Origin of the sequence: Pandoraea sp. ISTKB, assembly GCF_001721285.1 — a bacterium.
GTDB classification, from domain to species: Bacteria; Pseudomonadota; Gammaproteobacteria; order Burkholderiales; family Burkholderiaceae; genus Pandoraea; species Pandoraea capi.
Window position 1 is genome coordinate 1 of the sequence record NZ_MAOS01000049.1, and the last position, 57,671, is coordinate 57,671.

Genomic DNA, 57,671 nt, shown 5'->3' on the forward strand with positions numbered 1-57,671 from the left:
CGCTGCTTTCGCTGCGTCGCTGTCGTTGCGAGAGACGAGATATTAGTGAAAACCCCGAACCTTGGCAACCCCCTTTGTGAAAATAATTTGAAAAGGGCAAAAAAAGGCCCGCGTCGTGGGCGGGCCAAGATCCATGGGACAGGACACATGGAGGAGACGGGTTCAATGTATCCGGGCTCCCCCCGACGACGCAACGAATGAAATCGCATATGCTTCCTGAAAGCCTGCCCATATGGAAAGGCTCTCCCGGCGTCGATTCCCGCTCCCTCGCGGCTTCTCTATATAAGAGCGTTCGAGATGCTCCCTTCGCAGGCCCTCTGCCGCTTTTCCTCTCTCCGCCCTCAAGCGTCGGGGTTACGCGACTCGCCTCGTTGGTATGCATCTGGATGGCGGCGCCTGGCTTCGCTCATCCCCCTCGTACTTGTCTTCGCTGCCTGTACATCGGTGCGGCCGCCGCCGGAGCCTTCGCAGTGGATGTCTCATACCCCGGCGACGACGCCCGGCGCGCTCGCCTCGGCATTGGCCCCGGCCATTCAGGCGCACGCGGGTCAGTCTGGCTTCCAGTTGCTGGCGACAGGCTCCGCCGCGTTCACCACGCGTCTCGCACTCGTTCAGGCGGCGCAGCATAGTCTCGACGTGCAGTACTACAGCGCGGGCGAGGACATTACCGGCCGGCTGCTACTGCAATCGTTGCTCGACGCCGCCCATCGAGGCGTGCGCGTTCGCATGCTGGTCGACGACATCAATCGCCGCCACACCGATCCGGCCTTCGCCGCGCTCGACCAGAGCCCCAACATTGAGATCCGCGTTTTCAATCCGTTCGGCACGCTCGACACCACGCTACTCCAGCGTGCCGGGAACCTGCTCACGCAGTTCGATCAGTTGAACCGCCGCATGCACAACAAGGCGCTCGTGGCCGACAACCAACTGGCCATCGTTGGCGGACGTAATCTGGGCGACGAATATTTCGACGCCAACCCCGACCTCTCCTTCCGTGACTTCGACCTGCTCTGCGCCGGACCGGTGGTCGACGCCATCTCCCGCAGTTTCGATCATTTCTGGACCAGCCCGCAGTCCTATCCCCTGGCGCAAGTCCAATCCAAAATCGATAACGAGACGTTGAACGCCACCCGCGACGCCCTCGCCGAGCACTGGCGCAACGCCGACAACGTCCCGGCCGGTCACGAGGCGCTCCATCAGCCGCCCCTCGCCGCCAGCCTGCGCGATGGCACGCTCCCCCTCTTCTGGGCACCGGCCGAACTCGCCGCCGACACCCCCGACAAGCTCGACGCCCCCGCCACCGAGACAAAAAGCGCGCCCGCAGACAAACTCCGCCAGCTCGCCGCGAAAGCGCAAAGCGAAGTCCTGATCATCTCGCCTTACTTCGTGCCGCTCGACGGCGGTGTCCGATTCTTGTCGACGCTGGCACAGCGAGGCGTCAAGGTTCGCGTGTTGACGAACTCCCTCGCGGCGACCGACGTCGTGCCGGTCCACGCGGGTTACGCCCGCTACCGTCCGGCGCTATTGCAGGCGGGCATCGAGTTGTATGAGTTCAAGCCGATCCGGAGCGACGACGGCGAGCGTCAGCCCCGCCGGGTGACGTTCGGCGGCTCGTCCCGGGCGAGTCTTCACGGCAAGGCCTATGTGATCGACCGGCGTGACGTCGTGCTCGGTTCGTTCAACCTCGACCCGCGCTCGGTACGTCTGAACACCGAGTTGGCGATCGTGATCCACAGTCCGGAATTCGCCGAACGCATGGCACGTATCTTCGAGCGGGCGACGTTGCCCCGCACGAGCTTTCGCGTCGAACTGGCGCCGGCGGGCACCACGCCGCCAACGCCAACGCCAACGCCGACGCCACCGACCGTGCCTGCGCTGCGCTGGGTCGGTGAGGAGAACGGTCAGCCGCGAACGTTCGACGTCGAGCCCTACGCCTCCTTCTGGCGTAATGCCGTGGCAGGCGCCTTCACTTTGATGCCAAGTGACGACTTGCTCTGAGTCGTAGCTCGCAGTCACGGGAAATCCGTATCGCCGTCTGCATCATCCATGTACCTCCTGCATCGCCCTCATCGCCCATATCGCGCCAATGAGGTCGCCCATGCAGCGCGCCACCGCTGCGGTAGCCGCCCCGAATGGCGCAGACGACGGCGCAAGCAACGGCCGAAAACGCCCGGCTCAAGACAAAAAACCCGCTTGCGCGGGTTTTTGTAGATTCCGGTGGTCTCACACAAGAGAGGCGGGGTACCTACCTAGTGTGGCCACCGGTATGAGTGCTGGCAATCCGTTGCCACCGACCGCAGCCGCCGTCAAAACTCGAACGTCGCCGACAGCGTTGCCGAGCGTGCATCGCCGATGGCGACGACCGTCTGGCTCACGCTCGACGGGTAATACGTCTTGTTGAACACGTTCTTCACGTTGAGCTGATAGTGGACGGGATGACGTCCGATCTTGGTGTCGTACGTGGCGAACACGTCGGCGACGAAGTACGCCGGCAGCGTGAAACTGTTCGCCGAATCTCCCGGACGCGACCCGATATACCGCCCGACCGCGCCAAGCCGCAGGTTGCCACTGCCGTCGCCCAGCACCGGCCCCCAGTCATAGACGCCAGCCAGCGACGCCGTATGTCGCGCCGCGTTCACCAGCGTATTGCCCGTGTATATCGGATCGTCGGTGGTCTTTGCGTCGGTGAACGCATAGCTCGCGATCACGTTCCAGCGCTCCCCGATCCGCCCCGACACGTCCAGCTCGACACCCCGCGAGCGCGCCGCCCCGGACGTGCGCCAGTCGAGCGTGCTGCTCCCAGGCACGGCCTGCGACACGAGCACGTTGCGCTTGTCGATGTTGAACACGGCCAGCGAACCGCTCAGCCCGTTCGGCATATCCAGCTTGGCGCCTACCTCATACGACTTGGCATGCTCCGGCGGCACGTTCGAGTCGATGACCACGCCCGTCGACAACGGCGCGATGGTGGACGTCGGCTTGAGCGACTCCGAATAACTGCCGTAGAGCGACAGGTAGTCCCGCAACTTATAGACGACACCCGCACGCGGCAGCCACTTCGAATCGCTGATATTGGTATTGGCCTTGAACGGACGGCCCTTGCCGGCGATCTGGCTGTACGTCAGCAGGCGAACCCCACCCACGACGATCCATCGATCGGTCACGTGGATGGCGTCCTGAAAGAAGACCGACGCGTCGTGCAGCGTATCGGTCTGATCGCTGTCGCTGGCGGACACCGTGGTCGGGATCACCTCACAACCGTAGATCGGATTCAGGTACGAGAACGTGCACTTCGCCGCCTGACGAATCAGGTCGCGCCGATAAATGCGCCGATACTCCCAATCGCCGCCGAACTGCAGATCGTGTCGCATGCCCGCGAGCGTGACTTTACCGTCGAGGTACGCCGTGCCGAAGCTGTCGGTGCTGTCCGAGCCGAGCGTGCCGTCGTTGCTGCGCGAGACGATGCCCGTCTTCGAGTTCACGCCGGTGATGCGCAACTGTCCCGCATCGTAGGTCTCGGTGTTGTAGCTATAGCCGAAGTGGGCCTTCCAGTCCGGGTTGAACTGATGATCGACGGTAATCTGCGCCAGATGCGACTGCCCCCGCATCTCGTTGTGCACGTCGTCCAGACGTTCACGCGCCGAGATCGCCAGCGGCCGGTTCGTCGCCGGATCGAGCGCCGTGCCACGGTCGAACGGCGTCAGGAAGTTGCGGTATTCATAAGAGGCGACGACCTGCGTGTCGCGTCCGTAATAGGCGAGCGTCGGCGCAACGAGCGTCTCGCGCTGCGAGCCGAAGACACGCCAGTACTGCTGGTTGTTCTGATCCACGACCAGCCGGTACGCCAGCCCCGAATCGCCGATCGGGCCGGTCGTGTCGAGCGTCTCTTCCACGCCGTTCTTGCCGTGGCCGTAGGTCGTGCCGGCCACGCTCACCGCCGTATATGGCTTGAGCAGCGGACGTTTGCTCACGACGTTGATCACGCCGCCCGGGTCCATGATCCCGTAGAGCAGCGACGTCGGCCCCTTGAGCACTTCGACTGAATCGGCGTTCGCGTTCAACCCGCGTCCCTGCACGAGCGGCATGCTGTTGTGCATGATCGAGCCGTCGCGGTTGCCGCCGAAGCCGCGCTTGAGCAGCGTGTCCTGCGTACTCGCCAGCGTATTCCCCTGAACAATGCCGCTCACGTTGACCAGCGCGTCGTCCAACGTGCGGGCGCGCTGGTCGGCCAGCACCTGATGCGGCACGACGTTGACGACCTGCGGGATGTCGAGCACCGGCGCGTCGGAGCGGGTGACGTTGGCGTCCACCGGCATGCGATAGGCGTCGGACCAGGCCTGCGCCTGCACATGCGTGGTCGGCAGCGCGACGTCGCTTGAACCGCCACCGGCCGCCATCGTCGCGGCGACGGGCGCCGCCTGCGGGACCAGCGTATAACCGGCGCCCTGCGGCGATGCCGTCAGTCCCGTGCCCGCCAGCAACTGTCCGAACGCGCCCGGCACATCGAAACGCCCCTGCACGCCGGGGCTTTGACGGCCGGTCGTGAGCGCGGGTGTGTATGTCAGCAGGATGCCGGCCTCCCGGCCGAAGCGCGTGAGCACGGCGTCGAGCGGGCCCGCCGGGATGTCGTAGCTGCGGGCGACGGCGGCACTGGCTGTCGTCGCGGGCTGGGCCGCCGTCTGCGCGTGAGCGACGTCGGACCAGAACGTCGACGCAAACGAGGCGAAGGTCAACGCGACGCCCGCGCAAATGCGGCGTCGATGCCAACCGGTGGCAGCGGAGCGGGTGCGCTGAAGGTGCAGGAATTGCGAGAGGTGCGGCGATTCAGGTAAAGCGACGGCCATGATGAGATCTCGTACAGGCAAGAGAGAAGGTTTCACTTCCCTTGTCACGCGAGACCGACGAAACAGCTCACTGACCGTAAAGAAATTTGGAAAACATCAGCCCCGTGGCCCGACCGTCACCCAATAGCGCGTGACGGATGCGACCGACACCGGCAGTGCGTGCGGCAGCACGCCGAGAATGGCGTCGGTGTCTGCCAGCGGATAGGTGCCGGACACACGCAGCGACGCCACCGCCGGATCGCAGCGCAGATAGCCGCGACGGTAGCGCGACAGCTCAGCGAGGAAGGCGTCGAGCCGCATGTCGACGGCGACGAACATGCCGTCGGCCCACGCGCCGTCGCCGTCCGCCAGCGGCAGCACCGGGCCGACGCCACCGGCATCGAACTGCGCCTGCTCGCCTGCGTGGACAATCCGGACACTGGCCGCGTCGCTGCCTGATACTTTTGGGGTCACGCGCACGGCACCCTCGAACACCTGCACCGAGACGTTCGCCGCGTCTTCCGTCTGCCGCACCACGAAACGCGTGCCCATCGGCCGGAGCGTGCCGTGCACGGTCGCCACTTCCAGCGCTCGCGGCGGCACGTGCCCGGCGTCTTTGCCGGTGGTCACCATGATTTCGCCCTCGACGAGCCCGATGCGGCGCACGTCCCCCTCCATCGACAGCCGCACGGCGCTGCGCGTATTGAGGACGAGCGTCGTACCATCGGCCAGGCGCAGCGTGCGCCGCTCGCCCACACCGGTCCGCGCATCGGCACGCAACCGCTGGACCGTCATCGGATCGCTCGCCACCCACGTGCCGGCGCCGATGAACAACGCGCCGGCGATGGCCTTCACCGCCATACGGCGCGCCCGCGAGCGCGGCGCGCGCAACGCGGCCTGCGCGACTGCGGCGCCGAGCGTGCCCGAGACATGCCGCATACGGGCATCGGCATTTTCAATATGACGCCACGCGCGCTCGTGCTCGGGATGCGCCTCACGCCAGCGGACACACGCCGCGCGCAGCGTGTCGGTGGCGTCGCCGCTTTGCAGCGTCACCCACCACTCGACGGCCTGCTGCGCGATCCCGGCGTCGAACGACGAAGCCAACGAAGCCGCACGTGTCATACCGTCCCCATCGCGAAGAAGCACTGCGTACCCGCCCGCACCAGATGACGCTTCACCGTCGCCAGCGAAATGCCAAGCTCGGCGGCAATCTCGGTTTGGGTCAGCCCATCGAGCTGGGCCAGCAGGAACGCACGTTTGACGAGGGGCGGCAGGCCATCGAGACAGCGGTCGATTTCGAGCAGCGTTTCGAGCACGATGGCGCGTTCTTCGGGAGACGGGACGAGGACTTCCGGCTGCTGGGCGAGCGCATCGAGATAGGCGCGCTCGATCTGTTCACGACGCCAGTAGTTATAGAGCACCCGCTGGGCGACGGTCGTCAGGAACGCGCGCGGCGACGCCAGCACGCCGGGCGGATCGCGTTCGAGCAGACGAACGAACGTGTCGTGCGCAAGATCGGCCGCGCGGTGAGAGCAGCCGGTCTTGCGGTGCAGCCAGCCATGAAGCCAGCCGTGGTGATCGGTGTAGAGTCCCTGCAACGAGGTATCGCGTTGCAGTGTGTCGTCGGCGGGCATACGCCCCTCCTGTCCCCGGGCCAGGTGCGGCCGCGAGGCTCAGGCACCGTTTTGCAAATGAGAATCGTTCGCAGTATAGCAAACAAGTCCGGGGCACACGGGGCGGCCTGTCGCCCGTCGTCGCTACGCGTGGTGCGTATGCCACAACGGGCTTCCTGCGGGCCGACGAGTCCGAGGGTACGGATCGACAGCCGACCGACGACGAATCAGTAATAGCTGTCTTCGAGCAGCATGTCTTCGAAGAACGCGCCGAAGCGGTTCTGCGGATCGCGCAGGTGAATCTCCAGGATCCAGCGCATGGCCGACGGCGTCGTCTCGAAGTCTGCGAGCGAGCCCGTGTGGATGGCAGCGTGCGGGAAGTCCGACACGCGGTGCCCCGGCAGGTCGAAGTTCAGCGTCCAGCCCATGCGACGGGCGACCTCGTCCGCGTGGGCGTAGAGTGCCTGCCCCGTCGAACCTTCACGCTGCCACTTCTGGCGAACGTCGTGGAACAACGCCTCGGCGTCGCTGGCGCAGCGTTGGTATTCGGCATGCTCGCCGACGACGAAGCTGGCGCCGCCGTCGCCTTCCCACGCTTCGAAGCGCGGCGCGATGTCGATGAAGAAGATGTCGTGCTCGCCGAGCACCACGCCCGGTTCGGACGGCTGACGCATCGGCTTGAGCGTATTGCTGCCGAAGCGGACCCGCGTCGGGTGCCAGCTCAGTTCGAGACCCGCCGAGACGAGCACGCCTTTGGCCATGACGACGGCGTCTTCTTCGACCATGCCGGGTCGCACGTTGGCCGCGATGTCGCGGATCGCGGCGCGGGTCTTGTTACGGGCGGCGAGCATGCCGTCCACGGAAAATGCCGGGCCGACACGCTCGGCGAGCGAAGCTTCGTCCGGATAGCGGACGGCGGAAGCATTGGCTTGAATCGACATCGATAACCTCACAGGGTGCGCAGTGTTGGGGGGCGCGACGATCGTTGCCGTCGCTCACAACGATTGTCGAGGCCCCGCGCCCGCACACCGGGTGGCGCCAACGGTCCGATTGCGCCAAGCAGCGGCATCTTCGCGCCAGCCTGCGGCCGAAGTGTTGCCGATGCGCCGCTTTCTGCCAAAATGGGTCGCATCGCTGCCAGGGCGACGGTGCGACCGGGCACCGTTCACTCGCCTTTTTGCCGACACCACCGCCTCCCGAATCGCCATGATCCGTAACGTCGCCCTCCTTGTGTTTCCCGGCGTGCAGTCGCTCGATGTGAGCGGCCCGCTCGACGTCTTCGCGGAAGCCAACCGCTTTCTGCTCCCCCGCGATCACTATCAGACGGAAGTCGTCGGCACCCAGCACGGCGCCATCGCCTGCTCGAACGGCATGACGCTGCTGCCGCGCCGTCACTATCAGGATGTGGGCGGGCATGTCGATCTGCTGCTGGTCGCGGGCGGCCCGTCGCTATTGACGGACGACCTTGGCCCGAACGTCTACCGCTGGCTGAACGACATGGTTCCGCGCGCGCGTCGCTACGGTTCGATCTGCAACGGCGCACTGATCCTCGCGGCGGCGGGATTGCTCGACGGCAAACGCGTGACCACGCACTGGAACGACGTCGACGTGCTGGCCGAGCGTGCCCCCGGCGCGAACATCGAAGTCGACCGGCTGTTCATTCAAGACGGGAGTCTGTACACCTCGGCGGGTGTCACGGCGGGTATCGATCTGTCGTTGCATCTGCTCGCGCAGGATCACGGACAGGAGGTCGCGCTGAACGTGGCGAAGCGTCTGGTGGTCTTCACGCAGCGCGCCGGCGGACAGTCACAGTTCAGCCCGTATCTGACGCCGTACGCCGAACCGAATTCACCCGTCGCGCAGGTGCAGCAGTACGTGCTGGCGCATCTGGCCGAGCCGTTGTCGGTCGGCGATCTGGCGGCGGTGGCGAAGATGAGCGTGCGTAACTTCTCGCGGGTGTTCGCGCGCGATGCGGGTGTGACGCCCGCCGACTTCGTGAGCGCCGCCCGCGTCGACGCAGCACGGGTGATGCTCGAGAACGGCAACGCGCCGCTCAAGACCGTGGCCTGGGAATGCGGCTTCGGCGATCCGCACAACATGCGCAAGGTGTTTCAGCGCCGTTTCGGCGTATCGCCGCAGCAGTACCGCGAGAACTTCGGGCAACCGCAGGGGTAAAGAAAGCCCTGCGGTTTTGTCATCAGACGTCAGCGCTTTCCGGACTCACCGGAAGAAGGCGAACGCCGCGAGCGCCAGCATCACGATCAGCGCACCGCCGATACGCGTGGCGATTTGCGCGAACGGCATCAGCTCCATGCGGTTCGCCGCCGTGAGGATGGCTACGTCGCCGGTGCCGCCCAGACCGCTATGCGTCGCATTGACGATGGCAGCCTCGACGGGATACATGCCGACCCATTTTGCGACGAAGAATCCGGTCAGAACCAGCGATAGCACCGTCGAGACAGCCGTCACGATGTTGATCCAGTGAAAGGCCGTGACGATCTGGCCCCACGGCGTCATCGCCACGCTGATCGCAAACATCAGCGGATACGTCACCGCCGTCGAGAAGAAGCGGTACATGAAGCGAGCGCCACCACGCACGCTCGGCGAGACGACGTGAAACACCTGCGCGATCACCACGAAGACGAGCATGACCACCGGTGCCGGCCAGTTGAACCACTGGTAAGTCAGCACGCCGAGCAGGTACAGCGCAATCGCCGTGCCACCGGCGGCCGCCAGGCTCGACGCGTCGAAACGTGACTCACCGTCGGCGTCGGCCTCCGGCACGTCGCCGGCCGGCGTGACCGTCAGCTGGCCATTGCCCGTGAGCGCCGGCTTGCGTGTGCCCAGATAACTCAGCAGGCCCGCCAGACAGATCGCCGAGATGTTGCCGAGCATGGCGGCCGACAGCGCCTGCGCAAAGATCGGTCCCTGATCGACACCGAGGATCTGCGCGTATCCGGCCGAGAGCGGCAGCGCGCCTTCCCCCACACCACCGGCCATGATCGGCACGACGATGTAGAACAACGCATGCTTGAATTCGAGGCCGAGCGCCGTGCCCACGGCGGTCCCCACGCAAGCGGCCACGATCGAGCCCCCTGCCAGCGGGATGAAGATCCGCACGAAGCCCTTCACGAGCGTGCGCCGATCCATACTCAGCACACTGCCCACGATGATCGCGGCGATAAACAGATAGAGGAAGTTCGAACTCTTGGTGAACGTGGTGACGGCCTTGGTCACCGGCGCGGGCATCAGTCCGTAATAGATCATCGCCGACGGGATGAACGCCGCGAAGATCGACGTCGCCCCAATGTGCCGCACCCACGGAATGCGCTTGGCCAGCTCGGCGCACGTGAAGCCGCCGACGGCGACCAGCGCGATGCCCGTGGGCAGATCGGCGGCGAGCTTGCCGTTGTGCGTCATGGCGGCGAGGATGGCGATGAGCGCCACATACACCGGCAGCGGCAGCGAGCCGATGCGCACGTCGAAGATGGCCCACCAGCGTTCGCGGGCCGACGGTGTCGATGTCACTGACGCCGCCGGGCTCGATGCCGTCGGGGAATAAGTCGATGCGCTCGCCACCTTTGTGCGCGGCGTTGCGGTTTCCATGAGTCTGTCTCCGTTCATTTCGTTATCTCTGCATGGGGGCAAGTGCGTTCGCTGCGCTACTGCACCGCCTGTGTCGCGCGTAATGCTGCGATGTCGTCGTCGCTCAGGCCCGCGTTACGCAACACGTCGTCCGAATGTTGTCCGAACGCGGGAGCCGCGAGCGCTGCCGATGACGATGCTGACGACGAGGCCTGCTGCGCTTCGCCGAATTTGATTGCCTGACGAAACCCGCGATAGCCGCCCACACCGGGATAGGTGTAATGCTGCACCATTGCCTCCGCTTCCACCTGCGGATCGTCGAACATGTCTTCGACGGTGCGTGCCGCAGCGCACGGCACGGCGTCGCCGAAAATCGTCTCCCATTCGCGTGCGCCGTGCGCCTGCAGCGCCGCGTGCAGTTGCGGCACGATCTCGTCGCGGTGCTCTGCGCGCTTGCGCACGGAATCGTAACGGGGGTCGGCGGCCAGCGCCGCGAGGCCCGTCTTCTCGCACAACGCCTGCCAGAAGTGCGGCGTGTTGGCGGAGATGTAGAGATAGCCGTCGCGCGTGGGGTGGATGCCGGTGATACCGCCGGAGCGCATGTCGCGCCCCACGTCACGCGGTTCGTCATCGGCCCAGATCAGACGCGCCGACTGCATCGCCAGCGCACTGCGCAGCAGCGACACGCCGACGTATTGCCCTTGCCCCGTGCGCTCGCGCGCAAACAAGGCCGACGACACACCGGCCGCCACCATCGACGCCGCGTAGTAATCCACCACCGAGCCGTAAAGGATCTCCGGCGGCCCGTCGGCCTTACCCTGCATGGCGCACATGCCGGTCATCGTCTGGAGGACCTGGTCGTAACCGGCCTTGTCCTTGTTCGGGCCGGTCTCGCCGTAGCCGGTCACCGCGCAATAGATCAGACGCGGGTTCACGTCGCGCAGTTGTTCGTAGGCGATGCCCAGCCGCGCAGGCACGCTCGGGCGGAAGTTGTGGACGAGTACGTCTGCCGATTCGACCAGCCGGCGCAGCACGTCGAGCGCCGCCGGTTGCTTGAGGTCGAGCACGAGACCCCGCTTGCCGCGATTCACACCGAGGAAGGCGCGGCTCTCGGCAGCGAGCGTCGACGGGTATTTGCGCAGGTTGTCGCCCGTGGGCGGTTCGATCTTGATGACGTCGGCCCCCTGATCGGCGAGCAGCGTGCAGCCGTAGGGACCGGCGATGTAGGCGCTCAGATCGAGGACTCGCACACCGGCGAGCGGGCCGGTGCCGGCGGGCACGTCGTTCGTCGGGTCAATGGGTGCGACGGACGTATCCGGGGCACCCGACACAGCGGGAATACCGGACTTACCGAACGTACCGGGCGTTGGGGATTCTCGTTTCATTGCTTGATATCTAGTGCGTTATCACGTCACGCGTTGGCTCGTGTTATCTCGTGCGGGGACGTCGGCACCCCGGTCGGCTTCATGCGGCCGCGAGCACGTCGCGCTGCGCGTCATTGAGCAGGCCCATGCGCTGCGCATCGGTCACGAGGGCGCGGGCGCGCTCCAGGAACGGCACATCGATCATCTTGCCGTCGACGACATAAGCACCGACGCCATCACGCGATGCCGTGCGCGACGCTTCGAGCACACGCACCGCGTGCGCGATCTCGTCGTCGGACGGACGGAAGACGTCGTTGGCGAGCGCGATCTGGCTCGGGTGGATGCAGCTTTTGCCGAGGAAGCCCATGGCGCGTGCGAGTTGGGCTTCGGCGCGAAAACCCGCCTCGTCCCGGATGTTGGCGAACGCGGAGTCGTAGGCGAACACGCCAGCGACCCCGGCGGCCATGCGCAGCGTGAACATCGCCTGCGAGATGGCAGACGTTTCGCGTCGCGCGATACCCAGCGGCTCGAACAGATCGCCCAACCCGAGTTGCAGACCGGCCACGCGCGGATGCGCCGATGCCAGCGCCGCCGCATTTTGCAGCGCCGTCGGCGATTCGACGTTGAGCAGCAGACGCACGGGCATATGGGTGCCATCGACGCTATCGACACCGTTCGCACGCTCGGCGCGCTCGATGCATTCGGCAGCGAAATGCACGTCGTCGGCACGCTCGGGTTTCGGCAGATTGATCAGGGCGACGCCGCGCTGGACCACGGCGGCAATGTCGGCCTCGAAGTACGGCGTGTCGATGGCGTTCACCCGAACGATGAGCTGCTTGGGCGGGGTGGCCGATCGGTATTCGGCGGGCAGCGCCACGAGCCAGTCGTGCAGCGTCTGACGGGCTTCCGACTTGCGCTCGGGGGTAACGGAATCTTCCAGGTCGAACGACAGGGCGTCCGCCGCGCTGGCAAGTGCCTTGGCGAATAGCTCGGGCCGTGCGGCCGGCACGAAGAGTTTGCTTCTCATGTCTCCAGTCCTGCTTTCTTTTCACTGGAAACCAGTCTATGTGTCGTCGACGTTTAGATAAACTATCCGCATCTATCTTAAAAACATAGGAAATCTACTGTCATGGAGACGGGCTTTCTGGCGAACCTGCTGCTCGTGGTGGATAGCGGATCGATGGCGGAAGCGGCACGCCGGATCGGCGTGACGCCGGCGGCCGTCGCGCAGCAGGTGCAGGCATTGGAGCGCGAGCTGGGCGTGCCGTTGCTGGTACGCGCCGGACGGACGGTCATTCCGACGGAGGCGGGGCACCGCGTCGTCGAAAAGGCGCGTGCGCTGGTGCGCGACGCCGCCGAACTCAAGGCGGTCGCCCTCACCGACGAGCCATCGGGCGAACTGCGTATCGGCACGATCACCACGGCGCTGCTGAGCTTGCTGCCGGACGCCCTCGCAGGCTTTGCGAAGGCGTTCCCGCAGGCGCAGGTGTTGATTCGCGCGGGCACCTCGATGGAACTGTACGAGACGTTGCAACGCGGTGACATCGACGTGGCCATCTGCCTGCATCCGCCGTTCGCGCTGCCGAAGGCATACGACTGGCATCTGCTGCGCGAGGAGCCGATCGTGGTGCTCGCACCGAAAGCGCTGGCGGATGTCGATCCGCACACGCTGTTGCAACGCGAGCCCTTCATTCGTTACGACCGGTCGCTGGGCGGCGGCAAACAGGCGGATCAGTATCTGCGTGCGGCGAAGATCGTGCCGCACGAACTGTTCGAGCTGAACTCGCTGATGGCCATCGCGATGATGGTGGATCGCGGACTGGGGGTGTCGCTCGCGCCGGACATCGTCTCGCCGCTCACCGCCGGGCTGAACATCGCGCGCCTGCCGTTGCCCGCGCCGGCCGAGCATCGGCGCTTCGGGTTGTTGTGGCATCGCGCGTCGGCGCGAGCGCGGTTGATCAAGGGGTTGATGGGGTGCGCGGAACAGGTGGTGATGCGAGACATCAAGCACGCCGGCTGACGACGCAGACCAGGCGGGCATCGATCACGGCGCAGGCGAACGCGTGGCCTCGTCGACGTATTGCTCCATCAACGGAAAGAATGGATTCGACGACAGCCGCAGGAACGTGTCTGCGCCGATCACCAGAAAGCCAACCTCGCCGCGCACGGACAACGCACCGAGATGGACACCGAACGACTCCGGTTCGTCGGGTTGGATACCGTAGAGCGAGTCCGACATCGGAAACGGCAGGGCCACATGCGACAGCGAAAAGATCTCTATCGGGTAGCGCAATGCCAGGGGTTTGACGACGGTGTCGGCGCTGCCGGCCTCGGTCACTTGCGCCACCATGTCCGGCGAATCGGCCGTGGCGTTCGTGACGATGGTCGTACGGTAATTGCGTGGCGCAGGCGGTAGCAGCCGGAGCATGGCGTCCGAGGCGGCGGCCCGGAAGAACGGCACCATCTTGGCCGAACGATTGATGTCGAACAGCACCAGTTCGCTGCCGTTGGCAGGCAGGCGCTGGTACAGCGCGCTCACCACCGCACGGGTGCTGACCGTGAAGTCGAGCACCGAATGGAACGTGAGCACCGGTGGCAGTGTGCCGAGCTTGCCCTGACGGGACATGTCGACAATCTGCGATTGCAGAGCGCGTGTCAGCCGGTATGACTGCCGTGCCCCGTTGACCGGAAACGAGTTGTATTTGAACGGGTTGAACTCGGGCACGATGCCGAGCCACGCCGCCTTCGCGAAGGGCGGCAGATAGGCCGGCAGCGCCGCGAGCCCTGCGAAGCGGGCGAAGGCGGTGATGCCGATCATCGGGGAAATCAGGATCAGTCGGTCCGGCCGCGCGAGTCGGGTGTCGTCGATGGTATCCAGCGCGTACTTCATGGCGAGTGCCCCGCCATTCGAAAAACCGACGATGTGCAGCGGCAACGGCGCGGGGACCAGCGTGCGTGCCTCGCGCACCGCCAGACGCGTTGCGGCAGCCCAATCCTCCCACGCGACATCGGACAGACCGGACGGCACCGTGCCGTGCCCTGGCAGGCGCACCGCGACGACCGCAAAACCATCACGCTGATAACGGCGGCCGATGTGCCGCAGGCTGTAGGGCGAATCCGTGAGTCCGTGCAGCAACACGACCACCCCACGCGGTGCACCCGTCGGCATCAGCGTATAGGAGCGGTTCCAGTCCTGCTGAAAATGCTCGGGATAGATCGGACTTTCGGGGTTGTAGCGGTTGCTCGGCACTCGCGCCTCGACGGGCAACTGCTCGCTGACATGTGTGCGCACGTCGTCGAACACGACACCCTCATGCGCCAGATACTGCGCCCATGTCGCGTGATCGATATCGTCCTCATGCCAGTCCGGCGGCACGTAGGTATGCCAGAGCGACAACGCCGGTCCGCGTTGGGTTTCGTAGATGCGCAAGGCGAGGAATGTCGCCAGCACGAGCAGCAGGCCGATCAGGCCCCGCTTGCTCCACTTCCTTACGACGCCGGGCAGTTTGCTATCCATGACGGCAATCTTCCTTTGTCCCGCCGGGAACGAATCAAGCCGGCCAGAAGACAGGCACGAGCACCACGCAGATCACCCCGGCCGCCAGTGTGATCGGCACGCCGATCCTGACGAAATCGCGGAAGGTGTAACCGCCGGCGCTGCTGATCAGTGCATTGACGGGCGTGGCGATGGGCGAAATATAGGCGGCCGAAGCGGCGATCGCAACCGTCATCGTGAACGGTGCGGGCGGCATATGCAGATGCTCGGCCATGGTGATGGCGACCGGTGTCATCAGCACCGCCGTGGGCGTGCTCGACACCACCGTGCCGAAAATCACCGTCAACGCGAAGACGGCGCCCAGCATGCTGTGGATGCCCCACTCGCTCGCCACGTAGACGAGCCCGTCGGCCACCATGTCGATGCCACCGGTACGCTGCAACGCAATGGCGAACGGCAGCATGCCGACGATCAGCACGATGCTGCGCCAGTGAATGGCGCGGTACGCGCTTTCCCAGTTCACACAGCCGAAAAGTCCCATCAGCAACGCCCCGGTCAGGCCCGCGAACAGATTCGGAATGCCCGGCATCATGAACATCGCCACCATCAGTGCCGTGCACAGCATGGCCTCGATCGCCCTGTGCGGTGCGGGCACGGTCGACTCGCTCTCGATCGGCATGGCCAGGCAGACCAGATCATGTTCGATCGATTGCAGCGTGAAGATACTGTCCCACGGGCCGACCACCAGCAGCGTGTCGCCGACCTTGAGCGGCGTCGACTGCAACCCCTCGGCCACCGGCCCGCCGGCACGGCGCAGCCCGACGATCGTGACCCCATAGCGCCGCAACGCCGAATTGCGCGCGATGCCGCCCACGAGTCCCGAGTCCGGCGGCACGATGACCTCGGCCATGCCGACTTCGTGCGTCTGATCCATGAAATAAGCACCGGACAGCGTCGTCTGCGCCAGCCGATAGCGCGCGCAGAGGGTCGGCACATCGAAGGCCTCGGCATCGGCGTCGAGCAACAGGATGTCGCCACCGGCGAGTACCGTGTCGGCATGGCCGAGCAGGACATTGGCGCCCATCGGCGTGCGTCGCTCTACGGCGACCACATGGGCACCGTAGTCGTCGGCCAGATCGATGTCGTTGAGCGACCGACCGATCAACGGTGAACTCGACCCCAGCCGCAGCCAGTGCGCGCGCCCCCGCAGCGAATAGCGCTCGATCCAGTCGCGCATAGTCGGGCGCGGCAGGCTGGCGGCAGGCGTCGGGCCGCGCAGCCTGCGGCTGGCGAACACCATGTAACCGATCGCGACGGCGAGCATCGGTGCGCCGACACGCGTGATGTCGAAGAGACCGAACGCCGGGTACCCCCGGTACACCATGGCGCTGTTGACGACCAGATTCGAAGTGGTGGCGACCAGCGTAAGCATGCCGCTCGTCAGGGCCGCCACGCCCACCGGCATGATGAGCCGCGCGTGTGGAATCTCCGCCTTGCGGGCGATGTTCAGCACGATCGGGATGAAGATGGCGACGATCGCCGTGGAGCTCATGAACGAGCCCATCAACGCCACCATGAGCATGAGCAATGCCACGAGCCGGCGCTCGCTCTTGCCGCCATGACGAATCAGAAAATCGCCGACACGGTGCGCGGTGCCGGTGCGCACGAGCCCGTCGCCAATGATGAACAGCGACGCGATGAGAATGATGTTGGGGTCCGAAAAACCGGCGACGGCCTCCGGCAGGGTGACGATGCCCAGCGTTGGCAGCAGGATGATCATGATCAGCGCCACGGCGTCCGCGCGGGGACGTCCCACGACGAACATGACGATGGCGCTGAGCAGCAAGCCGATGGTGAGCAGAAGATCGGTGGACACTGGACGGTGTTGGGAGCGACACGTTCGGAATCCTTCGTCAGCCGATTCTATAGCATCGACTCCCTGGACCGGCGAGGACATTGTGCAACGTTGTCGAAGGTTCGTTCCGGAGGTCGGAACCCCAATACGCCCACGCCACACCTTCCCACACTGGCATGCATCGCGCCGATGCTCGCCGTCGTCAGTAATAAAAATTACTGCGTGCATCATCGCGCACGACTGAGACCAATCCTCTGCTGGTTTTCGAATAGACTGAATCGCAGGACTTCGGTGTGCCCGGCATGATCGCCCGTACGTGGCCCAAACGCGGCGCATCCCCTGACTTTGCGGCAATTCTCATCGACGTCCTTCCACACCGGCCACCTCCCGTTGGCCGAGCGTCATCGTAGTAGCGAATTCTGTGCGACACGTTCCGGGACTTCACGCAGGTCCCGACTTAGGAGTTTGTCATGCCGGCGAATCGCCTCGATACGACATCTTCGCCCCGCCTTCGACAGGCCTGCAATTTTCGCCCGATCCACCTCCTCACTTGTTGTCTGAGCCTGACGCTGCTCACAAGCTGCGGCCAGCGGGACAAGCCACCGGCCGAAGCCGTGGCGCGTCCGGTCAAGGTGTTCACGGTGACGGGGGGCGATGCCGCATCGCTGCGCGAATTCTCCGGACGGGTCGAACGCACGAACGTGTCGCCACTGGCATTCCAGGTGCCCGGGCGTGTCGTCGAGATCCTGGTGCTCGACGGCCGGCGCGTCGTGAAGGGTCAACTGCTGGCCAGACTTGACGCGGAACCGTTCGAACTCCAGCTCCGGCGCGCCGAAGCGCAGTACGTTCAACTGTCCGGCGACGTACAACGCAAAGCGGTACTGCATTCGGACGGCATTCTGTCGGACGGCGCCTTCGAGCAACTCACGAGCGCGCTCGTTGCCGCCGGCGTCGCCCGCGATCTGGCCCGGCGCGACCTGCGCAATACACAACTCGTCGCGCCGTTCGACGGCCGCGTCCTGCAACGCAATATCGAAACGGAGCAGACCGTACAAGCCGGGGCACCGGCCATGAACTTCGAATCGCTCAACCGCGCCGATATCGGTATCGAACTGCCCCAGAGCCTCGTCGAACGCCTGCCGCTCAATGCGTCGCTGCATGCGCAGGCATGGACGACGGATCGCCCCGAGGAACGCATCGAGCTCAGGTATCGCGAGTCATCCGTCTCAGCGGGCCCGCAAGGCGCATCGTATCGACTGATCTTTACGGTGGCGTCTCGCGTGCCCGACCGGCTGTTGCCGGGCATGGCGGTGCGCGTTCGATTGACGGCGCCCTTGCCCGCCGCCACGCCAGCGCCAGCCTCTGCCTCCACCGCTAACGCCGCGACAGCGCAGACGACGCTACCGTTCGCCGCTTTGGCCGCCGCGCCCGACGGCACGCATCGCGTGTGGCGCGTGCAAGGTCCGGAGCACCGCGTGCATGCCGTCACGGTTCAACCACGCGAAATTCACGATGCCGACGGCACCGTCGCCGTCACCGGCGCACTTGCCCCCGGCGACATGATCGTGGCCGCCGGTGTGAATCAACTGAAGGAAGGAGACGCCGTCCGGCCGCTGGGAGCCTCGCGATGAACCTCGCTCGCCCCTTGATCGAACGGCCGCTGATCGCGTCGATGATCGCGCTGGCCTGCCTGCTCGGCGGCCTGTTCGCCTACGTCAACATCGGTCGGCTGGAAGACCCGAAATTCACGATCAAATCCGCCATGGTCGTGACGACGTTCCCCGGTGCCAGTGCCGCCGACGTCGAACGCCAGATCACTGACCTGCTGGAAAGCTCCATCCAGCAGATGGAGCAGATCGACGTGGTGACGTCCCGCTCGTTGCCCGGCTACTCCGAGATTCGCGTCAACATTCGCGACACCTACACGACCCAGCAACTGCCCCAGGTGTGGGACGAATTGCGGCGCTCGGTCGGCGACGTCCAGCCCCGGCTGCCTGCGGGCGCGGGTCCGTCCGTGGTCGTAGATCGCTTTGGCGACGTCTACGGCATGTTCTATTCGCTGACAGGCGAGGGCTATACCGATGCGGAACGCTTCGCCTACGCCCGCGAACTGCGCCGCCAGTTGCTCACGATGCCGGACGTATCGGACGTCGTGATCGGCGGCAACCAGACCGAACAGGTTCGGGTGGACGTGCCGCAATCCTCGCTGATCGCCGCTAATCTGTCGTCCGACGACATCGCGCAGGCCCTCGCGCTGCAAGGCGAAACGCGAACCGCCGGACGCCTGCGCGTGGCGGGCACCGATGTGCGCATCGCGCCTACCGGACAGATCAACTCGGTGGCCGATGTCGCTGCGCTGCCCGTGGGCGCCACCGCCGGTCCGATCCAACTCGGGGATATCGCCCGCGTGTCGGCCGGCTACGCCAGCGTGCCCACGCAACTGATTCGTTATGACGGCAAGCCGGCACTGACCATCGGCATCAGCGCGCGGGCCAACGTCAACGTCGTGAAGGTCGGCCAGGACGTGAAAGCGAAGCTGGACGAACTGACGCGCGACCGCCCCATCGGCATGGAACTGCACACGCTCTATGACCAGCCCGAAATCGTCGACGCCAGCGTCAAGGGCTTCATGTTCGACGTGTTCCTGTCGGTAGTGATCGTCGGTGTGGCGCTCGGCATCGGCCTGGGCTGGCGAGCCGGCGTGATCCTGAGCGCGGAACTGCTGCTCTCGATCCTGGGCACGCTGGCCATCATGTATGCCGCCGGCATCGAGCTGGAGCGCATCTCCCTCGGCGCGCTGATCATCGTCATGGGCATGCTCACCGACAACACGATCGTCGTCTGCGAAGGCATGCTCGTGCAGGTCGAGCGCGGCAAGTCGCACATTGAAGCCGCCGGCGATGTTCTGCGTCAGCAGCAGTGGGTGCTGCTGGCCTCGACGATCGTGGGCATTCTCGCGTTCTCCGGCATTGGTCTGTCGCCGGACGCCGTCGGCGAATTCTGCTTCTCGCTGTTCGCCGTGGCAGCCATCTCGCTGCTGCTCAGTTGGGTGATCGCGGTAGCGCTCACGCCGCTGTTCGGCAAATATCTGTTCAAGCTGAAACCCAGACCCGAATCCGGCGCCGACGCCACCGCGCACGACACGTCGGAATATGGCGGCGCCGTCTACACGCGCTATCGCCGCGTACTCACGTGGGTCATTCCGCGTCGCGCAGCGGCCATTGGCGGGCTGATCGTGCTCACGGCGCTAGGCATCTTCGGCTTTCGCTACGTCGAGCAGAGCTTCTTCCCGCAGTCGACCACGCCGATGTTCTACGTCGACATGCGCCTGCCGCGCGGCACCGATATCCGCACGACCTCCGATCGCGCAGCCGCCGTCGAGCGCGCGCTGCTCCGCCGCAAGGGTGTCGAGAACGTCGCCACTTACGTCGGCAGCGGCGCCACGCGCTTCGTGCTGGTCTATGAACCGGAGGCGCGCGATCCGGGCTATGCCCAGTTCATCGTGCAGGTCAAACACGCCGGCGACATCGACGGCATGGCGCCTGACATCCTCGCCTCGCTGCGGGCCGATCACCCCGAGGCGCAGTGGACCGTCTCACGGCCGAGCTTCGGGCCGGGTGGCGGCACGCCGATCCAGGTGCGCCTGCAAGGCCCCGATCCTGCCGTGCTGCGTCAGCTTGGCGACAAGGTCAGTCACGCCCTGCTCGCCGATAGCGACATCGATGGCGTTCGCGACGACTGGGAGCAGCCGATCGAGGTCCTGCGCCCGCTGTTCGATGAGTCCCGCGCGCGCGCCGCCGGGGTCACGCGCCGGCAGTTCGGCGACGTACTGGCCTACGCCACCGACGGCCTGACGACCGGCGTGTTCCGCGAGGAAGATCAGATCATCCCGATCGTGCTCGCTGAACCGAACGCCGTGCGCGGCACCGATCGCCTGCGTAACCTGCAAGTGTTCAGCGCCACGCAACGCCGTTACGTCCCCATTGGCGACGTCACGGACGGCTTCTCGATCCGCACCGAGGAAGGCGGTTTTGCCCGCCGCGAGCGCATTCGAACACTGACGGTGTTCGCGGGCGTCAAATACGGTCACAACAGCGTGGCGGCCTTCGAGCGCATTCGCGGCCCGGTCGAAGGCATCTCACTGCCGCCCGGCTATCACATGGAATGGGGTGGCGAGCATGAGTCGTCGTCGAAGGCGCAGGCAAGCCTCTTCCGGCAATTGCCGATGGGGTTTCTCGCCATGACCCTGATCGTGCTGTTCATGTTCCGCCGCGTGAAGTCGGCGCTGGTAGTGCTGTTCGTCGTACCGATGGGCATCATTGGCGTCACCTTCGGCCTGACGGTGTTCCGCGGCACGTTCGGCTTCATGTCGTTGCTCGGCCTGTTGAGTCTGGTCGGCATGATGATCAAGAACGGCGTGGTGCTGGTGCAGGAAATCGACCATCAGGTGGAAACGGGCGTCGCCCCGTACGATGCGATCGTCGACGGGGCCATGAGCCGCCTGCGCCCGGTGGCACTGGCGGCCGGCACAACCATTCTCGGCATGGTGCCGCTGCTGTGGGATCCGTTCTTCAAGGACATGGCGATCACGATGATGTCGGGGCTGGCCTTCGCCACCGTGCTGACGATGGTGGCCGTGCCGGCGCTTTACGCACTGCTCATGAAGGTCCGTGCAAGACCCGGCGCCGCCCCCGCGGGCGACCCTCGAGGCGGCGAGGTTCCCCCGGCGAGCGCAGGAGGTCAGCATGCGGATGCCTGATCGATCACGCCGTCGCGCCCTGACGCGAAGCACGATGGCAACGGTGCTGTGCGCGACGCTTGCGGCCTGCTACGGCCCGCTGAAGCTCGCAGACCAGACGCCTGCGCCAGCCCGCTACACCGAAGCCACGTCTTCAGACGCGACACCGCCCGACGACGCGGCGCTCGCTGTCTGGTGGCAGCAGTATCACGACGAGACGATGACCTACGTCGTGACGACCGCACTCGCGCAGAACCAGGACATCCGCATCGCCGCCGGCCGACTCGATGAAGCACGCGCGACCATCGACGCTGCACGCTCGCAACTGTTCCCGACCATCGGCGCCGGCGTCGACGGCCTGCGCTATTACGGCGGGCCGACGTCGCTCGAATTCCAGCAGTTGCTCGGGGTCAACGATCTGACGGCCCAGATGTGGCGCGGCGCGTTGCAGGCGCAGTGGGAAGTCGACGTGTTCGGTCGCGGCCGCGACCGGCTGTCGGCGACGAAATCGCTGGCCACTGCGGCGGCAGGCGACGTCGAGGCGGTTCGGTTGAGTGTCGCGGCCGCGGCCGCCGATCTCTATATCAATTACCGGGGCTTGCAACAGCAGCATGACCTGCTGCGTGCGAGCGAGTCGATCGCCAGCGATTTCGTGACGATCGCGCAGAAGAGCTTCACGGCAGGTGTCGTGCTGAGCACGGACATTCGCGTGGCACAGGCAGGACTGGCTCAGGTTCGTGCGCGGCTGGCTGACGTTGACGTGGCGATCGCGCAGGCACGACTCGGACTGGAGAACCTTTGCGCCCTGCCGCCGGGCAGCCTGACGCAGCGGCTCGCGGGCACGGGTGTCCTGCCGTCAGCCTTGCCGGCCATCGGCCCGGGGCAGCCCATCGACCTGATGCGCCGCCGCCCCGACCTGATCGCCGCACAGGCGCGTCTGGAGGCGAGCATCCGCCAGTCGGATGCCGCCCGCAAGAATTACTGGCCGACGTTCTCGCTCGCGGGCACGCTGGCGCGCAACGGCTGGCAGCTTGCCGGACAGACGCTGGCGCCGAGCACCTTCTGGCTGTTCAACATCGCGGCGATGGTGCCGCTGATCGATTTCGGTGCGCGCAAATCGCAGGTGGATGCCTCCGACGCTCGCGCCCAACAGGCGCTCGCGATGTACGACAAGACCGCCATGACGGCACTCTTCGACGTCGAACGCGCCCTCGCCCGCCTGTCGCGGCAGGCGGAAGTGCTCGCCAGCCGACGCGAAGAAGTCGCGCAGCGCAATCGCGTGCTGTCCAACGTGCAGCGACAGTACGCCGTCGGCGACAACGGTCGGCTGGATATCGACCAGTCACGGCTGGCACTGCTGGAGAGTCAGTCGGCACAGGTTCGGGAGCAAGTGGCGCAACTTCAGGCGCAGGTCGCGCTGTTCCGCGCCATGGGCGGCGGCTGGCAGGCCAACGCAACGCCCGGCGAGCATGCGGCGGCCGATACGACAGATATGCGGACAGATACGCAGTGAGATCGTCACACGGCGGCCCACTGCACAGCGCGAGAGCCCTTCAGCCTGAAGGGTTCGGGGCTTGCGGTGGCGCCGCGTCTCTCGTGAGCAACGTCGCGAGCGGGCGTGTCGGCTCGAAGGCGGCACAGATGATGGTGAAGGCCACCGTGCCGGGCACCGCGAGAAACGCCCCGGCGACACCCCAGATCGCGCCCCAGACCGCCAGACTCATCAGAATGACCGACGCGCTCAGGTTCATCGAGCCCCCCATCAGCCACGGGTCGAGCAGATTGCCGACCAGAAAATTCAGCACCCCGAGCGAGATCAGCAGAAACGTCGGCTCGTTCCAGCTACCGAATTGCAGTAAGGCGAGCAGCGTCGGCAGCGCCACGGAGACGAGCGCGCCCGCATACGGCACGAAGTTGAGCACGACGATCAGCACCGCCAGCGGCCCGGCGAACTCCAGCCCCACCACACGCATGCAGATCCAGCTCAGCACACCCAGCACGGCCCCCAACAACGCCTTGAGCGCCAGATACGTACCGATCCGGGCATTGATGTCGTCGATGACCGATGCGAAATCCGGTTTCCGATGCATCACCGCCAGCAACTTCTGACGAAAGCGGTCGTGTTCGACCAGAAAGAAACCTGCATACAGCAGCACCAGCACGATCGTGGCGATGATCGATGACACCGAGCCGATCAACGTCGTCAGCAACGCCTGAAGATTGACGGCGCCCAGTATCTCCCGCCGCATGGCCGCCCACGTCGGCTCGGTCTCGATGTGCAACAGCACCGCAGCCTTGGACAGCAGCACCAGCAGCGTCGCTTCGTATCGGGGAGCCACCGCGACCATGCGATTCGTATCCGCCAGTAGCAGATCGACACCGAGCCACGCCACCAGCACGATCAGCAGCGCCGCGCTGCCGTAGCGAACGCCGGAGCGCAAGCGTCGACCAACATGTGGCAGATAGCGGAATATCTCGGCCAGACCGAACACGATATAGGTCACGATCACGGCGAACGCGATGGGCACCACCACCGAGCGGCCGACGTGAATCGTCCAGCCGACGATCGTGACGATGATCAGCACGCACGTACACGTGATCAGATCCTGTTTCATGGGGCGCCCCGCGTCAGCCACTTCAGCCTCGTCAGCGCGACACGGCAAAGCCGATGCGCGCCATCCACCGATGCTTGTTGTAGTCGAGGATGTCCTCGCCGTAGCCGTTGAAGTATCCGATCCAGACGTAGCCGCCCCAGGCGTTGTTGATCAGCTTGGCCAGCGGATAGGTGAGCTGAGTGTCGATGCTTCCCTTGCCCGCCTTCATCCCCTTGCGCAACGTGGTCGCGAGTTGCCAGCCGTCGGTGCTGCCGTACTTGAGCAGCAGGTCGACATAGCCGCGATAGTCGGCGATGTCGCGGTTTTCCTCGGCCTTGTGTTCGTACCAGTAGATCTTCGGCGCCACCGTCAGGTGATAGCCGTCGAGATTGCCGAAGTCGAAGATCGGTTTGACGAACATGATGTCGATGCCGCGCGACTCGGGCCCGTCGCGGCCGTTCGACTCATGCTCGTACCCGCCCGCGAAACCCAGCCGACTGAACCAGCTGGATTTCCAGCCGGTGTCTTCCACGTAATAGAACATCGACGGCTTGTAGCTGTTGTCGCGAAACGGCGCCGACTCCTCGCGCATCGCCCAGAACGAGGTCTGGGTATAGGCAAAGTAGAGATTGTCGAAGAATCCCTTCGAGCGCGGATCGTCGGGCATGATCATGCGGAACTTCAGGCTGATCTGAAAGCGCGCGAGGTTCTCGCTGTTCGATCCCAGACCGTCGGCGAAATAGGTCGGCTCGTACATACTGAGACGTCCGCCGAACCAGCTCGGAACGTCCGGCGACGTGCCGCTGGCGACCATATCGATCGGCTTGCCGGCAGAAGCTGCATCCCCCGACGCGGCGTCCGGCACGTTGCCCCAGCCGGAAGCTACAGCCGACGCCTCGGTCGTCGCTTCCGCTGTCGTTTCCGCTGTCGTACCGCCACCCTTCACGCGAGTAAGCACGACCGTCGAGGGGGAGACGTCCAGCGACGGGACATCGACACGCAACGCCCCGCGCGCCCAATCCGGCCACGCCGCCTCGTACGTGACCGCCTGCATCGCACCGGCCGCCAGCGTCACGTGCGTCGGCGAGGACGCCGCACGTTGCAGCGTCACGGTTCGCGGCAACGCTTCGCCATTGGTCAGCGTGATCGTCAGTTGCTCGGGCACGTCGGCATCGACACCGTTGGCGTCGCCCGCATACAGGATCGTCACGACCAGCGGCCGGTCCGAACGCGCCTCGCGCGGCGGACGCAGCACCGACACGGCCGCCAGACCCAGTGCCGGACAGAGCACCAGCACGGTCGCCGCCGCGAGCGACCGCACGGTCTTTCCCCTTCGCGACGGGGGCGTCACGTCAGAAATCCACGGCGTCGCGGATGATCGGGCACGTCATGCAATGGCCACCGCCGCGTCCGCGTCCAAGCTCGGCACCGACGATGGTCACGACCTCGATGCCGGCCTTGCGCAGCAGGGTGTTGGTGTACGTATTGCGGTCGTACGCGAACACCACGCCCGGCGACGCGCACACCAGATTCGCACCGCTGTCCCACTGGGTGCGCTCGCGCTGATAGTCGCTGCCGCCCGCCTCCACGACACGCAGCTTCTTGAGCCCCAGCGCTTCGGCCACGACATCGACGAACGGCTTGCGCTCGGCGTGCAACTCCACCCCCGCAGGCCCGTCGCTCGGCCGATACGAGAACGTACGCGTCTGCGACATGAAGTCGGGCGCGACCAGCACGCAGTCGCGATCGGCGAACGTGAACACGGTATCGAGGTGCATGGCGGCACGAATCTTCGGCATCGCCGCGACGATCACGCGTTCGGCCGCGCCGCGCTTGAACAGCTCGTTGGCCAATTGGCTGATGGCCTGCCGTGACGTGCGCTCGCTCATGCCGATAAGCACGGTCTTGTTGCCGATCGGCATGACATCGCCCCCTTCGAGCGTGGCCAGTCCGTGATCCTGCGTCGGGTCGCCCCACCACACATTGACCTTACCGGCGAAGTCCGGATGGAAACGATAGATGGCGGTCGTGAGAATGGTCTCTTCGTGGCGTGCCGGCCAATACAGCGGGTTGAGCGTAACGCCGCCGTAGATCCAGCACGTCGTGTCTCGCGTGTACAGCGTGTTGGGCAGCGGCGGCAGCAGATATTCGGTGGCGCCGGCGGCTTCGCGCACCACCTTCAGTGCCGCACCGCCGTGCGTCTCGGGGAAGTCATGAATCGAGAGGCCGCCGAGCAGCGTCTCGGCAAGTTTGCGATTGTCGAGTCCCTCCAGATAACTGCGCAGTTCGTCGATAAAACCCAGGCCGACCTGATTCGGCACCACCTGATTGTCGAGAATCCACTTCTTGCCCTCGGGCACCGCCACCGTTTCCGCGAGCAGGTTGTGCATTTCCACCACGTCCACGCCCTTGTCGCGCAGCTTGGTGATGAAGTCGAAGTGATCGCGCTTGGCGTTTTCCACCCACAGCACGTCGTCGAACAGCAGTTCGTCGCAGTTGCTCGGCGTCAGTCGCGAATGCGCCAGGCCGGGCGCGCAGACCATCACCTTGCGCAACTGGCCGACCTCGGAATAAACGCCGAACGGACTGTCTTTCACCGCAACGCCTGCATCGGCACCTTGAGACTTGGTCATGTCGATCTCCGAATTGATCTCACTCGTTCAAGAAATGGCGAAGTGCGGTAGCACGGGCACGGCGCTTCGCGACGGCATGGGATTCGGTCAGACGGCGATGTAACCCGTGGCTAGACCGACGACACCGGCGATGGCCGCGATAACAGTCACCGCGAAAATGGCGATGTCGACAGCCCCCTGGAACACCGGCAGGCCCCGCTCACGTCGGGCCCAGAAATAGAGCGCAGTTCCCGGTGCGTACAACACCGCTGACAGCAGCACATACGAGAGCCCGCCGGCAATGATCATGAAGACGGTGTAGATGACCGCGACCAGCGCGAAGGCGAGATCGCGATTGCGCTCCTCGGGGCGCACCTCATAGCTCTCGCCCCGGCGCGCCAGTATCACGCCGTAGGCCGCCACGAACAGATACGGAATCAGGGCCATCGAACTCGTGAGGTTCAGCATCAGCGTGAACGCGTCGCGAGAGAAATAGGTACTCGCGACCAGCAACTGCACGATGATGTTCGTGATCCACAACGCATTGGCCGGCACCTCGTTCGCGTTCTCCTTGGCGAACATCAACGGCATGTCCTTGTTCTTCGCCGCCGCGAACATCACTTCCGCACAGATCAGCGACCAGGCCAGGTAGGCGCCCAGCACCGACACCACCAGACCGATACTGACGAACAGGCCGCCCCACGGACCCACGATCTGTTCGAGCACGGCGGCCATCGACGGCTGACGCATGCCCGCGACATCGGTACGCGAGAGCACCGCGAATGGCAGCATCGACACCAGCACCATCAGTGCCGTTACCGCGCAAAAGCCGGTAATCGTGGCGAAGCCGACGTCCTCACGCTTCTTGGCGTAACGCGAATAAACGCTGGCGCCTTCGATACCGATGAACACGAAAACCGTGACCAGCATGGTCGCGCGCACCTGCTGCACGATGCCGCCCTCCTGCGCCGCCAGCTGGATGTTCAGGCTGAACATATCGGCTTTGTAGGCGAACGCCAGAATCACGATGAACACGATGATCGGAATCACCTTGGCAAACGTCACCACCGTGTTGATGAAGGCGGCCTGCTTGACGCCGCGCAGGATCAGGAAGTGGAACAGCCAGATACCGACGGACGCCACGAGGATCGCGACCAGCGTATTGCCGTCGCCGAACACCGGAAAGAAGGCACCGAGTGTGGACTTGATCAACACCCAGTACGACACGTTACCGATGCAACTGCCGATCCAGTAGCCGAAGGCGGACAGGAACCCCGGGTAGTCGCCGAAGGCTTCCTTGGCGTACATGAACACACCGGCATCGAGGTCGGGCTTTCGCTGCGCCAGATGCTGGAAGACGCGCGCCAGCGTGTACATGCCGATGCCCGCGATCACCCAGGCAATGACGGCGCCCACCGGCCCGGTGGCATTGGCAAACGTGCGGGGCAACGAGAAGATCCCCGCCCCGACCATACCGCCCACCACCATGGCGGTGAGCTGGATACGACTCATCTTCGCTGTCGAATTGGACATTCATGGCCTCATGGCGTTGAAGCGCGAACGATGCCGCAAGCGCAATACGTGGATACGTGGCGTCGCACCGCATGGTGCGCAGGAATGAACCGGAGACGGGTGTTACTGGCGCGCCTTGTCGATCAATGCGCGATCAATGCACGCTCAACGCTCGATCAACGCGCGGGGAACTGCCATGACGCCGGACATCGCCGGTGGAGATGGCGAGCCCGGGAGTTGTGAACAACGCACGGCGAACACGGTGTGACGGTCGCCTGAAAATCTGGACGAGCGCAGGGCAGGATGAAGCAGTATCGATGCAACGTTACGCATGCCATTCTCCTGAGAAAATGAAGCCACGCATCTTGTCGACCCGAATTCCCCCCGCGCAGCGGTAACCTTCCATCAAGACGAGGCGTAATTAAAATTACTCACCTCAAACGTCAAACACCAACCTTGTCTCGACGGTAAGGAATCCGCAAATATTTTTCTTATCGCATTCAGCGGCAGATCAGACAAAAACTCGATTGCAACGGGTATGCTGCCTTAAATAATCCGTCTGTCTGCCACTCGGCGTATAAGGCAGAGTAGACCATTTGGAAGTACTGCGCATAGTTAATTTTCCGGCGCCGCCCGGTGACTTTTCCTCAACCGCTGCATGACTGCATCACGATGAGGACGCATGAACGCAACGAATCCATCCAAAGCGTCGTTGCCTGCGCTGTGGGCCATGGTCGTGGGCTCCATGGTCGGTGCGGGCATCTATTCCTTGCCGCGCAATTTCGCTTTGGCAACCGGTCCGGCAGGCGCCATTGTGTCGTGGTGCATTGCCGGCGGCGGCATGTATCTGCTCGCGCGCATCATTCAGTATCTCGCCGAAATCAGACCTGATTTGGACTCCGGAATATTTGCTTATGCGCGCGACGGATTCGGCGATTACGCGGGATTCATTTCGGCCTTCGGTTATTGGATGGCAGGCTGTTTCGGCAATGTCTCCTACTGGGTGTTGATCAAGTCCACACTCGGCACTTTCATTCCGGTGTTCGGCGACGGCAATACGCTCACGGCAATTGCCGTGTCGTCTGTCGGCATATGGTGCTTCCACTGGATGCTGCTGCGCGGTGTGCAACAGGCCACGCTGATCAATGCGATTCTCACCGTGATCAAAGTGCTGCCCATTTTTGCGTTCATCGGCATTCTGGCGTTCAAGATCGATCCCGATGTATTCGCGACGAACTGGCAAGGCGGTAGTGCGACGCTGGGCTCGCAGGTATCGGCCACCATGCTCGTGACGGTGTTCGTCTTTCTGGGCATCGAAGGCGCCAGCGTCTACTCGCGACACGCGCGCAGTCGCAAGCATGTCGGCATCGCCACGCTGGCAGGTTTCGCCTTCGTGCTGCTCCTGCTCGTGTTGGTCACGCTGCTGCCTTTCGGGGTGCTTGCGCAGGCGGATATCGCGCTCATGCGGCAACCCTCGATGGCGGCCGTGCTAGGCGCGGTCGTGGGACCCGCGGGCGCGGCGTTCATTTCGGCCGCACTCATCCTGTCGGTGTTGGGCGCCTACCTCGCATGGTCGCTGATCTGTGCCGAAGTGGTCTATGCCACGGCGCTCGCCGGCGGCTTGCCGAGAGCCTTTGCCCGCCTTAACGCGAAACAGTTGCCGGCCAATGCGATCTGGCTCACGTCGGCTGTCGTGCAAGCGTTCGTGATCAGCACGTATTGGTCCAACGATGCCTTCTCGCTGATGTTGCGCATGACGAGCACGATGGCGTTGATTCCGTATCTGCTGGTCGCGCTGTTCGGACTGAAAGTCGTAGCAGGTCAATCGTCCGATGCCGATGCGCAACGCGGAAGAACGACACGCTACGGCATCGCCATCGGCGCCACGATCTACACGGCGTTCCTGCTCTATACCTGCGGCATCGATCTGCTGCTGATGGCCGCCCTGCTCTATGCGCCCGGCAGCCTGCTGTATGCGTGGGCACGCCGTTTGCACGGGCAACCGCTTTTCTCGCGTCGGGAATGGTGCGCGTTTGCGGTCGTGATGGCAGGTGCAGGCGTCGCCATCCTCACCATGACGGGTGTGATGCTGCGTTAGCGTCTCCGTCCTTGCCACTTTCGCATCCGAGAGCGAGGCACCATGCCGATTCGTTCCACATTGAAGAAAGCACAGATTGCCGCTATCGAGAAGCGCGCGATGAAGGTGTCCCTCTTCGTCGTGAGCTTCGGTTTCGTCGCGAACATCGGCTACGGCCTGCTCATTCAATCCGACGCGCTGCTGCTGACGGCCGTGATTTATCTCCTTAATCTCGCCACGGCCGGACTCGGCCTGCTTGCCGCGACACTGATCAACGCACCGGAGAACAGCCGCCGCGAACACGGCTACTGGTTCCTCGAACCGCTGGTCAATGGCATCACCGGGATCATGATCCTGCTGATCTGTGCGTACGGCGTGATCAACGGTCTCGAAGGAATACGCACCGGCGGTCACTATGTCGATACGCAGGGTGTGATCTGGTTCAGCGCCGGTAGTTGTCTCGTCTGCCTGATCATGGTGCGCTACAAGCGCTGGGCAAGCGCACAGGTCAACTCCAAACTGCTCAAGGCCGACAGCTGGAAGTGGGTGATGAAGCTCGCATTCAGCGCCGCCACGCTGCTCGGCTTTCTCGTGTACCTCGCGCTGCCCGATGCGTTTCGTGTGGTGTGGGCGCGTTATGTCGACAGCATGGTGACCGTGGTGCTATCGGCACTTTTCGTCGGTGTGGCCCTGCGGCTGATTCGCAAGAATTTCGGTGAGTTGCTGCATGTGCCGCCGGAGGAAAACAACCCGACGAACGACATCGATGCATTGCTGACGAGCGTCGGCGAGCCGGGCGGCGTGCTGCGCTTTCACACCCACGTCGCACAGGCCGGGCGCCTGAACTTCGTCGATATCAGCATTCTGATCGACGCCGACTCGCCCTTGCGCGACGTGCGAGCGCAGGACGCCCTGCGCGAACGCCTCTGGCTCGTCACGAGCCGTCAGGACATCGGCAGCCGGGTGACGGTCCAGTTCACGGCGGACCCCACATGGGAAGATGGCCGACAGACGACGTAACGGCCATCGAAACCAGAGATGCGCGGTGTAAAACGGCTTAAGGCTCGCTTAAGGTGCGCCAAATAGGATGCTGGCTTTTCGCGCCCCCGTCCTTCCCCGTACTACTGAGCATCATGAGCACCGACAAGCATCGATACGGCCGCATCGCCGCGAGTATCGCCGTGCTGACGACGACCGTCGCCGGCATTGCACTGGCCCCATCGGACGACGCCGCAGCCGGCGTATTGCCTTTCACCACGACGGCCACCGCCCCGGCATCGAAGCCGGACGGCGATTCCACCCCGCCGCAGGTCCCGAACTTCGCCAACATCGTGTCGCGCTATGGCCCGGCGGTCGTTCATATCGATGCCGTGGCCGGTCGGGGCTCGGCCAGTCTCGGCTCGGGCTTCATCGTCAGCAGCGACGGTTTCATCCTCACCAACCATCACGTGATCAAGGGTGCCGAACAGGTGTCGGTCAAGCTGACTGACGGCCGCACCTTCGATGCGCGCGTGGTCCGTACCGATCCGGCAACCGACGTGGCGGTGCTCAAGGTCAACGCTCGCGGCTTGCCCGTGGTCAGGATCGGCGACCCGGCCGACAGCAGAACCGGGGAGTGGGTCGTCGCCATCGGCTCGCCGTATGGTCTGGATAACACCGTCACGTCCGGCATCATCAGCAACAAGGCACGCACGATGTCGGAGGACAACCCGGTGAAGTTCATCCAGACCGACGTCCCGGTGAACCCCGGCAACTCCGGTGGGCCGCTGTTCAATCTGAAGGGCGAAGTCATCGGCATCAACTCGATGATCTACTCGCGCACCGGCGGCTTCCAGGGGCTGTCGTTCGCCATTCCGATCGATGTCGCGATGCGTATCAAGGATCGGGCGCCCCGGGAAGCGCAATCGGTCTCGCCCACGCCCTCATCTCATGGCCGACTCGGCATCGCGATCCGGCCCGTGACCGACGATCTCGCCGACGACCTGGCGCTGCCGTCCACGCGCGGCGCGCTGGTGGTGCAGGTCGCGGCGGGCAGTCCCGCCCAGGCGGCCGGACTGATGGCGGGCGACGTGGTCGTTGCGTTCAACGACCGCGCCATCGCATCGCCGGACGTCCTCGCGCGCTACGTCGCGGCGCAGGCGCCCGGCGCCCCGTGCAAGCTAGTCGTCTACCGCGACGGCGAGGTCGTGACGGTGCGCACCCGTTTGTCCTAACAACCTCCCCGGCCTAATGGAAAACATTTATTGACCGACCGGCCGGTCGGTTTATAATGCGTTCCATATCCCCACATGCCGCGGAGGCCTTCCTCTATGTATACGCAAGCCATCGATCTGGCCGGCAACAGCCCCAAGGGTGTGCGCACCCTGAGCGATGCAGAGCAGGCGCAGCAAGCTCGCTTCGACGAACGCGTCGCCGCCGAACAGAAGATCGAGCCGCAGGACTACATGCCCGCCGAGTACCGCAAGACGCTCGTGCGCCAGATCTCCCAGCACGCGCACTCGGAAGTCGTCGGCATGCTGCCGGAAGGTAACTGGATCTCGCGCGCGCCCAGCCTCAAGCGCAAAGCCATTCTGCTCGCCAAGGTTCAGGACGAAGCCGGCCACGGTCTCTATCTGTACTCCGCCGCTGAAACGCTCGGTACGTCGCGCGACGAGATGATCGACGCGCTGCACTCCGGCAAAGCCAAATACTCCAGCATCTTCAATTACCCCACGCTCACGTGGGCAGACGTCGGTGTGATCGGCTGGCTGGTCGATGGCGCCGCCATCATGAATCAGGTGCCGCTGTGCCGCTGCTCGTACGGCCCGTACGCGCGCGCCATGATCCGCGTCTGCAAGGAAGAATCGTTCCACCAGCGCCAGGGCTTCGACGCCCTGCTCTCGATGATGAGCGGCACGCAAGCGCAGCGCGACATGGTGCAGGAGGCCGTGAACCGCTGGTGGTGGCCGGTGCTGATGATGTTCGGTCCGAGCGACAAGGAGTCCATCCACAGCACGCAGACCATGAAGTGGGGCATCAAGCGCATCTCGAACGACGACCTGCGCCAGAAGTTCGTCGACGCCGCCATTGAACAGGCCAAGGTGCTCGGCGTGACCTTCCCCGACCCGGATCTCAAGTGGAACGAGAGCCGTCGCGCCCACGACTACGGCGAGATCGACTGGAGCGAATTCTGGCGCGTCGTCGGTGGTGACGGCCCGTGCAACAAGGAACGTGTCGGCACCCGCGTGGCGGCCCACGAGAAAGGCGCCTGGGTGCGCGAAGCCGCCCTCGCCCACGCTGCCAAACAGCGCCAGCGCGCGCAGAAGCAGGCCGCCTGAGCGCTCGTCGCCAGTCACGCCGCCCTCACAAGACATCAGGAACGATCATGACGCAAGCAACTAACAAGGAATGGCCCCTCTGGGAAGTGTTCGTGCGCAGCAAGATGGGCCTCGAACACAAGCACAGCGGCAGCCTGCACGCCGCCGACGCCGAAATGGCCCTGCGCATGGCGCGCGACGTCTACACGCGCCGCCAGGAAGGCGTGAGCATCTGGGTGGTGCCGTCGGTCGCGATCACCGCGTCGGCACCGGAAGACAAGGCCGAGCTGTTCGATCCGGCCGCCGACAAGATCTACCGTCACCCGACCTTCTACCAACTGCCGGAAGAAGTGAACCACATGTAAGCGGCTGCGCGCCGACAGACCCGACGAGGTCCACGGCGCGCCCCAAGCGAGACCCCAGAACATGAAACCGACGCAGGAACATCTGTCCTATCTGCTGCGCCTCGCCGACAACGCGCTGATCCTCGGTCAGCGCAACGCGGAATGGTGTGGTCACGGCCCCGTGCTGGAAGAGGACATTGCCCTTACGAACCTGAGCCTCGACCTCATCGGCCAGGCACGCATGCTGTATCAGCACGCCGCCAAGCTCGAAACGGCACTCACCGGCTTCGCCAAGCAGGAAGACGATTACGCCTTCTGGCGCGACGAATTCGCCTTCCGTAACTGGACGCTCGTCGAGCTGCCCCACTACGGCCCGACCGCCGGCACCACGGCCGCCGAGCGCGACTACGCCGTCACCATCGTGCGCAACTTCCTGTACTCCGCCCTGATGGTCGAAGTGTGGCAAGCCCTCGCACAATCGGCAGACGAAGACCTCGCCGCCATCGCCGCCAAGTCGGTCAAGGAAGCGCATTACCACCTGCACCACGCGCGCGACTGGCTCGTGCGCTTCGGCGACGGCACGGAAGAATCGCACCGCCGCGCGCAGGCCGCACTCGACTATCTCGTGCCGTACATGAACGAGATCTTCAAGCGCGATGCCCTCGAAGACACCGTGGCCGCTGCCGGTACGGGCGTCACGATGGCCGACCTGAAAGACGCGTGGCAAGCCACCGTCAACGATGCCCTCGCCGAAGCCACGCTGACGTCGCCCGTCGGTGGTGCGTTCGAGAGCACGGGCAAGTTCGGTCATCACTCCGAGCACATGAGCTATCTGCTCGGCGAGATGCAGGGACTGGCCCGTCAGCATCCGGGCGCCAACTGGTAAGCCGCCCGCGCACATCATGCACAAGACGAACCTGTTTGCCGACGCGATGACGAATCTGCCGCTCACGCCTGCCGTAGCACCCGACGTGCTGACGCCGGCGTCGGCCGCATCGTTGCCACTCGCATGGCAAACGCTCGAAGCCGTGCCCGATCCGGAAATTCCGGTCGTGTCGATTCGGGAGCTCGGCATTCTGCGCGATGTGCGCGTGGTCACGAACGATCAGGGCGCCACGGCGTTCGAGATCGTGATCACGCCGACGTATTCCGGCTGCCCGGCCATGCAGCAGATCGCCGAGGACATTGCCGCGGCCATGACGCGCGCCGGCCTCGGTCCGTGGCACGTCAAGACGGTGCTCGCGCCCGCCTGGACGACCGACTGGATCAGCCCGGAAGCGCGCGAGAAACTGCGCGGTTACGGCATTGCTCCGCCGACCGGCGCGCACGCCGTCTCCGCAGACGCCCCGCGCAAGATCACGTTCTACGGCCGCCCGAAAGACGGCGTGCCCTGCCCGCATTGCGGCTCGCACGATACCGAAGTCGTCTCCGCCTTCGGCTCGACCGCCTGCAAGGCGCATTACCGTTGCCGTTCGTGCCAAGAGCCGTTCGACTACTTCAAGCCATATTGATGGCCAGATTGACCCGATAGGGAAGCCTACGATGACGACCCCGCAATTCCATTCGCTGACGATTCGCGAAATCCGGCCCGAAACCGCCGACGCCATCTCCATCGCCTTCACGGTGCCGGACGCGCTGCGCGACGCCTATCGCTTCACGCAAGGCCAGTTCCTCACGCTCAAGACCGATATCGACGGCGAAGAAGCGCGTCGCTCGTACTCGATCTGCGTTGGCGTGCCCGACTATGAGGCCACGGGCGAATTGCGCGTGGGCATCAAGCGCGTGCCGGGCGGCAAGTTCTCGAACTTCGCGAACGACCAGCTCAAACCGGGTCAGCAAATCGACGTGATGACGCCGGACGGGCGTTTCTTCACGCGACTGTCGGCGGACAACGCCAAGCATTACGTCGGTTTCGCCGGCGGCTCGGGCATCACGCCGATGCTCGCGCTCATCAAGACGACGCTCGCCGCCGAGCCGGACAGCCAGTTCACGCTCGTCTACGGCAACCGCTCGGTGCCCGCGATCATGTTCGCCGAAGCGCTCGAAGACCTGAAGAACACGTATCTGGGCCGACTGCGCCTGTATCACGTGCTATCGGACGAAGCGCAGGAAGTCGAGCTGTTCAACGGCCTGCTCAACGAAGAGAAGTGCGCGGCGTTCCTTGAGACGCTGATCCCGGCATCGAGCATCGACGAAGCCTTCATCTGCGGCCCCGGCCCGATGATGGACGCCGCCGAAGCCGCACTGGCCGCCGCCGGCGTCGCCAAGGAAAAGATCCACGTCGAACGCTTCGGCGTGCCGTCGCCGCAAGCGGGCGTGAAGCCTGTCGTCATCACCGACGACACGCCGATGGCCGAGCTGGTCGTCGTCATGGACGGCAAGGAGCGCCGTCTGCGCCAGCCGTACGAGGGCCAGAGCATTCTCGACACCGGCCTCGCCGCCGGCCTGTCGCTGCCGTACGCCTGCAAGGGAGGCGTGTGCTGCACGTGCCGCGCGAAGGTGCTCGAAGGCGAAGTGGCGATGGACAAGAACTACACGCTGGAAGACTACGAAGTCGAACAGGGCTTCGTGCTGACCTGTCAGGCGCGCCCGCTCACCGAGCGCGTGGTGGTGAGCTACGACGAACGCTGATCGGCCGGGAGGGCAGGAAGGACGTGGAGCACGGTCCGTCGCGTTCCCCCGTCTTCTCCCGCCGTCTTCCCATGTCGAACGCCTGTTTGCCGTGAGGTGCGAACGTCACGTCATCGCAGGCGAAAGCGGCATGAAATCCCGCCAATGCGTCGATTATTTCCGGCATTACGGGAGCGTCAACCCGAGGTAGCGGGAATACCGTAAACTACCGGGCATGAATACCATCCATGTCGTCTGTGGCGATATCGCCGCGCAGCAATTGCGCGCGGCGATGGCGCAAGCGCAACGCGCCGACCCTGTCCTTGTCCTGCGCGACGATCTGGCCGTTGGCCCGCTGCGCGAGATCGACGAGAACGAACGGCAGCGTGCCGCGTTCTGGCAGCGTGTCGCGCCATCGGCCGGCCGGGATTACGCGGGCGAGTTGCGCGAAGAGCTGGCCTCGCTGCAACGGCTTGTCGAAGGCGACAATGCGGTGGTTTGCTGGCATGGCGACAGCGCGTCCGATCAGTTGATGTTGCGACGCGTCGCCTTCATGCTTCGCAGCACGCCTGCCCGCCTGAACGAGATTCTCCTGCGTGGCAGCGATCTGTCGCCGGACGGCAGCGCAGGCGACGCCAACCGCCGCACGAGCGTCGGCATGTATGCCCCGGCAGTGCTGGCCGAACGATTTGTGCGTATCGCCCCGATTTCGCTGCTTCGCATCGGTCGTCTGTCGCTGGAATGGCGAGCGCTCAAGCAAGTGAATACGCAGGTCAGACGCTGGGTGCACAACACGTTCGAAGGCGCGACGTTCGCCGAGATCGACGATCAGATTCTGGCACGTGCCCCGGTGACCTGGACCCCGATGGCCGCGTTTCTCGGCGAACTGATGCCCCGCATCGAGGGTTTCTTCGCCACCGACAGTTTTCTTTTGTGGCGCTGCCGCGAACTCGGTGCGGCAGGCCGGCTAGCGTTACGCGGTGACACCACGGCCGCGAGCGCGTGCGATTTACGACTGGAGTAACCCCCGTTTATGGCACGTACAAAAGCGCCCGATCACGAATCGCAGCGCGAACAGATTCTCGACGTCGCCGCCGACGCCTTCGCGCGCGCGAGCTATCCGAGCACGTCGATGTCCGAGCTGGCTGCCGCCTGCGGCACGTCCAAGGCCCGTCTCTATCACTACTACGCCAGCAAGGACGCCATCCTCTTCGATCTGCTGGAGCGCTATACCAAGCGCCTGATGCTGATCGTCACCGAGGTCGAAGCGCTGGGCCAGCGACGCGGCCTGTCGGAGCGCGACACGTTCCACGAGTTGATCCGTGCGTTCCTCGATGAGTACGAAACCTCGCAGACGCGTCACATCGCGCTGCTCAACGACGTCAAGTTCCTGAACGACGAGCAACGCGAGATCGTCCTCAACCGTCAGCGCGACGTGGTTGCCGCGTTTGCGCGCCAGTTGACCCGGGCGTTCCCGGAGCGCGTGGCCAAGCATAACCAGACGGCGCTCACGATGATGCTCTTCGGCATGATCAACTGGACGTTCACGTGGCTCAAACCCGGCGGCCGCATGCGCTACCGCGACTTCGCCAACGAGGTCATTGCCGTGCTCGAACACGGTCTGGCCGCCCCGCTGCCGGACGGCATCGAAGCCGCGATTCCCGCACCTGCCACGCCATCGCGACCCTAAAGATTGCAAGTGCTCACTCACACAAAAAGGGCGATATCTCGCCCTTTTTTGTTGCCTCGCAGCAACTTCGTGGTGACGGATGTCCGGCGTCAAAGCCAGAAAAGACGCCATTCTTCAGCGACTTAGACGCTTCCCTCCACAGGCAATTATTCTTTTCCTAGGGTTTTTACCTACCCGATCGGGTATAATTCTTTTGCGTCGCACAATGCAGTGCACGCACTAAAGAATACTCAAGGATTACGCCATGACTGCCCCGAACCACACGCCCGACGTCGCACACGCGACGGTTGCCGCCAACGAGCGGTCAAGCGTGCTGATTCGTGAGCTGACCTCCGGCGACATCCACCGACTCCAGCGCCATTTCCTGGCGCTCGGCGAGGAAGACCGCCTGCTGCGTTTCGGTCAGGCCGTGTCAGACGATGTGATTACCCGCTACGTCGCCAGCCTCGACTTCTCCCGTGACAGCGTGTTCGGTGTCTATGACGACAACCTCGCACTCGTTGCCGTGGCGCACGTCGCGCAATTGCCGGAAGGCAAGAACGGCCGTGTCGCAGAATTCGGCGTCTCGGTGCTCGAATCCGCGCGTGGGCGTGGCATCGGTTCGCGTTTGTTCGAACGTGCGTCGATCCATTGCCGCAACAAGCGTGTCGATACCCTCTACATGCATTGCCTGTCGCGTAACGCCCGCATGATGCGTATCGCCAAGAAGGCTGGCATGGAAATCAACTTCGCTTACGGCGAAGCGGACGGTTACCTGAGCCTTCCCCCGGCCGACACGCAGTCGATGCTCTCGGAAATGATGCAGGAGCAGATCGCGGCATTCGATTACGCGCTCAAGCGTCAGTTGCGCAACGCCCGCCGTCTGGTCGGCGCGATTTTGCCGAACCAACGCGCTGCCTGAGTGAGTGCCTGAGCGCGTCCGGACGAACGCCCCGAACTCGCGCGCAACCGCGCGTCTCATGAAAAACCCGGCCTTGGCCGGGTTTTTTGTCGTCGTCAGAATGACAGCGTGTGACGCTTGCCGATTACGGCAACGGCAGCGCCGTCGTCTCTTTCAACTGATCGAGGACAAAGCTGGTTTTGACGTCGACCACGCTCGGATGCACGAGCAACTGCGTCTGCATGAAGCGCGAGAAGTGCGCCATGTCGCGCACGTGCACGCGCAGCAGGTAGTCCATGTCGCCCGCCATCGCGTAGCAACCGACGACCTCCGACCACGAATCGACCACGCTGCGGAAGTGCTCGATGACCGAGCCACCCTGTCCGTCGCCGGGATGCCGCTTGTCGAGCCGCACATTGACGTAGGCGAGCAGGCCAAGCCCCAGACGCGTGGGCTCCAGCAGCGCCACGTAACCGCGAATGACGCCGGCCTCTTCGAGACGGCGAATGCGGCGCAGGCACGGACTCGGCGAGAGCCGCACCTGTTCGGCGATTTCGAGGTTGGAAAGGCGCCCGTTACTTTGCAGCAAGGCGAGGATGCGCCGATCGATCTTGTCCAGCTCCAGCTTTGACATATCTCTCCCTGTTATTGGTATTTATGCGCAATATTATTGCGCAAATCACCAGATATAAGGAAGTGTAATGCGGGTATACGTGGTTACAAGAGATTACAGCGCAGTCGAGTGATACCGAAGGGAAAAGAAAAAGGCGCTCGCCCGGAGGGGCTGCGCCTTTGCGGTTCGGGAGTGTAACGCTGTCTGACGGGTATGGCCGCCGGGCAACGCACTCAGGTGGATCGGGCCGAAGTCACGAAACTGAGACGTGACTTAGCGGCGCTGGAATTCTCGCGGATCGATCGTGCGCTGGTCGAGCGGGCCTTCGTAACGCTGCGGCGTTTGGGTCGTGCGCTGCTGCGTAATCGGGGTGGGTTCGGCCGTCTTGTCGCGCGCCAGCTCATCGGCGCGGGCGACGCTCACTTCCAGGGTCAGGAACGAAGCGGAAACCAGCAGGAATTTGGCGATGTTTCGTTGATTCACAGTGACTCCTTCTTGCGTATCGCTTTATTTGTTGCTGCGTGCTTTCGTTGCACGCTATGGAACGTACCCAACGTGTCGGTCATACCGCAGTGACGCATCGGGTAAGGCATTAGTAGGCATTCTGCCAACTCCGTTCCCTGAAGCCCCGAACCGTTACACGTTGTTACCCGTGTGTCAGATGACGCCGACAAACGTACCATTGTCGACACAATCACGACACAATCGCGCCATTTTGAAGCCAAATCCCAAAATACGAATGCGGTTCAATGCCGCACCTGCCGCTTATGTGGGGGTGTCCGAAAAGAACACCAGACAGGGTTTACGCCAGCCGTCTTACGTTTACGTAAACGTCATAATCATCGCTATACTGCGCTCGTTCGGAAACCCATGAGACGTTGCCGCCACCGTCAGGCAACGCCATGACACCGGTGATACCATGGGTCCGACTGGCAACTGCATCACGAAAAAAGGCCCCGCCCACTGGGTGACATCACGCACGTGAACACTCGGGACAAGCGACTAAAAGGCCGGCATTCACGCTGCCGTCCTGCTTCACGAGAGCGGGAGGGGCAGGAAATTTTTGGCGATCCCAAAATCAGTGAGAGTGAGGAGCACACCCCATGAACGCCCCCGTCAACCCGAGTTTGCTGGCCGCACTAGAATCGGTCACGCTCGACGACAAGTACACGCTCGAGCGCGGTCGCGCTTACATGAGCGGCATCCAGGCCCTGGTCCGACTACCGATGTTGCAGCAGGCACGCGACGCCGCGGCCGGGCTCAACACCGCCGGTTACATCTCGGGCTATCGCGGCTCGCCGCTCGGCGGTCTGGATCTCTCGCTATGGAAGGCCAAGCAGCACCTCGCCAGCCATAACATCGTCTTCCAGCCGGGTCTGAACGAAGACCTCGCCGCCACCGCCGTGTGGGGCTCGCAGCAGGTCAATCTGTATCCCGCCAAATTCGATGGCGTGTTCTCCATGTGGTACGGCAAGGGCCCGGGCGTCGACCGCTCGATGGACGTGCTCAAGCATGGCAACTCGGCAGGTTCGTCCAAACATGGCGGCGTGCTGGTGCTCGCCGGCGACGACCACGCCGCCAAATCCTCGACGCTCGCGCATCAGTCCGAACACGTTTTCAAGGCGGCCGGCATTCCCGTGCTGTTCCCGTCGAACGTGCAGGAGTACCTCGATTACGGCCTGCACGGCTGGGCGATGAGCCGCTACTCGGGCCTGTGGGTCTCCATGAAGTGCGTGACGGATGTCGTCGAATCGTCGGCCTCCGTGCTGATCGATCCGCATAACGTCGACATCCGCCTGCCGGAAGACTTCATCATGCCGCCCGACGGCCTGAACATCCGCTGGCCCGATCCGCCGCTGGTGCAGGAAGCGCGCATGATCGACCACAAGTGGTACGCCGGTCTTGCCTACGTGCGCGCCAACAAGCTCGACCGCGTGACGATCGATTCGCCCAACGCCCGCTTCGGCATCATGACCGGCGGCAAGGCGTATCTCGACGTCTGTCAGGCGCTTGCCGACCTCGGGCTGGACGACGCCACGTGCCAGCGCATCGGCATCCGCCTCTACAAAGTGGGTTGCGTGTGGCCGCTCGAAGCGCAGGGTGCGCGCGCGTTCGCACAAGGGCTTCAGGAAATTCTGGTGGTCGAGGAAAAGCGTCAGATCCTCGAATACCAGATCAAGGAAGAGCTGTACAACTGGCGCGACGACGTGCGTCCGCGCGTGTACGGCAAGTTCGACGAAAAGGATGGCGCCGGCGGCGAATGGTCGGTGCCGATGGCCAACTGGCTCCTGCCTGCCCACTACGAACTCTCGCCCGCGCTGATCGCCAAGGCCATTGCCACGCGACTGGAAAAGTTCGAGCTGCCGAGCGACGTGCGCGATCGCATTGCGACGCGCCTGCGCGTGATCGAAGCCAAGGAACAAGCGCTCGCCAAGCCGCGCGTCGCGGCCGAACGCAAGCCGTGGTTCTGCTCAGGCTGCCCGCACAACACGTCGACCAACGTGCCCGAAGGCTCGCGCGCCATCGCGGGCATCGGCTGTCACTATATGACCGTGTGGATGGACCGCAAGACCGACACCTTCTCGCAGATGGGCGGTGAAGGCGTGCCCTGGATCGGTCAGGCGCCGTTCTCGTGCGACGAACACATCTTCGCGAACCTCGGCGACGGCACATACTTCCACTCGGGCCTGCTCGCGATTCGCGCGGCGATCTCGGCGAAGGTCAACATCACCTACAAGATCCTGTACAACGATGCGGTCGCCATGACCGGCGGCCAGCCGGTCGACGGCACGCTCACCGTGCCGCAGATCGTGGCGCAGGTCGACGCCGAAGGCGCCGAGAAGATCGTCATCGTGACGGATGAGCCGGAGAAATACGACGGCGTGAAGCTCGTCGGCGACGTTCCCATCTATCACCGCAGCGAACTCGACCGCGTGCAGCGCGAACTGCGTCTGGTGAAGGGCACGACGATCCTGATCTACGACCAGACGTGCGCGACCGAGAAGCGCCGCCGCCGCAAACGCGGCGCATACCCGGACCCGGCCAAGCGCGTGGTCATCAACGAGTCGGTCTGCGAAGGCTGCGGCGACTGCTCGGTGAAGTCGAACTGTCTGTCGGTCGAGCCGCTGGAGACGGAATTCGGCACGAAGCGTCAGATCAACCAGTCGACGTGCAACAAGGACTTCTCGTGCCTGAACGGCTTCTGCCCGAGCTTCGTGACGGTGGAAGGCGGGCAGCTTCGCAAGCCGAAGACGGCGCAGGTCGACAGCAGCGGCCTGCCGCCGTTGCCCGAACCGGCGCTCCCGGCGATCGCGCGTCCGTACGGCATTCTGGTGACGGGTGTGGGCGGTACGGGGGTGGTCACGATCGGCGGTCTGCTCGGCATGGCGGCGCACCTGGAGAACAAGGGCGTCACCACGCTCGACGTGACCGGTCTCGCGCAGAAGGGTGGCGCAGTGACGAGCCACGTGCAGATCGCGCTGCAACCGGAGGACATTCACGCCACGCGTATCGCCATGGGCGACGCCCGCGTCGTGATCGGCTGCGACGCCATCACCACGGCCAGCGACGACACGCTCTCGCGCGTGCAGCACGGCGTGACGAACCTCGTCGTAAACAGCGCGCATACGCCGACGGCCGAGTTCATCCGCAACCCGAACTGGCGCTTCCCCGGTTCGAGCACGGAGAACGATATCCGTGCGGCTGCCGGTGACAACGTCGATTTCGTCGACGCCAATCATCTCGCGCTGCGCCTGCTCGGCGACACCATCTACACGAACCCGTTCGTGCTGGGCTACGCCTGGCAGAAGGGCTGGGTGCCGCTGTCGTACGCTGCGCTGGTGCGCGCCATCGAACTCAACGGCGTGGCCATCGAGAAGAACAAGCAGGCGTTCGAATGGGGACGTCGTGCAGCCCACGATCTCGCGACCGTGCGCAAGCTCGCACAGCAGAACGAAGCGCCGGAATCGTCGGCCACGGGTGGCAAGCTCATCACGCTGCATTCGCCGCGCGCGCTCGACACGCTGATCCAGCGTCGCTACGACCAGCTCGTGGCGTATCAGGATCGCGCCTACGCCGAGCGCTTCAAGCAGACGGTGGATCGGGTGCGCGCTGCCGAATCGGCCCTACCGAACGACGCCTCGCACATGCCGCTGACCGAAGCCGTCGCGCGTGCGCTGTACAAGCTCATGGCGTACAAGGACGAGTATGAAGTGGCCCGTCTGTACACCGACCCGGCGTTCATGAAGAAGATCAACGAGCAGTTCGAAGGCAACTTCTCGCTGCGCTTCCATCTGGCGCCGCCGTCGCTCGCCAAGCACGACGACAAGGGACATCTCATCAAGAAGGCCTATGGCCCGTGGATGATGAAGGCGTTCGGTGTGCTCGCGAAGTTCAAGGGCCTGCGCGGTGGCGCGTTCGACATCTTCGGTCGCACGGAAGAGCGTCGTATGGAACGTGCGCTGATCGGTGAGTACGAAGCGCTGGTGACGGAGCTGGTGACGCATCTGAACGAGCACAATCTGTCGCTCGCCGTGCAACTCGCCGAACTGCCGCAGGAGATGCGCGGCTATGGCCACGTGAAGGAGCAGAACGTCGCGGCCACGCGCATCAAGTGGACGAAGTTGCTTGCGCAGTTCCGCGACGGCGGTTCGCACCGTGTTGCTGCTTGATGCGGCCTAATGCGGCCTGATCCGCAGCGTGACTCGGGGCGACGGCTTCACGGCCGGGTGACTTAAGACCGTCGAAGCCAAGCCCTCGCCCAAAGAAAATCCCGCCGACGCGCAAGCGTACGGCGGGATTTTTTTATGCGCTTGCGGCGGATGCGCGCCTCGGGGCCGAGCCCCTCAGGCGCATCCGCCCGGGCATCAACGCGTGACGTTCGCCGCAGCGACGGCCGTCATGTTGATGATACGGCGCACGGTCGCAGCCGGCGTCAGGATGTGAACCGGCTTGGCGCAGCCGAGCAGGAACGGGCCGACCGTCACGCCTTCGCCGCCCGTCATCTTGAGCAGGTTGTACGTGATGTTCGCCGCTTCCACGTTCGGCATGACGAGCAGGTTCGCTTCGCCGGACAGACGCGATGCCGGATAGGCCGCACGACGGATCGTCTCCGACAGGGCCGCGTCGCCGTGCATTTCGCCGTCGACTTCCAGTTGCGGAGCACGTTCGGCGAGCAGTTCGGCGGCATGCGCCATACGCTGGGCCGATGCCGACTTCACGCTACCGAAGTTCGAGTTCGACAGCAGCGCCACCTTCGGGGCGATGCCGAAACGCTCGATTTCCTTCGCGGCCAGCACGGTCATCTCGGCGAGTTGCTCCGACGTCGGCACTTCGTTGACGTACGTGTCGCTGATGAACAGGTTGCGCTTCTCCAGCATCAACAGGTTCATCGCCGCGTAGTTCTCGACACCGGCAGCGCGACCGAGCACCTGATCGACCACATCCAGATGGCGATGGTACGTATCGATCATGCCGCAGATCATGCCGTCGGCTTCGCCCAGATGCACGAGGATCGCCCCGATCAGCGTGTTGTCCTTCCGCATGGCGGCCTTGGCGACTTCCGGCGTCACGCCGTGACGCGCGCCAAGGTTGTGATACGCCTGCCAGCAGCGCTGATAGCGCGTGTCGTCTTCCGGATTCACGACTTCGAAATCGACGCCCGGCTTGAGCTTCGAGCCGATCTTTTGCAGACGCATTTCCACCACGGCCGGACGACCGATGATGATCGGCTTGGCAATACGCTCGGCCAGCACGAACTGGGCGGCGCGCAGCACGCGCTCGTCTTCGCCTTCGGCGAACACGATACGGGCGGCGTCGCTACCGAAGCGCGCACGCGCGGCAGCGAAGACCGGGCGCATGATGAAGCCGGTGCGGTACACGGTCGTGCCGAGTTCTTCGCGGTAGGCGTCCATGTCCTTGATCGGACGCGTGGCCACGCCCGAGTCCATGGCAGCTTGTGCCACGGCCGGTGCGATCTTGATGATCAGACGCGGATCGAACGGCTTCGGAATGATGTATTCCGGGCCGAATTCGAGCGACTGGCCTTCATAGGCGCGCGCGACTTCTTCGCTCTGCTCTTCTTCTTGCGCCAGTTCGGCGATAGCGCGCACGGTGGCGAGCTTCATTTCTTCCGTGATGGTGGTGGCGCCCACGTCGAGCGCGCCACGGAAGATGAACGGGAAGCACAGCACGTTGTTGACCTGGTTCGGGTAGTCCGAACGGCCGGTCGCGATGATGCAGTCCGGACGCGCCGCCTTGGCGATTTCCGGGCGAATTTCCGGTTCCGGGTTGGCGAGCGCCAGAATCAGCGGCTTCGTGCCCATCGTCTTGACCATGTCGGCGGTCAACACGCCGGCGGTCGAGCAGCCGAGGAACACGTCGGCGCCGTTGCTGGCATCGGCCAGCGTACGGGCTTCGGTCGCCACGGCGTAGCGCGCCTTGCTCTCGTCGAGCTTGTCGCGGCCCGTGTGGATCACGCCCTTCGAGTCGAGAACGAGAATGTTCTCCTTCTTGAGGCCGAGATTCACGAGCAGGTCCAGACAGGCGATCGCGGCAGCGCCGGCGCCCGAGCACACCAGCTTCACCTTGCCGATATCCTTGCCGACGACCTTCAGGCCGTTGAGGATAGCGGCCGAGGCGATGATGGCGGTACCGTGCTGATCGTCGTGGAAGACCGGAATCTTCATGCGCTCACGCAGCTTCTTCTCGATGTAGAAGCACTCGGGCGCCTTGATGTCTTCGAGGTTGATGCCGCCGAGCGTGGGCTCGAGCATGGCGATGGCTTCGACCAGCTTGTCCGGGTCGTGCTCGGCGAGTTCGATGTCGAACACGTCGATACCGGCGAACTTCTTGAACAGGCAGCCCTTGCCTTCCATGACCGGCTTGGCGGCGAGCGGGCCGATGTTGCCCAGACCCAGCACGGCGGTGCCGTTGGTGATCACGCCGACGAGGTTGCTGCGCGACGTGTAGCGGTTGGCCGCGAGCGGATCTTCTGCGATGGCTTCGCAGGCGTAAGCCACGCCGGGGGAGTAAGCCAGGGACAGGTCGATCTGGTTCGACAGCGGCTTGGTCGGCGTGACCGAGATTTTGCCCGGACGCGGGTTCTCGTGGTACGCCAGGGCGCTTTGCTTCAGTTGTTCATCCATATCTCGATACCTAATGACTTGGCGACGGCCGGGCCAGTGCCGCATGGGGGTGCGGGCGGGCTCGACCGTCTTTTGACGGATCACGGCGGGGGGAAGAAGCCAACCGGAGGGATTCGACGATTGTGTCGTCGACGGGGTTCTTCTCAGCGCGATGGCGTGATGACCATCGCTTCCCCGGTCCTGAAAGCCGCGCTCACGCGCGCCTGACCGGGGGACTGACAGTGGCCGGTGTGCACCGCAGGACGCAAAGTGTACACCCTGCGATGAAACCTTGATGCTGCACGCGCAGCAGGGCGACGCGTGCAGCGCAATACGTAAATTGTCTTACTGCAACGCCTCGCCGCGACGCTCCGGAATCAGGAACAGCGTGGCCAGAATGTCGAGGACGTAAATACCGGCAAGGAAGACGAGCGCGATCTTGAACGAGAACGCCGCAGCCAGCGCACCGACCGTCAGCGGTCCGAAACCGCCCACGGCACGACCGATGTTGAACAGCACGTTTTGCGCCGTTGCACGGGCCGCCGTCGGATACAGCTCCGAAATCAGCGCACCATAGCCGCCGATCATGCCGTTCACGAACATGCCCATCACCGCGCCACCGATCAGCAGCGAGAACTGCGACTGAAGCTGCGCATAGACGAACACCATCACGACCGCACCGATCTGATAGCCGATGAACGTGGGGCGACGGCCGAAGCGATCCGCCAGACGGCCGAACAACCAGATGCCGAACGCCATGCCGAGGACCGTCACTGCCGTCCACATGGCCGACTTGGTCAGCGAGTAGCCGAACGTCTTCGACAGATACGAGGGCATCCAGATCATCAGGCCGTAATAGCCGAAGTTCTGCACCGAGCACAGAATCGCCACACCGAGACTGGCGCGCGTGGTGGCGCAGTCCTTGACCAGCAGCTTGAGCGGGGCGTGCTCACGCGGTTGTTGCTGCTGCGCGAGGAACATCTCCGGCTCGCCGAGCGTGCGGCGCATGATGAAGGACACCACCGCCGGCAGCAGTCCGACGGCGAACATGCCGCGCCAGCCGATCACCGGCAGCAGCAACGGCGTGAGCAGCGCAGCGGCGAGCACGCCCGCCTGCCAGCCCAGCCCCACGAACGACGACGCGCGCGCCCGGCGCTCCGGCGCGCAGGCTTCCGCCGCAAGCGCCATGCCGATGCCGAACTCGCCGCCCAGACCGATACCGGCGATCGTGCGGTACGCCAGCAGATCCCAGTAGCCCTGCGCCAGCGAGCACAGACCGGTGAAGACCGCGAACAGCAGAATCGTCCACGACAGCACGCGCACGCGGCCGAAGCGGTCCGACAGCATGCCGAAGACAATGCCGCCGACGACCGCGCCGATAAGCGTCCACGTCACCAGTGCACCCGACTGGGCGCTGGAGAGCGCCAGATCGGCAGCGATCGCCGGCAGGATGAAGCCGAGAATCAGCAGGTCGAAGCCGTCCATGGCGTAGCCGACAGCCGAGGCCCACAGGGCGCGGTTCGCATAAGCGTGGTCGTGCTTCGCGGCGGCAGGGGCCGAAGCTGCCGGTGTGGCAAGGGAAGGCGAAGAGTCGTGAGGCATGGTGGCGTGTGGATGGCGTCTGATCGGGTCTGAATTTCGGCGAGAGTGTATGCCTGTCATAAAGGCTCGGCAACTGTCTCTTTTTTTGGATTCATCTATCGTTGCCATTTTTTCATATGCGCCGTGCGCGCACACCGCGCGTACTCATCCATCGAGAAATGTACGCTCAGTGCATAATTGACCTCGCATCTGCTGAAACTTGTGGCATAATTCGCGTTTAAGCGCAGGCGAGTCGTCGCAAGACGTGCCGCCCGCCGCCTCAGCAGGTGTTTTTGCCGCGCACAGTGATGGGTTTGCCTCACGCACGCGTCGCACGGTATGCCGCTGACTCACCCATGACTCCTGGCTGCACGCCGCACGGCGGGCAGCTACGCTAAGGAACCGCATCATGATTGGCATCGACCGCCAGGCGATTTCCGACATCACCGCAAAGATCCTGCTCGAAGTGGGCGCGGTGCATTTCAACGCCGAGAAGCCGTACATCTTCACCTCGGGCTGGGCCAGCCCGGTCTACACCGACTGCCGCAAGCTGATCTCGTACCCGCGCGTGCGTCGTACGCTGATGGACTTCGCTGAGGCCGTCATCATTCAGGACGTGGGTTGCGAGCAGTTCGACACGGTCGCCGGCGGTGAAACCGCAGGGATCCCGTTCGCTGCCTGGATCGCCGACAAGCTGATGCTGCCGATGCAGTACGTGCGCAAAAAGCCGAAGGGTTTCGGCCGCAACGCACAGATCGAAGGCGATCTGCCGGAAGGCTCTCGCGTGCTGCTCGTCGAAGATCTGACGACCGACGGCCGCAGCAAGATCAACTTCTGCAAGGCCCTGCGTGAAGCCGGTGCGAAGGTGAACCACGTGTTCGTGGTGTTCCACTACGACATCTTCCCGGAAAGCCGTCAGGTGCTGAAGGACATCGACGTGGAGCTGCACTCGCTCGCCACGTGGTGGGACGTGCTGCGCGTGGCCAAGCAGCAGAACCACTTCGACACGAAGACGCTGGACGAAGTCGAGAAATTCCTGCACGCACCGGCCGAGTGGTCGGGCGCGCACGGCGGCGCCACGTCGTTCCCGAAGGACTAAGTTCTTTGGCCATACGAATGGCAACGCGCGTAGTATTCGCTTGAGAGGCGAGAACGGTCAGCCCCTAACCCGGCTGGCCGTTTTTTTTGCGGGCCCGCCATGCTTCGTACGACGAATTGGCGATTTCTCATCTCCGGGAGGGAACCCCCATGCTGGCTTCGGTCGTTGCCATCAGCATCGGCGCCGCACTCGGTGCGTTACTGCGCTGGGCGCTGAGCGTACAACTCAACGCCATCCTGCCTACGCTTCCCCTCGGCACCCTCGCCGCGAATCTCGGCGGCGGCTACCTCATCGGCGTTGCCGTCGCGCTATTCAGCCACATTCCGTCGATACCGGTCGAATGGCGGCTGTTCGTCGTGACGGGGTTCCTCGGTGGCCTCACCACCTTCTCCACGTTTTCCGCCGAAGTCACCGAATTGCTGCGCGAAGGCCAGTTCGGCGCGGCGTCGCTGATCGTGATCGTGCACGTGGGCGGCTCGCTCATCATGACGCTGCTCGGCATGGCCACGGCCACCTTGCTGGTGCACTGGCTGCGCCCGGCGGTGTAAGCGGGCGGCGAATCAGCAGACAAGGCTGACGAGTACGAAGAAGAAAGAACACACGCGAACGATGAGGGACGGGGGATCGACGAGGCGTGCACGACGCCTCAGGCGAGCAGCATGACCAGCTTCACGTCGTCGTGCCCCGACAACCGGAACGTGACCTGCGCGAAGTCGATGTCGCCCCGCTCGGGATGATGAAAACCGCGCCGCCCGCCTTCACGCTCGACAACATCCTGCTGCGACCAGAGCGCCGCGAATACCGGACTCTCTCGCTGCAAGGCATCGGTCAGCGCCCGCACGGGTGTGTCGTCCAGATACGCGCTGCACTCGGCGCGGAACTCGGCCACGACGCGTCGCGCGCGACTCTCCCAATCCTGAATCAGCGTCCGTGCAGCGGCATCGAGAAAGATGTAGCGCAACAGGTTCTTCGTGCCGATGGTGCCGGTGGCACCGGTCGCGCCAGATACGTCCGATTCCCCGGAGGCATCGGACACGTCGAGCCACCCGCGGAAGATGTCGGCGGCGGCATCGTTCCATGCCAGCACATCCCAGCAACGGTCCAGCGCGTAGGCAGGCGCGGCCACGGCCGCCACCGCGGCCTGCACCTGCGCGGCGGCGTGATGCGGCAGCGGTTCCGCGCCGCGCTCCGGATCGCGCTTGCCCGCGAGATCGAACAGATACGCACGCTCTGCGCGCGAGAGACGCAACGCACTGGCGACGGCGGCCAGCGCCCCCGCCGAAATCGACACCTCCCGCGCCTGCTCGATCCACGTGTACCAGGTCGACGACAACCCGCATAACTGCGCCACCTCCTCGCGACGTAGCCCCGGCGTGCGGCGGCGTCCCATCGGCGGCAAGCCGACGGCCGCAGGCGTCAGGCGCTCGCGGTGCGCGCGCAGGAAATCGCCGAGTGCACGACGCTGACGCGCGTCGTCCGCATGCGATCCGGACTCGCCCGGCGGAGTAGGATGCTGCACAGGATGAGCATGTGAGGGTATGGGGGTAGTTTTCATACCAGGATAAATAGGCAACTTGTACCGGTATTGATGAGCCATTATCGTGACACTCATCGATGTCGCGCAAGTCCTCGACACCGGCAAATTCACCATCAACGTTCCGCCCCACATACGAAGGAGACGCCCGTGAGCGACACTCGCCGAACCACAGCCACGCCTTCCCACGACTCGCACAACGCCGTCGTCACCGGCCAGTTCGGCCCGCAGGCGTCCGCCTATCTGACGAGCGCCAACCACGCGCAGGGCGCAGATCTGGAGCAGCTTGCCAGCATCGCACGTGCGCACGCGCGCGCTCAGGTCCTCGATCTCGGCTGTGGCGCGGGCCACGTCAGTTTCTTCACTGCGCCTCACGTGGCACGCGTGGTGGCTTACGACCTCTCGGCGGACATGCTCGGTGTGGTCGCCGGCGAAGCGGCCAAGCGCGGCTTGAAGAACATCGACACGCAACTCGGTGCGGCCGAATCGCTGCCGTTCGACGATGCGAGCTTCGATCTCGTCTTCAGCCGTTACAGCGCCCATCACTGGGCCGACGTGGGTGCCGCGCTGCGCGAGATGCGCCGCGTGCTCAAACCGGGCGGACGCGTGGCGATCTGCGACGTCGCCTCCACCGGGCAACCCTTGTTCGACACCTACCTCCAAGCGGTAGAGGTGCTGCGCGACACGTCCCACGTGCGCGACTACTCGACCGGCGAATGGCTGACGATGGCCGCAGGCGCGGGATTCTCGGCGGCGTCGGTCACGCCGCGTACGCTCGAACTCGACTTCAAGACGTGGACGACACGCATGCGCACACCGGAGTCGATGCAGGTCGCCATTCGCGCATTGCAGACAGCGATGGCCGACAGCGTGCGCGAACACTTCCGGATTCAGGACGACGGCTCGTTCACGCTCGACACGGTCACGCTCGAACTGATCGCCGGTTAATCTGGGTTGGGCCGCTATCGTCGCCACCACCATTCGCCGGTACGGCAACGACGAGCATCGATGCCCAGTCGCCGAACGACAAAGGGCGCTGCCTGAATCGACGTCATCCGTCGTCTTCAGGCAGCGCCCTTCATGCATGGCACATCGGGAGATGCGAGTGATCGGCGCTCGCGCGACTACTGCACGCGTATCGGCCCCTCACTGTCGTTCGCACCGCTGATCTCGGCGGCATCGGCCAGCAGGGCTACGTAGTGACGCAGTGCCCGCGCACGCGCCTGCTCGTACAACTGCGCGGCGATGCGATCGGCCACGCGCTCGAACGGCGGCATACGCCCTTTCACACGCCGCTCGATCCGCACGACATGGAAACCGTAACGCGTGTTGACGAGTCTGGGCAGCACCCCGAGCCGGTCGCCGCAGAACAGCACCAGCTCGAACTCCGGCGCCCCGCTGCCGCGCGCGAGCATGCCGAGACTGCCGCCGTCGCGTGCGGATGGGCAATCCGACATCGTCTGCGCCACCGTTTCAAACGACGACGGCTCGGCGAGCACGGCATCGAGCGCCGATTGCGCACGTCCCAGCGTGCTGGAGACCGGTGCGCCGGCAGACAACGCGAACAGGATGTGACTGGCCTGCACCTTGTCGCCGATGCGGAACTGTCCGGCGTGATCGTGAAAATAGGCGCGGCACTCCGCCTCCGACGGACGCCGCACCTGCACATCTCGCGTGAACAGCGCGTCGACGACGGCGTCGTCGCTCTCGCCTTCGTCCTCCGCCAGCAGACGCAGATCGCGCGCCCGCTGCCGCAACAACTCACGGCTCACGAGCGCACGCTGCGCTGCGGCTTCCGGGTCGACCGCGTCCCGATGTTGATCGATCTCATCGGCGACGCGGCGTGCGTCGATGACAATACCGTTGACACGCAAAGACATGACGGACTCCACCAAAAACGTTCACGGTCACAGCGTTCATGCGCTTCATGAGGCCCGCCGGCAACTTCGTCGAAGTGGCAACGGCGAGCGGACATGCCTTCGTCAGAACGCGTTCTGAATACGCCGATAGGCGCGCGCGAGCTGCACGTTCGTGCGGCTCACCGACTCGGAGAACTCACGCGCATCGACAGTGACCTTCGGGATGGTCGCGAGATCGGTCTCGCGGCTGATGTGTGTGGTCGAGGGAATATAAAAATTCTCGGGAATATCGCGCCCGTCGACCACGCTGTTGTGCCGTACCACAACGCCGTCGTGCACGACGCAGTTGAACAGCACCGAGTTGAAGCCGATGAAGACGTTGTTACCGATGACACACGGTCCATGCACGATGGATCGATGGGCGATGGACGTGTTCTCGCCGATGGAAACGCGTGCGCCGTCTTTCGAATGGATCACGACCCCGTCCTGAATGTTGGAATTGGCGCCGATCACGATCGGCTCCATCTTGCCGTGCTCATCGACCTCGTCGGCGCGCAGCACCGCATAAGGCCCGATGAAGACGTTCTCGCCGACGATGATCTGGCCGCACAAAATGGCCGTGGGATCGACAAACGAGGTCTCGTGCACCACGGGATAATCCCCGCGCGGATTCTTTCGCAACATGCTTGAGTAACTCCAGACCGCTCGCTCGTACGCCGGACCACGTCACAAAGCGTCTCGCGCACCCGATGGGTACGCGACACGTTCGTGCCGATGCTGGTCACGTCGGAATACGCCCTGTGGGCGAGCGGGGGAAAGGGAACACGGACGGGCGCCGTGAGGCAGACTCTCCCACCGCTGCGAACGGTATATCGATGTTTTAGGCGATGGGAGACAGAAAGGCAAATGCCCGCGATGACGGTGCGGACACCCGTTGCGTGTCGCACACAAGGGTGTGCGACACGGGAAAAACTCAGTGCGTGGGACGCGTTGCCGACGCTTGCGATGCGTTCGCGTCGTTGGCCGTGCCCGTCGGGCGACCACGCCAGTAGCCCGCAAGCAGCGAGCCCGACAGATTGTGCCAAACGGAGAAGAGTGCGCCCGGCAACGCGGCCAGCGGCGTGAAGTAGATCTTGCCGAGCGTGGCGGCAAGGCCCGAGTTCTGCATGCCGACTTCGATCGCCAGCGTGCGGCAGATCGATTCGTCGAAGCCCAGCAGACGGCCGCCCCAGTAACCACCGGCCAGCCCCAGTCCGTTGTGCAGAATCACACCGACCATGACCAGGGGACCCACGGTGGCAATGTTGCTCTGGTTGGCGCCGACCACAGCGCCGATGATCAGCACGATGGCGACCATCGAGACCAGCGGGAGAATACCTTCGATGGCACGCACCAAACGGCCGAAGAAGTGATTGATGAGCAGACCGGCACCGATCGGCAGCGCCACGATCTGAAGGATCGACAACAACATGCCCTCGACGTCCACCGTAATCGAGGCATCGACGTACAGACGCGTGAGCAACGGCGTCGCCAACACGCCGACGAGTGTCGACATGGCACTGATCGTGACCGAAAGGGCCACGTCGCCTCGGGCGAGATAGATCATGACGTTCGACGCCGTGCCGCTCGCTACGCTGCCCACAAGCACCATGCCCGCAGTCAAGTCGGGGGGCATGTGCAGCACGCGTGCAATGATCCAGGCGGCCAGCGGCATGACCAGATAGTGCAGCACCACACCCGCAACGATGGGGGCGGGACGGGTGAGCACCCGCTTGAAGTCGTCGAACGTGAGCGTGACGCCCATCGCGAACATCACCACGGTGAGCAGCGCCGTGACGTGCGGCGTAATGCCGGTGAAGCTGCCGGGCGAAAAGAAGGCAAAGACGGACAGCAGCGCAGCCCACAAGGGGAACAGCCGGGTGACACGGGCGATCATGAGAGTCTCGGGCGCAAAAAGTTAATATTTTACTTATTTTGCGCAGACCGCCCGTCAGGGTCGACCCGGAGGCACGCTGGGCGGCCGTCGAAGGTGAACCGCACGTATCGCCAGATGAACCGTGGCACACGTCGTCGCACGAATGGCCGCAGATGTGCGGGCTGACGTTGCGACCGGTGTCATGACCGGTGTCGTGGCACGTGTCGCCGCATGCGGCATGATGTTGACCGCCATCGCGAAGTCGCTTTGCGGCTTCGCGCAGTCCCATGCCGCGGCTCAAATTCATCGGAATGTTGAGCCGCGTGCACATCGTCGATACCTCGGCGAAGCGCTTAGTCGCGCTTCGATTTGCCCATCAGCAGGGCACCGCCGGCACCGTCGCGGCGAGCCGGCCTCGCGCCGCGCTGACCGAAGTCACCACGCTCGCCACCGCCGCCACCCTGCCCGCGTCCGGTGTTCTGTGCGCCTTGTCCCTGACGCGGCGCACCCGAGCCCTGCGACGTGCGGGCCGGCGCGCGTTGCGAATCGCCCTGCCCGCCCTGACGTTTGGCCGGCTGACGCTGGCTGGTCCCGACATTGCCGACGTTGATGCCATTACCACCATTGGCACCGTTGCCACCATTCCCACCGCCACCCTGACGGCCACCGCGTTCGCCTTCGAGGCGTGGCTTCGGCGGCTTCGCCTCACCACCCTGACGCGGCGCACGGCCACCGTCACGCGATTCGCGCGGTGCACGGGCCGGTTGACGGGCGTCTTGTGCCCCGCCGCCGCCATTGCGACCACCACGACCACCACCCGCGCCACGGCCATTGCCTTGCTGATTCTTGCGAATCGGCTGCGCCACCGCATGCGGATCCGGCTCGAAGCCCGGAATCACTTCACGGTCGATGGTGCGCTTGATGAGACGCTCGATCTGCTGGAGCAGCAGATGTTCGTCCACGCACACGAGCGAGACGGCTTCCCCGTTCGCGCCAGCGCGGCCCGTGCGGCCGATACGGTGCACATAGTCTTCCGCGACTTCCGGCAGATCGAAGTTCACCACGTGCGGCAACTGGTCGATGTCGATGCCGCGCGCGGCGATATCGGTCGCGACCAGCACTTGCAGCGTGCCGCTCTTGAACTCGGCGAGCGCGCGCGTGCGTGCGCCCTGACTCTTGTTGCCGTGAATCGCCAGCGCAGGAATGCCGCCCTTCGTGAGTTGTTCCGCCAGACGGTTCGCACCGTGCTTGGTGCGCGTGAACACGAGCACCTGGAACCAGTTGTGCTCGCGCACGAGATGTTCGAGCAGTTCGCGCTTGCGATCGCGATCGACCGGGTGAATCTTCTGCGCGACGGTCTCGGCCGTCGTGTTGCGACGCGCGACTTCGATCAGCGCGGGCGACTTAAGCAGGCCGTCGGCGAGTTGCTTGATTTCGTCGGAGAACGTGGCTGAGAACAGCAGGTTCTGACGTTTCGCGGGCAGCGCCGCCAACACCCGTCGGATGTCGCGAATGAAGCCCATGTCGAGCATGCGATCCGCTTCGTCGAGCACGAGAATCTCGACGCCCGACAGATCGACGGTCTTCTGCTGCATATGGTCGAGCAAACGTCCCGGCGTGGCGACGAGAATGTCGACGCCGCGCGAGAGTTGCTTGACCTGCGGCACCATCGACACGCCGCCGAACACGGTCATGGAGGTGAGACGCAAATACTTGCCGTATTGCGTGACGCTTTCCTCGACCTGTGCGGCCAGCTCGCGCGTCGGCGTGAGCACGAGCGCACGCACGGGACGCTTGCCGTTGGCGGCGGCCGGACGTGCTCGCGACGAGAGCATTTGCAGAATCGGCAGCGTAAAGCCCGCCGTCTTACCGGTCCCGGTCTGGGCACCGGCGAGAAGATCGCCGCCTTGCAGGACGGCCGGAATCGCTTGCAGTTGAATCGGAGTCGGCTGCGTGTAACCGAGATCGGCTACCGCACGCAGGATGTCGGCCGAGAGGCCGAGCGTTTCAAAAGACATATAAAGACCAATGCGCGGACTCCACGATGTGTGTCCCCGCGCGTATCGATGTTGTTTGTTCTTGATGGAATGCCCGCGTCGGGCGTGCGACGCGCATCGCGCTCATCCGGGCGATGCGTCTGAAGACGCCTGCAAGACAACCCGCCGGCGAATGAAACTCTGCGGCTTGGCGGGCAAGACCGTCGCGGGTACGGCCGTGTCTTGAAAGCGCGTAGTTTACCATGCGCCCTTTCCCAAGTCAGTCGCCATTGCGCCTCACCTCGCGGCAAGGTGCCATTCGCGACCCGATATTTCAGACAACTACGTAGCCGTTCACGCAAATCGCCGCGTTTTCTTACGTGGAATGTCGGGCGCCGTCGCGCGAACCGGCACGCGGGCATCGCACGCCCGTCGCAAGTCGTTACACTGACGCCGTTGCCCCGACACCGCGCCCGCAGAACCGTGCCTGCGCGATGCGTTCCCACCCACGAGACGATGCCGTGAAATTCGACCTGACCGATTTGCGTCTATGCCTGCTGGTCGCCGAAGCCGGCAGCATCACGGGCGGCGCCGAGCGTGCGCATCTGACGCTGGCCTCTGCGAGCGCGCGCATTCGTGGCCTCGAAGATACGTTGGGCGTCGCGCTGTTCATGCGCCATCGCCAAGGCGTCATTCCCACGCCCGCAGGCCGCGCCCTCCTCGCTCATGCTCGCCGCGTTCTCGCACAGATCGAGCAGCTACGCGGCGAACTCGGCGAATACGCCGCAGGCCTCAAGGGCAACGTGCGCATTGCATCCAATACGGTTGCCATGTCCGAATTCCTCCCCGATCTGCTCGGTGCGTTTCTCGCCGAGCAT

Annotated in this window: 44 protein-coding genes (1 of these 44 running past the window's edge); 22 read left to right on the forward strand and 22 right to left on the reverse strand. The window is 64.3% G+C overall.

The features are described 5' to 3' along the window. Positions 1-474: 474 nt before the first annotated feature. Positions 475-1,998 (forward strand): phospholipase D family protein, encoded by a 1,524-nt coding sequence (locus A9762_RS18680; protein ID WP_240493628.1) that lies wholly within the window; start codon positions 475-477, stop codon positions 1,996-1,998. A 308-nt stretch (positions 1,999-2,306) separates the two neighbouring features. On the opposite strand, the gene A9762_RS18685 is transcribed toward A9762_RS18680, so the two are convergent. The 4 genes from A9762_RS18685 to A9762_RS18700 all read right to left on the reverse strand — a co-directional run bounded on the left by A9762_RS18685 (position 2,307) and on the right by A9762_RS18700 (position 7,380). Beyond that, a complete protein-coding gene (locus tag A9762_RS18685) occupies positions 2,307-4,844 on the reverse strand; it encodes a TonB-dependent receptor (protein ID WP_083254082.1) in 2,538 nt (845 codons plus the stop codon). 96 nt (positions 4,845-4,940) lie between these two features. Continuing rightward, a complete protein-coding gene (locus A9762_RS18690; RefSeq protein WP_069343522.1) occupies positions 4,941-5,948 on the reverse strand; it encodes a FecR domain-containing protein in 1,008 nt (335 codons plus the stop codon). Next, positions 5,945-6,460 carry a sigma-70 family RNA polymerase sigma factor gene (locus A9762_RS18695; protein WP_069343523.1) on the reverse strand — a complete coding sequence of 172 codons (516 nt, stop codon included), beginning with the start codon at positions 6,458-6,460 and terminating at the stop codon, positions 5,945-5,947. The genes A9762_RS18690 and A9762_RS18695 overlap by 4 nt, the downstream gene beginning before the upstream one ends. A gap of 206 nt (positions 6,461-6,666) precedes the next feature. Beyond that, positions 6,667-7,380 carry a M24 family metallopeptidase gene (locus tag A9762_RS18700; RefSeq protein ID WP_069343524.1) on the reverse strand — a complete coding sequence of 238 codons (714 nt, stop codon included), beginning with the start codon at positions 7,378-7,380 and terminating at the stop codon, positions 6,667-6,669. Between the two features lie 265 nt (positions 7,381-7,645). Between A9762_RS18700 and A9762_RS18705 the strand changes: the two genes are divergently transcribed. Continuing rightward, positions 7,646-8,614: a GlxA family transcriptional regulator gene (locus A9762_RS18705; protein WP_069343525.1), complete on the forward strand. Its 969-nt coding sequence runs from the start codon at positions 7,646-7,648 to the stop codon at positions 8,612-8,614. A 45-nt stretch (positions 8,615-8,659) separates the two neighbouring features. Here the strand turns inward: A9762_RS18705 and A9762_RS18710 are convergent, their stop codons facing one another. From A9762_RS18710 to A9762_RS18720, 3 genes are all read right to left on the reverse strand, one after another. After that, the gene (locus A9762_RS18710) at positions 8,660-10,045 is read right to left on the reverse strand and encodes a 2-hydroxycarboxylate transporter family protein (protein ID WP_069343526.1); all 1,386 of its coding nucleotides are present in this window, start codon (positions 10,043-10,045) and stop codon (positions 8,660-8,662) included. Between the two features lie 56 nt (positions 10,046-10,101). Beyond that, positions 10,102-11,409, reverse strand: a complete 1,308-nt coding sequence (locus tag A9762_RS18715) for a CaiB/BaiF CoA-transferase family protein (protein ID WP_083254083.1) — start codon at positions 11,407-11,409, stop codon at positions 10,102-10,104. A 79-nt stretch (positions 11,410-11,488) separates the two neighbouring features. Beyond that, complete coding sequence (locus tag A9762_RS18720) at positions 11,489-12,415, reverse strand: CoA ester lyase (RefSeq protein ID WP_069343527.1); 927 nt, start codon at positions 12,413-12,415, stop codon at positions 11,489-11,491. Between the two features lie 102 nt (positions 12,416-12,517). Between A9762_RS18720 and A9762_RS18725 the strand changes: the two genes are divergently transcribed. Next, positions 12,518-13,408 (forward strand): LysR family transcriptional regulator, encoded by an 891-nt coding sequence (locus A9762_RS18725; RefSeq protein WP_069343528.1) that lies wholly within the window; start codon positions 12,518-12,520, stop codon positions 13,406-13,408. Between the two features lie 24 nt (positions 13,409-13,432). On the opposite strand, the gene A9762_RS18730 is transcribed toward A9762_RS18725, so the two are convergent. Further along, the gene (locus A9762_RS18730; protein WP_139133288.1) at positions 13,433-14,905 is read right to left on the reverse strand and encodes a carboxylesterase; all 1,473 of its coding nucleotides are present in this window, start codon (positions 14,903-14,905) and stop codon (positions 13,433-13,435) included. Between the two features lie 34 nt (positions 14,906-14,939). Next, on the reverse strand, positions 14,940-16,760 hold the full coding sequence (locus tag A9762_RS18735) for an SLC13 family permease (protein WP_069343529.1): 1,821 nt from the start codon (positions 16,758-16,760) through the stop codon (positions 14,940-14,942). A 449-nt stretch (positions 16,761-17,209) separates the two neighbouring features. Between A9762_RS18735 and A9762_RS18740 the strand changes: the two genes are divergently transcribed. From A9762_RS18740 to A9762_RS18750, 3 genes are read left to right on the forward strand one after another with little or no spacing between them, the layout of a single operon-like run. Continuing rightward, entirely contained in the window at positions 17,210-18,370 is a 1,161-nt protein-coding gene (locus A9762_RS18740) for an efflux RND transporter periplasmic adaptor subunit (protein ID WP_083254084.1), read from the forward strand. Further along, the gene (locus tag A9762_RS18745) at positions 18,367-21,498 is read left to right on the forward strand and encodes an efflux RND transporter permease subunit (protein ID WP_069343530.1); all 3,132 of its coding nucleotides are present in this window, start codon (positions 18,367-18,369) and stop codon (positions 21,496-21,498) included. The genes A9762_RS18740 and A9762_RS18745 overlap by 4 nt, the downstream gene beginning before the upstream one ends. After that, complete coding sequence (locus A9762_RS18750) at positions 21,491-22,990, forward strand: efflux transporter outer membrane subunit (protein ID WP_206093597.1); 1,500 nt, start codon at positions 21,491-21,493, stop codon at positions 22,988-22,990. Before A9762_RS18745 ends, A9762_RS18750 begins: the two co-directional genes overlap by 8 nt. A 40-nt stretch (positions 22,991-23,030) precedes the next feature. Here A9762_RS18750 and A9762_RS18755 read toward each other — a convergent pair whose 3' ends face one another. The 4 genes from A9762_RS18755 to A9762_RS18770 form a co-directional block, all read right to left on the reverse strand. Further along, positions 23,031-24,092 (reverse strand): AI-2E family transporter, encoded by a 1,062-nt coding sequence (locus tag A9762_RS18755; protein ID WP_069343532.1) that lies wholly within the window; start codon positions 24,090-24,092, stop codon positions 23,031-23,033. Between the two features lie 31 nt (positions 24,093-24,123). After that, the gene (locus A9762_RS18760) at positions 24,124-25,392 is read right to left on the reverse strand and encodes a phospholipase A (protein WP_083254085.1); all 1,269 of its coding nucleotides are present in this window, start codon (positions 25,390-25,392) and stop codon (positions 24,124-24,126) included. A gap of 31 nt (positions 25,393-25,423) precedes the next feature. Next, positions 25,424-26,704: an arginine deiminase gene (gene arcA, locus A9762_RS18765; RefSeq protein WP_069343533.1), complete on the reverse strand. Its 1,281-nt coding sequence runs from the start codon at positions 26,702-26,704 to the stop codon at positions 25,424-25,426. Between the two features lie 87 nt (positions 26,705-26,791). Further along, positions 26,792-28,216: a basic amino acid/polyamine antiporter gene (locus A9762_RS18770; protein ID WP_069343534.1), complete on the reverse strand. Its 1,425-nt coding sequence runs from the start codon at positions 28,214-28,216 to the stop codon at positions 26,792-26,794. A gap of 661 nt (positions 28,217-28,877) precedes the next feature. Between A9762_RS18770 and A9762_RS18775 the strand changes: the two genes are divergently transcribed. The 11 genes from A9762_RS18775 (at position 28,878) to A9762_RS18825 (ending at position 39,113) form a co-directional block, all read left to right on the forward strand. Then, complete coding sequence (locus A9762_RS18775; RefSeq protein ID WP_069343535.1) at positions 28,878-30,293, forward strand: basic amino acid/polyamine antiporter; 1,416 nt, start codon at positions 28,878-28,880, stop codon at positions 30,291-30,293. Positions 30,294-30,335: 42 nt separating this feature from the next. Beyond that, the gene (locus A9762_RS18780) at positions 30,336-31,292 is read left to right on the forward strand and encodes a cation diffusion facilitator family transporter (protein ID WP_069343536.1); all 957 of its coding nucleotides are present in this window, start codon (positions 30,336-30,338) and stop codon (positions 31,290-31,292) included. 113 nt (positions 31,293-31,405) lie between these two features. Beyond that, the gene (locus A9762_RS18785) at positions 31,406-32,485 is read left to right on the forward strand and encodes a S1C family serine protease (RefSeq protein ID WP_069343537.1); all 1,080 of its coding nucleotides are present in this window, start codon (positions 31,406-31,408) and stop codon (positions 32,483-32,485) included. Between the two features lie 96 nt (positions 32,486-32,581). Beyond that, positions 32,582-33,589: a 1,2-phenylacetyl-CoA epoxidase subunit PaaA gene (paaA, locus tag A9762_RS18790; protein WP_069343538.1), complete on the forward strand. Its 1,008-nt coding sequence runs from the start codon at positions 32,582-32,584 to the stop codon at positions 33,587-33,589. A gap of 47 nt (positions 33,590-33,636) precedes the next feature. Next, a complete protein-coding gene (gene paaB / locus A9762_RS18795; protein WP_069343539.1) occupies positions 33,637-33,933 on the forward strand; it encodes a 1,2-phenylacetyl-CoA epoxidase subunit PaaB in 297 nt (98 codons plus the stop codon). Between the two features lie 61 nt (positions 33,934-33,994). Then, entirely contained in the window at positions 33,995-34,798 is an 804-nt protein-coding gene (paaC, locus tag A9762_RS18800; protein WP_069343540.1) for a 1,2-phenylacetyl-CoA epoxidase subunit PaaC, read from the forward strand. Between the two features lie 46 nt (positions 34,799-34,844). After that, the gene (gene paaD / locus A9762_RS18805; RefSeq protein WP_069343565.1) at positions 34,845-35,423 is read left to right on the forward strand and encodes a 1,2-phenylacetyl-CoA epoxidase subunit PaaD; all 579 of its coding nucleotides are present in this window, start codon (positions 34,845-34,847) and stop codon (positions 35,421-35,423) included. Positions 35,424-35,454: 31 nt separating this feature from the next. Further along, positions 35,455-36,543, forward strand: coding sequence for a 1,2-phenylacetyl-CoA epoxidase subunit PaaE (paaE, locus tag A9762_RS18810; RefSeq protein WP_069343541.1), 1,089 nt, complete (start codon positions 35,455-35,457; stop codon positions 36,541-36,543). Between the two features lie 214 nt (positions 36,544-36,757). Beyond that, positions 36,758-37,546: a DUF1835 domain-containing protein gene (locus A9762_RS18815; RefSeq protein ID WP_069343542.1), complete on the forward strand. Its 789-nt coding sequence runs from the start codon at positions 36,758-36,760 to the stop codon at positions 37,544-37,546. Positions 37,547-37,555: 9 nt separating this feature from the next. After that, complete coding sequence (locus tag A9762_RS18820; RefSeq protein WP_069343543.1) at positions 37,556-38,212, forward strand: TetR/AcrR family transcriptional regulator; 657 nt, start codon at positions 37,556-37,558, stop codon at positions 38,210-38,212. Between the two features lie 244 nt (positions 38,213-38,456). Beyond that, a complete protein-coding gene (locus A9762_RS18825; RefSeq protein WP_069343544.1) occupies positions 38,457-39,113 on the forward strand; it encodes a GNAT family N-acetyltransferase in 657 nt (218 codons plus the stop codon). 124 nt (positions 39,114-39,237) lie between these two features. On the opposite strand, the gene A9762_RS18830 is transcribed toward A9762_RS18825, so the two are convergent. Together A9762_RS18830 and A9762_RS18835 are read right to left on the reverse strand one after the other, a co-directional pair. After that, positions 39,238-39,726, reverse strand: a complete 489-nt coding sequence (locus tag A9762_RS18830) for an Lrp/AsnC family transcriptional regulator (protein WP_069343545.1) — start codon at positions 39,724-39,726, stop codon at positions 39,238-39,240. A gap of 252 nt (positions 39,727-39,978) precedes the next feature. After that, on the reverse strand, positions 39,979-40,188 hold the full coding sequence (locus A9762_RS18835; protein ID WP_039393813.1) for a hypothetical protein: 210 nt from the start codon (positions 40,186-40,188) through the stop codon (positions 39,979-39,981). A 620-nt stretch (positions 40,189-40,808) separates the two neighbouring features. Between A9762_RS18835 and A9762_RS18840 the strand changes: the two genes are divergently transcribed. Then, on the forward strand, positions 40,809-44,375 hold the full coding sequence (locus A9762_RS18840; protein ID WP_069343546.1) for an indolepyruvate ferredoxin oxidoreductase family protein: 3,567 nt from the start codon (positions 40,809-40,811) through the stop codon (positions 44,373-44,375). A 195-nt stretch (positions 44,376-44,570) separates the two neighbouring features. On the opposite strand, the gene A9762_RS18845 is transcribed toward A9762_RS18840, so the two are convergent. Together A9762_RS18845 and A9762_RS18850 are read right to left on the reverse strand one after the other, a co-directional pair. After that, entirely contained in the window at positions 44,571-46,850 is a 2,280-nt protein-coding gene (locus A9762_RS18845) for an NADP-dependent malic enzyme (RefSeq protein ID WP_069343547.1), read from the reverse strand. A 324-nt stretch (positions 46,851-47,174) separates the two neighbouring features. Continuing rightward, positions 47,175-48,431 carry an MFS transporter gene (locus A9762_RS18850; protein WP_069343548.1) on the reverse strand — a complete coding sequence of 419 codons (1,257 nt, stop codon included), beginning with the start codon at positions 48,429-48,431 and terminating at the stop codon, positions 47,175-47,177. Positions 48,432-48,819: 388 nt separating this feature from the next. Here A9762_RS18850 and A9762_RS18855 point away from each other — a divergent pair, with 388 nt between their 5' ends. Further along, the gene (locus A9762_RS18855; protein WP_039393823.1) at positions 48,820-49,509 is read left to right on the forward strand and encodes an orotate phosphoribosyltransferase; all 690 of its coding nucleotides are present in this window, start codon (positions 48,820-48,822) and stop codon (positions 49,507-49,509) included. A 149-nt stretch (positions 49,510-49,658) separates the two neighbouring features. Then, positions 49,659-50,057, forward strand: a complete 399-nt coding sequence (crcB, locus tag A9762_RS18860) for a fluoride efflux transporter CrcB (RefSeq protein WP_069343549.1) — start codon at positions 49,659-49,661, stop codon at positions 50,055-50,057. A 98-nt stretch (positions 50,058-50,155) separates the two neighbouring features. Here the strand turns inward: crcB and A9762_RS18865 are convergent, their stop codons facing one another. Next, on the reverse strand, positions 50,156-51,064 hold the full coding sequence (locus tag A9762_RS18865; protein WP_083254087.1) for a helix-turn-helix transcriptional regulator: 909 nt from the start codon (positions 51,062-51,064) through the stop codon (positions 50,156-50,158). Positions 51,065-51,193: 129 nt separating this feature from the next. Here A9762_RS18865 and A9762_RS18870 point away from each other — a divergent pair, with 129 nt between their 5' ends. After that, positions 51,194-51,991, forward strand: coding sequence for a class I SAM-dependent methyltransferase (locus A9762_RS18870; protein ID WP_069343551.1), 798 nt, complete (start codon positions 51,194-51,196; stop codon positions 51,989-51,991). 176 nt (positions 51,992-52,167) lie between these two features. Here A9762_RS18870 and A9762_RS18875 read toward each other — a convergent pair whose 3' ends face one another. From A9762_RS18875 to A9762_RS18890, 4 genes are all read right to left on the reverse strand, one after another. Then, on the reverse strand, positions 52,168-52,923 hold the full coding sequence (locus A9762_RS18875; RefSeq protein ID WP_069343552.1) for a peptidylprolyl isomerase: 756 nt from the start codon (positions 52,921-52,923) through the stop codon (positions 52,168-52,170). A gap of 102 nt (positions 52,924-53,025) precedes the next feature. Further along, entirely contained in the window at positions 53,026-53,586 is a 561-nt protein-coding gene (locus tag A9762_RS18880; RefSeq protein WP_069343553.1) for a carbonate dehydratase, read from the reverse strand. Between the two features lie 289 nt (positions 53,587-53,875). Continuing rightward, a complete protein-coding gene (locus A9762_RS18885) occupies positions 53,876-54,838 on the reverse strand; it encodes a bile acid:sodium symporter family protein (protein WP_069343554.1) in 963 nt (320 codons plus the stop codon). Positions 54,839-55,170: 332 nt separating this feature from the next. Then, positions 55,171-56,835 (reverse strand): DEAD/DEAH box helicase, encoded by a 1,665-nt coding sequence (locus A9762_RS18890; protein WP_069343555.1) that lies wholly within the window; start codon positions 56,833-56,835, stop codon positions 55,171-55,173. 479 nt (positions 56,836-57,314) lie between these two features. Between A9762_RS18890 and A9762_RS18895 the strand changes: the two genes are divergently transcribed. Further along, on the forward strand, positions 57,315-57,671 hold the beginning of the coding sequence (locus tag A9762_RS18895; protein ID WP_069343556.1) for a LysR substrate-binding domain-containing protein. Its footprint extends 576 nt past the window's final position; 357 of the gene's 933 nt are visible here — the first part of the coding sequence; its start codon is at positions 57,315-57,317; the stop codon falls past the right edge of the window.

Coding starts and splice junctions, on each gene's coding strand:
- arcA (WP_069343533.1), bottom strand. CDS start 26,704: ATGACCAAGTCTCAAGGTGCCGATGCAGGCGTTGCGGTGAAAGACAGT.
- A9762_RS18875 (WP_069343552.1), bottom strand. CDS start 52,923: ATGTCTTTGCGTGTCAACGGTATTGTCATCGACGCACGCCGCGTCGCC.
- A9762_RS18820 (WP_069343543.1), top strand. CDS start 37,556: ATGGCACGTACAAAAGCGCCCGATCACGAATCGCAGCGCGAACAGATT.
- paaB (WP_069343539.1), top strand. CDS start 33,637: ATGACGCAAGCAACTAACAAGGAATGGCCCCTCTGGGAAGTGTTCGTG.
- A9762_RS18680 (WP_240493628.1), top strand. CDS start 475: ATGTCTCATACCCCGGCGACGACGCCCGGCGCGCTCGCCTCGGCATTG.
- A9762_RS18850 (WP_069343548.1), bottom strand. CDS start 48,431: ATGCCTCACGACTCTTCGCCTTCCCTTGCCACACCGGCAGCTTCGGCC.
- A9762_RS18840 (WP_069343546.1), top strand. CDS start 40,809: ATGAACGCCCCCGTCAACCCGAGTTTGCTGGCCGCACTAGAATCGGTC.
- A9762_RS18715 (WP_083254083.1), bottom strand. CDS start 11,409: ATGAAACGAGAATCCCCAACGCCCGGTACGTTCGGTAAGTCCGGTATT.
- A9762_RS18705 (WP_069343525.1), top strand. CDS start 7,646: ATGATCCGTAACGTCGCCCTCCTTGTGTTTCCCGGCGTGCAGTCGCTC.
- A9762_RS18700 (WP_069343524.1), bottom strand. CDS start 7,380: ATGTCGATTCAAGCCAATGCTTCCGCCGTCCGCTATCCGGACGAAGCT.
- A9762_RS18770 (WP_069343534.1), bottom strand. CDS start 28,216: ATGTCCAATTCGACAGCGAAGATGAGTCGTATCCAGCTCACCGCCATG.
- A9762_RS18710 (WP_069343526.1), bottom strand. CDS start 10,045: ATGGAAACCGCAACGCCGCGCACAAAGGTGGCGAGCGCATCGACTTAT.
- A9762_RS18755 (WP_069343532.1), bottom strand. CDS start 24,092: ATGAAACAGGATCTGATCACGTGTACGTGCGTGCTGATCATCGTCACG.
- A9762_RS18720 (WP_069343527.1), bottom strand. CDS start 12,415: ATGAGAAGCAAACTCTTCGTGCCGGCCGCACGGCCCGAGCTATTCGCC.
- paaA (WP_069343538.1), top strand. CDS start 32,582: ATGTATACGCAAGCCATCGATCTGGCCGGCAACAGCCCCAAGGGTGTG.
- A9762_RS18740 (WP_083254084.1), top strand. CDS start 17,210: ATGCCGGCGAATCGCCTCGATACGACATCTTCGCCCCGCCTTCGACAG.
- A9762_RS18775 (WP_069343535.1), top strand. CDS start 28,878: ATGAACGCAACGAATCCATCCAAAGCGTCGTTGCCTGCGCTGTGGGCC.
- paaD (WP_069343565.1), top strand. CDS start 34,845: ATGACGAATCTGCCGCTCACGCCTGCCGTAGCACCCGACGTGCTGACG.
- A9762_RS18845 (WP_069343547.1), bottom strand. CDS start 46,850: ATGGATGAACAACTGAAGCAAAGCGCCCTGGCGTACCACGAGAACCCG.
- A9762_RS18890 (WP_069343555.1), bottom strand. CDS start 56,835: ATGTCTTTTGAAACGCTCGGCCTCTCGGCCGACATCCTGCGTGCGGTA.
- A9762_RS18785 (WP_069343537.1), top strand. CDS start 31,406: ATGAGCACCGACAAGCATCGATACGGCCGCATCGCCGCGAGTATCGCC.
- A9762_RS18745 (WP_069343530.1), top strand. CDS start 18,367: ATGAACCTCGCTCGCCCCTTGATCGAACGGCCGCTGATCGCGTCGATG.
- A9762_RS18830 (WP_069343545.1), bottom strand. CDS start 39,726: ATGTCAAAGCTGGAGCTGGACAAGATCGATCGGCGCATCCTCGCCTTG.
- A9762_RS18780 (WP_069343536.1), top strand. CDS start 30,336: ATGCCGATTCGTTCCACATTGAAGAAAGCACAGATTGCCGCTATCGAG.
- A9762_RS18695 (WP_069343523.1), bottom strand. CDS start 6,460: ATGCCCGCCGACGACACACTGCAACGCGATACCTCGTTGCAGGGACTC.
- A9762_RS18825 (WP_069343544.1), top strand. CDS start 38,457: ATGACTGCCCCGAACCACACGCCCGACGTCGCACACGCGACGGTTGCC.
- A9762_RS18885 (WP_069343554.1), bottom strand. CDS start 54,838: ATGATCGCCCGTGTCACCCGGCTGTTCCCCTTGTGGGCTGCGCTGCTG.
- paaE (WP_069343541.1), top strand. CDS start 35,455: ATGACGACCCCGCAATTCCATTCGCTGACGATTCGCGAAATCCGGCCC.
- A9762_RS18855 (WP_039393823.1), top strand. CDS start 48,820: ATGATTGGCATCGACCGCCAGGCGATTTCCGACATCACCGCAAAGATC.
- crcB (WP_069343549.1), top strand. CDS start 49,659: ATGCTGGCTTCGGTCGTTGCCATCAGCATCGGCGCCGCACTCGGTGCG.
- paaC (WP_069343540.1), top strand. CDS start 33,995: ATGAAACCGACGCAGGAACATCTGTCCTATCTGCTGCGCCTCGCCGAC.
- A9762_RS18750 (WP_206093597.1), top strand. CDS start 21,491: ATGCCTGATCGATCACGCCGTCGCGCCCTGACGCGAAGCACGATGGCA.
- A9762_RS18730 (WP_139133288.1), bottom strand. CDS start 14,905: ATGGATAGCAAACTGCCCGGCGTCGTAAGGAAGTGGAGCAAGCGGGGC.
- A9762_RS18880 (WP_069343553.1), bottom strand. CDS start 53,586: ATGTTGCGAAAGAATCCGCGCGGGGATTATCCCGTGGTGCACGAGACC.
- A9762_RS18725 (WP_069343528.1), top strand. CDS start 12,518: ATGGAGACGGGCTTTCTGGCGAACCTGCTGCTCGTGGTGGATAGCGGA.
- A9762_RS18815 (WP_069343542.1), top strand. CDS start 36,758: ATGAATACCATCCATGTCGTCTGTGGCGATATCGCCGCGCAGCAATTG.
- A9762_RS18685 (WP_083254082.1), bottom strand. CDS start 4,844: ATGGCCGTCGCTTTACCTGAATCGCCGCACCTCTCGCAATTCCTGCAC.
- A9762_RS18690 (WP_069343522.1), bottom strand. CDS start 5,948: ATGACACGTGCGGCTTCGTTGGCTTCGTCGTTCGACGCCGGGATCGCG.
- A9762_RS18865 (WP_083254087.1), bottom strand. CDS start 51,064: ATGAAAACTACCCCCATACCCTCACATGCTCATCCTGTGCAGCATCCT.